Genomic DNA, 55,085 nt, shown 5'->3' with positions numbered 1-55,085 from the left:
GCAGCGGCGGCGGGGGCGGCGGCACGTACCGCTCGTCGTCCTCGTCGTCCTCGAGCCCGGCGCCGAACGTGTCGAGGCCGTCCAGCATGCCCGGCGGCTCGTCCACCCGGTCGGTGCGCCGGCGGTTGAGCTGGATGCCGGTGAAGTCGGTCGCCGAGGTCAGCCGGTCGCCCGGCTGGGACTTCGGCGGCTCGAACGCCGGCGGCTCGGGCGGTGCCGCCGTGGGGTCGATGCCCTCCGCGGCCGGCCACGGCGGGGCGGTCGGGTCGACGGCGGTGTGGAAGCCCGCGACGATCTTGGCCCACTCGGCGTCCACGTCGCTCTGGTCGCCGGCCGCGGCCGGGTCGGGCCGGGGCGCGGGCGGGGTCGGTCCCGAGCCGCCGGTGAGTTTGTGCAGGTGCTCCCGGGCGGTCGCGAGGTGCAGGCGGTCCACGTAGAGCCGGTCGGTGGGGCGGGCGGGGAAGGTGGTGGCGCGCAGGATCGGGTTCAGATCGGCGGACGGCTGCAGGTAGGCGGCGATCCCGCCGGCCGCCAGGACGTCGAGCAGGTGCTCGCCGACACGCGGATCCACGTCGCCCGCGGCCGCGTAGTCGGCCGCGTCGATCCCGTTGTCCCGCCGCCCGCGACGGGCGCCACCCGCAGACACCCTGCACACTCCTCGCCCCGCGCACGTCGCGCGCGTGCCTTGAATGGTGACACGACAGGTACCGCTTGCGGGAGTGCGTTGTGGCGTGCCGCTCCCGCTTCGTACGCTTTGGCTGCCCTCGACGGGAAGGACACCGGTGTTCTACTGGCTGCTGAAGTACGTGCTCCTCGGGCCGGTCCTCAAGGTCGTGTTCCGCCCCGACGTGCGAGGGCTCGAGCACGTGCCGCAGACCGGTCCGGTGATCCTGGCCTGCAACCACCTGTCGTTCTCCGACTCGATCTTCACACCGTTGGTGCTCGGGCGCAGAGTGACCTTCGTCGCCAAAGCCGAGTACTTCACCGGCAAGGGCATCAAAGGCCGGCTCATGCGGCAGTTCTTCGTCGGCACGGGGACGATCCCGGTGGACCGTTCGGGCGGCAAGGCGGCCCGCGCGGCCCTCGACACCCAGCTGCGGGTGCTGCGCTCGGGCAACATCGCGGGCATCTACCCCGAGGGCACCCGCTCGCCGGACGGCCGCCTCTACCGGGGCAAGACCGGGGTGGCCCGGCTGGCGCTGGAGAGCGGCGCGCCGGTCGTGCCGGTGGCGCTGCTCAACACCGACGAGATCCAGCCGACCGGCAGGCTGATCCCGGCGGTCAAGCGGGTCCGCATGCACTTCGGCAAGCCGCTGGACTTCTCCCGCTTCGCGGACCGGGCCGGCGACCGCTTCGTCGAGCGGGCGGTCACCGACGAGATCATGTACGAGCTCATGACGCTGACCGGCCGCGAGTACGTGGACGTGTACGCCGCCGGCCTCAAGACCGCCGCGGTCGCTCCGGCGCCGGCCGGTTAGTTCCGCCCCGCCCCGGCGTAGAAGGGGCATGAGTGACGAACGAGTACGGGCCGCGGTGGTGGCCGAGCGTACGGACATGGTGAACGTGCTGGCGGGGCTGCGGCCGGAGCAGTGGGACGCGCCCACGTTGTGCGAGGGCTGGCGGGTGCGCGAGGTGGTCGCCCACACCACGCAGCCCTTCCGGGTGCCGATGTGGCGGGTGGTGCTGGAGCTGGCACGGGCCCGCGGGAACGTCAACCGCATGGCGGACCGCAGCGCCCGCCGCGACGCCGCCCGGCTGACCGCGGACCAGCTACTTCAGCAGCTGCGGGACAACGTCGCCCACCCGTGGACGCCGCCGGGCGGGGGAGCGGCCGGCGCGCTGTCCCACGACGTCATCCACCACCTGGACATCACCGTGGCGCTGGGCGTCGGCCGGGTCGTGCCGCCTGAGCGTCTCGGCCTGGTGCTGGAGGGGCTGCGGCCGCGCAATGTGGCCTTCTTCGGCGCGGAGCTGGGCGGCGTACGGCTGGCGGCGACGGACCTCGACTGGTCGTACGGCTCGGGCGAGCTTGTCCGGGGGCGCGCGCAGGATCTGTTGCTGGCGATCTGCGGCCGACGCCTGCCGGCGGGTCACCTGGAGGGACCCGCCGCCGGGCGGTTCAGCCGGTAGTCAGCGCTCCGCCATGCCGGCCCGCCGGCGCAGCGCCGACACGTCCGTGACGACGATGCGCCGGCCCTCCGTCCGCAGCCAGCCGCGGGTGGCGAAGGAGCCGATGGCCTGGTTGACGCTCTGGCGTGAGCCGCCGGCCATCTCGGCGAGCTGGCTCTGGTTGAGCTCGATCGTGATCATCGGCGCCTGGCTGTCACCCGCGAGGCGGACGAGCGTCTTGGCGACCCGCCCGGGCAGGTCCAGGAAGACGTGGTCGGCGTTCTGCTCGGTCAGGCGGCGGATGAGCCCGCCGACCGAGCGCATCACCGCGTCGAGGATGCGGGGGTTGGAGTGCACCAGGTCCATGAACGCGACCCGGGACAGCGCCAGCGCCTGGCTGTCCTCGATCGCCTCCGCGCTCGCCGAGCGGGTGGAGGCGTCCAGCAGCGAGACCTCGCCGAGCACGTCCGGCGGGCGGACCACGGTCAGCACCGCCCGCTCGCCGGTCGGCGCGGTGCGGAAGACGGCGATCGCGCCGCGGCGCAGCACGATGAGGGAGTCCCCGGGATCGTTCTCGACGAAGAGGATCTGCCCCTTGCGATACGTGCGGGGCACGGCCGCGGCGATCACCCGCTGGCGCACGTCGGGCTCCAGCCCGGCGAACATCTCCACGCCCGTGAGCGCGTCGCCCGGCTCCGGCAGCCGATGGTCCACGGTCAGTCCTTCCCCCGGTCGGGACCACCGTCGACTCCGCTGTCCGGCGTCGGCCCCTCGACGCGAACGATCACTCTTAGCATGTAGAGCGTCATCCACGCCATTTGATACCTGCAGAGCGCTCGCTCGATCATTTCGCGGATGTCGCTGGCTGTACACCCCCTAATCGCCGCTCGTGACAATAGGCGGCGACTGTCGCCCGCCGTGTCCGTTGTTGTCACAGAGTGTGCCGGGATAATCGCCGCCGTGCCGGACCATGACCTTCTTCGATCCACCCTGCGCGACCAGTGGCACCTCGTGCCCGCGGAGATATCGCCGCTGCCCGGCGGGCTGCTCTCGGCCGGCTGGGACGTGACCGCGGGCGGCGAGCGCTTCGTCGCCCGCCTCGCGGAGCCCGCCGCCCGTCAGCCCGTCGAGGCCGGGCTGGCCGCGGCCGAGCACCTGCGAGGGACCGGCATCCAGGCCGGGCAGCCGGTACGCACCCTCGCCGGCGGGCTGACCGCCGAGATGCCGGACGGGGCGCTGGCCGTGCTGCGCCGTGCTCCCGGCCGTACCCTCGACGGCCGCGACCCGGTCGACCAGCAGTTCTGGGGCGACCGGCTGGGCGCGGTGCACCGGGCCCTGCAGGGCTTCCACCACCCCGGGCTGCGCCGCTGGAACCTGCTCGACCCCGACGCGCCGCACCTCGCGGTGGAGCCGTGGGTACGCCCCGCCGTCGCCGACGCGGTCACGGCGATGACCCGGCTGACCGTCACCGACCGGCTGACGTACGGGGTGCTGCACGGCGACCCGGCCCCGGAGATCTTCCTCGTCGACCCCGCCACCGGCCGCGCCGGGCTGCTCGACTGCGGCGCCGGCGGCACCGGCCCGCTGCTCTACGACGTGGCCGCCGCAGTCGTGTACGCGGGCGGCCAGGAGACGTCGGCGGAGCTGCTCGACGGCTATCTGGCGGCCGGCCCGGTGGAGGAGGACGAGCTGTGCGCCGCGCTGCCGGTCATGCTCCGGTTCCGCTGGGCGGTGCACGCCGACCGGGCCGCCCGCCGGCTCGCCGCGGGTGGCGGAGACGACGTGCGCGAGGTGCTGCGCCGCGCACGGGAGGCCCTGGCGACGGGCGCCGACCCGGGGTAGGCGAGGATGGGCCCCGATGGTCTACCGCTATTTCTACGACTGCGAATTCATCGAGGACGGCCGTACGGTCGATCTGGTCTCGATCGGCATGGTCGACGAGTACGGCCGCGAGTTCTACGCGGTCTCGACGGAATTCGACGACACCCGCGCCGTGCCGTGGGTGCGCCGCAACGTGCTCGACAAGCTGCCCTCGCCGGCCGACCCGGCGTGGCGCTCCCGCGAGCGCATCCGCGACGACCTGTACGCGTTCCTCGTCGAGCCGGTGCACGGCCGCGGGGAGCAGATCGAGCTGTGGGCCTGGTACGCGGCGTACGACCACGTCGCTCTGGCCCAGCTGTGGGGCGCGATGCCGGCGCTGCCCCGGGAGATCCCGCGCTTCACCAAGGACCTGCGGCAGCGCTGGGACGACCTCGGGCGCCCGCCCCTGCCGACCGCGCAGGGCCGCCACGACGCGCTCGTCGACGCGAAACACAACCTCGCCCGCTGGAAGGCGATGGGCGGCTGACCGGCGCTCCGTTTCGCCGTGCGCACCCCGGGAACGTCCGGGGTACGACCGACGGAAGGAACCTGTCATGGCAGAGCACACCGAGCAGGAGAAGCGCGAGAAGCTGAAGGAGCTCGTCAAGGACGCCCGCATCGGGATGTTCACGACGATGACCACGGACGGCAAGCACGTCAGCCGGCCCATGGCGCTGCAGGACGTGGAGTTCGACGGCGACCTGTGGTTCTTCACGTACTCCGACTCCGACCTGGTTGCGCAGATCCGCGCCAACCCGCAGGTCAACGTGTCCTTCAGCGACGCGAAGCAGCACGCCTGGACGTCGGTGTCCGGTTCCGCGGTGCAGACCGACGACCGGGCCAAGGCGGAGGAGCTGTGGAACCCGATGCTCAAGGCGTGGTTCCCGGACGGCCTCGAGACGCCGAATCTGACGCTGGTGAAGGTGCACGCGGACAGCGCCGAGTACTGGGAGTCCGCGCACAGTTCGAAGGTCATCACCCTTCTGGGGTACGCGAAGGCCGCCGTCACCGGGAAGACGCCGGACGCCGGCGAGAACGAAACCGTCCGCTTGTAGCGGGGCGTTTTGGTCCGGGGTGGGCCCGACGACTACAGTGCGCTTGCGGCCCGCCCCCGGACCCGGCAGTGACGCCGGACGACGGAATCCCAGGGGAGCCGGGCATCTCGCGACCCGATCAGGGAGGACGAGCAATCATGCGTATCGGCGTGCTCACCGGCGGCGGCGACTGCCCCGGTCTCAACGCGGTGATCCGGGCGGTGGTGCGCAAGGGCGTCGCCACGTACGGTCACGAGTTCGTCGGCTTCCGGGACGGCTGGAAGGGTCCGCTCGAGGGCCTGACGAAGCCGCTCGGCATCGCCGAGGTCCGCGGCATCCTGCCCCGCGGCGGCACGATCCTCGGTTCCTCCCGGACCAACCCGTTCAAGATCGAGGGTGGCGTCGAGAAGATCAAGGCGAACCTGGCCGAGCAGGGCGTCGACGCGCTCGTGGCGATCGGCGGCGAGGACACCCTCGGCGTCGCCACCAAGCTCAACGACCTCGGCGTCAAGGTCGTCGGCGTGCCGAAGACGATCGACAACGACCTGAACGCCACCGACTACACGTTCGGCTTCGACACCGCGGTCAACATCGCGATGGAGGCCATCGACCGGCTGCACACCACCGCCGAGTCGCACCACCGCACGCTGGTCGTCGAGGTCATGGGCCGGCACGCCGGCTGGATCGCCCTGCACGCCGGCCTCGCCGGTGGCGCCAACGTGATCCTGCTGCCGGAGCGCAACTTCGACGTGGAGCAGGTCGCCACGTACGTGACCAAGCGCTTCCAGGTCGAGTACGCGCCCATCGTCGTCGTCGCCGAGGGCGCCCAGCCGCTCGAGGGCCAGATGAGCCTGCAGAGCCAGGAGCTCGACGCGTTCGGCCACGTCCGCCTCGGCGGCATCGGCCAGTGGCTCGCCGAGCAGCTCGAGGAGAAGACCGGCAAGGAGGCCCGTACGGTCGTCCTCGGTCACATCCAGCGCGGCGGCACCCCGACCGCGTTCGACCGGGTCCTGGCCACCCGCTTCGGCCTGCAGGCCATCGACGCCGTCCACGAGGGCGACTTCGGCAAGATGATGGCGCTGCGCGGCACCGACATCGTGCGGGTCCCGCTGATCGACGGCACCGGCGAGCTCAAGACCGTGCCGATCGAGCGGTACAACGAGGCCGAGGTCTTCTTCGGCAGCTGAGCGACAGCTCTTCGCAGACGGGGGCGGGCGGCACACGCCCGCCCCCGGTCTCTTTCCCCCGGGAGGACCCATGACCGTCGTCGCGGTGCTCGGCGCCGGCAAGATCGGTGAGCTTGTGCTCTCCGGGCTGCTGCGCGCGGGCTGGCCGGCCTCGAACCTGCTCGTCACGGCGCGCCGCCCGGCCCGCGCGGAGGAACTGAGCGAGCGCTACGGCGTCCGGATCGTCGACAACCCGGCCGCGGTCGCGGAGGCCGACGTGCTGGCGATCGCGGTCAAGCCGCAGGACGCCGGCACCCTGCTCGCCGAGATCGGCCCGAAGGTGCCCGCCGGCAAGCTCGTCGTCTCGCTCTGCGCGGGACTGCCGACGAGCTTCTTCGCCGCCCGGCTGCCCGAGGGCACCCCGGTGGTCCGGGTGATGACGAACACGCCCGCGCTGGTGGACCAGGCGATGACGGCGATCTCGGCCGGCCCGCACGCGACCGGCGAGCACCTCGCGGTCGCCGAGGAGATGTTCAAGCCGCTGGGCTCGACGATCCGGGTGCCGGAGTCGCAGCAGGACGCGGTCACCGCGCTGTCGGGCTCCGGGCCGGCGTACTTCTACCTGCTCGTCGAGGCGATGATCGACGCGGGCATCCTGCTCGGCCTGCCGCGGCAGGTGGCGCACGAGCTGATCGTGCAGACCGCGATCGGCTCGGCCGTCATGCTGCGCGACTCGGGGGAGCACCCCGTGAAGCTGCGCGAGGCCGTGACGTCGCCGGCCGGCACGACCATCTCGGCGATCCGCGAGCTGGAGAACCACGGCGTCCGCGCGGCCCTGCTGGCCGCCCTCGAAGCGGCCCGCGACCGGGCCCGGGAGATCGCCGCCCAGTCCAGCTGAGCTCATTCGCTATCTCCGGTCGGTCGACGACCGTGTCCGTGGCTCGAGCTCTCGGTTTGCGATCGATGCTTCCGCCGGGTGGCCGTATCGACCTGAGGCCGGAAGCGCGAGTCTTTTCGCGCCTTTCCGTCCTTGCGACGCGCACTGCCGTCGACCGCTTCTGCGGTCGTGTACCCCCGCAGACCGTTCGCGGCTCGATGCTCGAGAGTTGTCGAGTGGCGCGCGAAGAGCCGTGATATCACGTTCGTGGTCAAGGCCCGCACAGCGCCGTGGATGAGATCACTGATGAGGTCCATCGGGTCGATCGGAGGCATCGTCATTCCCTGTCCTGAGGCGGCCGAAATGCCGCGCTGACTCCAGGAAATGTGGTGCTAGGGCCAAGCGAAAGTGGCTCGGACAAGGCCGGATCGATCCGCACTAGGTGCGAAGGCGTCGGACAGCTGCCATAGATTCGGACACTGTCGGACAGCGTCGTACGCTGTCGTACTGAGTGTGAGTCCCGTTGGAGCAGAGCGAGGACGACGAATCGTGGCGCAGCAGCCCAGCCCAGAGACGGTCACCACCATAGCTGACCTCGCATACGAACTCCGGATCCTGAAGATGCACGCTGGAAATCCCTCGGTGCGAGCGCTTTCCCGGAAAGCCTCTCTGATCGGGGCCTTCTTGCCGTCGTCGACGGTGCAGGACTGTCTGAGCGGCAAACGAGGGCTTCCGAAGCTCGATACCGTGCTGTCTCTGGTACGAGCTCTGGGGGTCGGCGATCCTGCGCCTTGGCGGGAGGCTTGGATTCGCGCCGGGCAAGATCGGCATGGGTTGCACGGTCGACCCGATCACCGAAGCCCGCCGAGTCCAAACGCGGCGCGCAGGCTCACGGAGGCGGGTAGCCGCATAGCCGTCGTCAACGCCGCTCGGGGCGCTGACTTCGTGGAGACGCTGTCGCTGTCCGAAGTCGTCGAGCAATTGGCGGACATGCCACCATCGGACGCGGCTCTGCGTCTCGATCTAGTGGCTCCAGAGCGTGCGGCTGAGGTGCTCCCGGAGATGGACGAGGGCAAGGCTAGCGGGATCCTTTCTCGCATGCGGGCGGAAGCCGCCGCGGCTGCTGTAGCTCACATGCGGCCCTCCTCCGCGGCGAGACTGCTTGAGCGCGTCGAGCCGCAGGGCCGATCCTCCCTGCTGGAGCGCTTGCAGCCGGGGCTGGCAGAGGCGATCTTCGAAGAGGTAAGCGGCGACTGGCCACGTAAGGTCGGCCGATGGGGCGTGGCGGAACCCGCCATCGCGCGAATCCTCGGTGCTATGTCGCCAGAGAACGCGGTGCGCTACATGACCGAGGAGCAGAACTACCGCAAGGGAGCACTATGGCTCCAGGCGGATCCCGGTGTAGCAAGGCTGTTACCCCTAATGCCGATTTCCGGGGCCGCCAGGTGGCTTGATGCGGTAGATGGAGCGACCTTGGTCGCGGTGCTGGAACATTTGCCGGACGAGTACCTGAGCGCGGTGCTCGCAGCTACAGCGATCGACTCGATGGACCGTGTCTGGCAGGCATTGGGGGAAGATCGTCTGGCGCGGGTTCTCATCGGTATGGCGCCGTCAGACCGGAGTGCGAGAATGGCCCGGATCCGCCACCGGTTCGGCACCGCCGCCCTGCGGCGGATCCGAGACGCCGAGCGTGCCTAGTACCAGATCGCGATCCGGGCGCCGTTGTTCTCCTCCGGCGGGCTGGGGTGGCTCAGCGCCGTCCCGGTCGCCATCCGGTGGGCGCTCCACGCCACCGCGGCCGCGTCGAGGATGTCGTCCGGCGGCGCCTGGCCCGCCGGGCCGAGCTGGTCGGGCAGGACGATGCCGTTGCGGGCGAGCAGGTCGCGGCGGCGGGCCTGACCGCTCCAGGTCTTCTTCGCGTACGCCAGCGGCTCGCCGGCCATCTGGCGGAAGGACACCTCCGGGTGGGCCTCGAACAGCAGGCCGGGGTGGCGTTCCCAGATGGCGTTGGCCTCGAGCAGCTTCGGCCGCAGCGCCCACGACTGGCGGCTCAGGCCGGCGCCGGTGAGCTCGCGGCAGAGCCGGTTGGCGGCGGTGAAGTCGGACTCCTGCCAGACCGCGCGGGGCGGCACCCGGAAGACGCTGCCGCGGCGCGGCCCGAGCTGGTCGGCGGCGAGGGTGTCGGCGGCGCGCCAGCGGTCGGGGAGCATGCCGAGCGGGATGTCGACGCCGATGACGGCCGCGCCGGAGCTGCCCGCCACGATCTCGTAGAGGGTGGACGCGAGCATGGCCCGCCCGAAGCGGCCGTCGCGCAGCTCCACTCCCACCCAGCCCAGGGCATACGCGTCGACGCCGATCACGTGGAGGCTCATGAGCGGCTCAGCGGGGTAGGAGCTTCTCGATGGCGGACACCAGGCGCTCGTCGTCGGGCTGCGTACCGGGGTCGAAGCGGGCCTCGACCGTGCCGTCCGGGCCGACGAGGAACTTCTCGAAGTTCCACTGGATGTCGCCGCCCGCGCCGACGAGCTCGCGGTAGAGCGGGTGCCGTCCGGGGCCGTTGACCTCGACCTTCTCGGTGAGCGGGAAGGTGACGCCGTAGTTCACCTGGCAGAACTGGTCGATGTCGGCCGCGCTGCCCGGCTCCTGGCCGGCGAACTGGTTGCAGGGGACGCCGAGCACGACCAGGCCGCGGGCGGCGTACGCGCGGTGCAGCTCCTGGAGGCCGGCGTACTGCGGGGTGAGGCCGCACTTGGAGGCGACATTGACCACGAGGACGACATTGCCGCGGTATTGCCGCAGATCGGCGGATCCCCCGGTCAGGGCGTCGATGTCCACGTCGAAGATGGTCATGACGGCAGACTACGCGCTGTGCCCATATGAGTGCACGCCGTGGCGCTCACTGCGGCGAAGTTAAAAGAGCGTCCAAACCCTCGTCACCTGCTTGACTCACGTTCATAGATGTGACTACCGTCTCTTCAACTTCCCTTTGGAAAGTTTCCTAACTGTTGGTTGTGAGGAGACGCAGTGAAGAAATCCCTCCGCCGCGCCCTGTGGGCCGGGGCGATCGTGGCGGTGGCCTCCGCCGCGGTCCCCATGGTCCAGGCGTCGGCCGCCGCCGCGTGCGCTCCCGCCTGGAGCTCGTCGGCCGTCTACACCAAGGACATGGCCGCCTCCCAGAGCGGTCACAACTACACCGCCAAGTGGTGGACCCAGAACGAGAGCCCGACGACGCACAGCGGCCAGTGGGACGTCTGGATCGACAACGGCACCTGTGGCGGCGGCACGGACCCGACCACCCCGCCGACGACTCCTCCGACCACCCCGCCCACCACGCCTCCCACGACCCCGCCGACCCAGCCCCCGGGCAACGGTGGCAAGAACGTCGTGGGCTACTTCGCCGAGTGGGGCGTGTACGGCCGCAACTACCACGTGAAGAACATCGTCACGAGCGGCTCGGCCTCGAAGCTGACGCACATCCTGTACGCGTTCGGCAACACCACGGGCGGCCAGTGCTCGATCGGTGACTCGTACGCCGACTACGACCGGGCGTACACCGCGGCGGAGAGCGTGGACGGCGTCGCCGACACGTGGGACACCGGCGCGCTGCGCGGCTCGTTCAACCAGCTGCGCAAGCTCAAGAAGGCGTACCCGAACATCAAGGTGATCTGGTCGTTCGGCGGCTGGACCTGGTCCGGCGGCTTCACCCAGGCCGCCGCCAACCCGACCGGCTTCGCGAACTCCTGCTACAACCTGATCAAGGACTCGCGCTGGTCGGACGTCTTCGACGGCATCGACGTCGACTGGGAGTACCCGAACGCCTGCGGCCTGTCCTGCGACAGCAGCGGCCCGGCGGCGTACAACAACGTGATCAGCGCGCTGCGCAACAAGTTCGGCGCGAACTTCCTGATCACCTCGGCGATCTCGGCCGACGGCTCCAACGGCGGCAAGCTCGACGCGGCCGACTACGCCTCCGGCATCGCGAAGCTGAACCTGGTCTTCCCGATGACCTACGACTACTACGGCGCCTTCAACGCGCAGGGCCCGACCGCCCCGCACTCGCCGCTCACCTCGTACGCCGGCATCCCGCAGCAGGGCTTCTGGTCCGACGCGGCGATCCAGAAGCTGAAGAGCAAGGGCGTCCCGGCGAGCAAGATGCTGCTCGGCATCGGCTTCTACGGCCGCGGCTGGACCGGCGTCACGCAGAGCGCCCCGGGCGGCTCGGCGACCGGCGCCGCCCCCGGCACCTACGAGGCCGGCATCGAGGACTACAAGGTCCTCAAGAACAGCTGCCCGGCCACCGGTACGGCCGGCGGCACGGCGTACGCCAAGTGCGGCAGCAACTGGTGGGGCTACGACACCCCGGCCACGATCGGCGGCAAGATGACGTACGCCAAGAACCAGGGTCTCGGCGGCGCCTTCTTCTGGGAGTTCTCCGGTGACACCAGCAACGGCGAACTGATCACCGCGATCAAGAACGGCCTCGGCTGAGGTAGCAGTTCCTAGCAGGTGGGGCGCCGGGGATCCTCCCGGCGCCCCTTTCTTGTCCCTGGTTAGGCTTTCGACATGCGCCGAGAGTGGCATCAGCTCAGTCATCCCGGGGTCGGTGCGACCGCCCTGCAGACCTCCCGTCCCTCCACCGACTCCGCCGAGGACTCGGCGCTCGGCCTGGACCGCTGGCGCGAGCTTCCGCGCCTGCAGATGCCGCCGTGGGCGGACCTGGACGAGGTCGCCTCGGTCTGCAAGGTCCTCGACAACGTCCCGTCGATCGTCGCGCCGTACGAGGTCGACCAGCTGCGCCACAAGCTCGCCGAGGTGTGCGAGGGGCGGGCGTTCCTGCTCCAGGGCGGCGACTGCGCCGAGACGTTCGCCGACAACACCGAGAGCCACCTGCTCGCCAACGCGCGCACGCTGCTGCAGATGGCTGTGGTGCTCACGTACGGCGCCTCGATGCCGGTGGTCAAGGTGGCGCGGGTGGCCGGGCAGTACACCAAGCCCCGCTCCGCGCCGACGGACTCGCTGGGGCTGCCGGCGTACCGCGGTGACCTGATCAACTCGCTGGAGGCGGACGAGGGCGCCCGGGTGGCCGACCCGCAGCGCATGATCCGGGCGTACGCGAACAGCGCCGCGGCGATGAACATGCTGCGGGCGTACCTCGCGGGCGGCCTTGCCGATCTTGCGGGTCTGCACGACTGGAACAAGGACTTCGTCCGGGCGTCGCCCGCGGGTGAGCGCTACGAGGCCATCGCGCGCGAGATCGACCGGGCCCTGGACTTCATCCGGGCCTGCGGCATGACCGACGACGAGGCGCTGCGCACGGTCAGCCTGTACTGCTCGCACGAGGCGCTGGCCCTGGAGTACGACCGCGCGCTGACCCGGGTCTCCGACGGCCGGGCGTACGGTCTCTCCGGGCACTTCCTCTGGGTGGGTGAGCGGACCCGGCAGCTGGACCACGCCCACATCGACTTCATCAGCCGCATCGCGAACCCGATCGGCGTGAAGCTGGGCCCCGGCACCTCCCCGGAGACCGCGATCGAGCTGTGCGAGAAGCTCAACCCGGAGAACATTCCGGGCCGCCTCACGCTGATCAGCCGGATGGGCAACGGCAAGGTGCGCGAGGCGCTGCCGCCGATCGTGGAGAAGGTGACCGCGTCGGGCGCGAAGGTCGTGTGGCAGTGCGACCCGATGCACGGCAACACCCACGAGTCGTCCAACGGCTACAAGACCCGCCACTTCGACCGGATCGTCGACGAGGTGCTCGGCTACTTCGAGGTGCACCGCGGCCTGAGCACCCACCCCGGCGGCATCCACGTCGAGCTCACCGGCGAGGACGTCACCGAGTGCCTCGGCGGCGCGCAGGGCATCGAGGACCTCGACCTGCCGGACCGGTACGAGACCGCCTGCGACCCGCGTCTCAACACCCAGCAGAGCCTCGAGCTGGCGTTCCTCGTGGCGGAGATGCTGCGTGGCTGACCTGCGCTCGGACACCGTCACCCGGCCGACGCCGGCGATGCGCGAGGCCATGGCGTCCGCGGCGGTGGGCGACGACGTCTTCGGCGACGACCCGACCGTCAACGATCTCGAGGCGCACGTCGCGCGGATGTTCGGCCACGAGGCGGCGCTGTTCGCCCCGTCCGGCACGATGGCCAACCAGATCGCGATGCAGCTCGTCGTACCGGCGGGGGAGGAGCTGCTCGCCGGGGCGGACGCGCACGTGGTCACGTACGAGCTGGGCGCCGCGGCCGCGCTGGGCGGCATCTCGACGCGGACCTGGCCGTCGCGCGGCGCCGCGCTGGACGTGGACGAGATCGCGGCGATGATCCGCCCGGCCGGGTACCCCTCGGTGCCGACCCGGGCGATCGCCGTCGAGCAGACGCACAACCTCGGCGGCGGGGGCGTCGTCCCGCTCGCCACCCTGCGACGCCTGCGCGAGGTCACCCTTTCGGCCGGGGTGCTCCTGCACTGCGACGGCGCCCGCATCTGGCACGCGCACGTCGCGGACGGGGTGCCGCTGGACGCATACGGGCAGCTGTTCGACACCCTGTCGGTCTGCCTATCGAAGGGCCTCGGCGCGCCCGTCGGGTCGCTGATCGTCGGCTCCGCCGAGCGGATCGCCCGGGCCCGGCAGCTTCGCAAGCGGATGGGCGGCGGCATGCGCCAGGTCGGCATCCTGGCCGCCGCCGGCCGGTACGCCCTCGACCACCACGTCGACCGCCTCGCGCAGGACCACGCCCGTGCCCGCCGCCTCGCCGAAGCCCTCGAACCGTTCGGCGTGGTCGACGCCGCCGCCGTGCGCACCAACCTCGTCCCGCTCGACCTGACCAAGGCGCCGATGGACGCGCCGACGCTGGTCGCCAGGGCCGCGGAACGCGACGTCCGCATCACGGTGATGCTTCCGCGCCTGGCCCGCGCGGTCACCCACCTCGACGTGGACGACGACGACGTCGACCGCACGATCGTGGTCCTGTCCGACCTTCTGCGCGCCGCCTGAGCAGGCGGCGCCGGGTCTGGTTACATCGGACCCGACGCCGCCCGCCACCGACGAGGAGCCCGCGATGAGCCGCCGTGCCACCGGCACCTTCACCACCACGTTCGAGCCGCTCCCGGCCGACGACGACATGCTCGGCCGCACGCAGGTCCACAAGACGATCGAGGGCGACCTCACCGGCACCGGCCGCGCCGAGATGCTGTCGGTCGGCACCCCCGTCGAGGGATCGGCCGGCTACGTCGCCATCGACCGCATCACCGGCACGCTGGAAGGGCTCAAGGGCAGCTTCGTGCTGCAGCACTTCGGCCTCATGGACCGCGGGTCGGGCACGCTGACCGTCCGGGTCGTGCCGGATTCGGGTACGGACGAGCTCACCGGCATCACCGGCACGTTCGAGATCGACAACAGCTCGGAGGAGCACCGGTACGTGTTCACGTACGACATCGAGCCGCACTGAGCGATGAGCTTCCTGTTCTCGGGGCCCGTGCTGGCCGGCGACCGCGTACGGCTCGAACCCCTCGGCCACGGCCACGCCGCCGACCTCGCCGCCGCGGCCGAGGAGGAACGCGCCTCGTACGGCTGGACCTGGGTACCCCGCGCCCACGAGATCGACGCGTACCTGGACGAGCAGCTGGGGCGGGCGGCGGCGGGACTGCTCGCGCCGTACGCCCAGATCGCCGTCGCGTCCGGCCGCGCGGTGGGCGTCACGGCCTTCTGGGAGCCGCGGCTGTGGCCGGGCGGCGACCGGCTGATGGCGGTCGAGATCGGCTTCACCTGGCTGGCGGCGTCCGCGCAGGGTACGGGCATCAACACCGAGGCGAAGTACCTGCTGTTCCGGCACGCCTTCGAGACCTGGGGCGTGGCCCGGGTCGACCTGAAAACCGACGCCCGCAACGGCCGCTCCCGCGCGGCGATCGCCGGCCTCGGGGCGCAGTTCGAGGGCGTGCTGCGGCAATGGTCCAAGTCCTGGGCGCCGGGCGAGGACGGCCTGCTCCGCGACTCGGCGATGTTCTCGGTCATCGCCGCGGAGTGGCCGGCCTGCCGCACCCACCTCGAGAAGCGCCTGGCACGCCGCTAGCGCATCACCGGCACTGCGCCTCGACCGTGGCCTGGAAGTCGGGGAACTCCGCCCGCGCCGCGACGATGATCTCGCCGGCCGATAGAGACCACCGGCTGGCGTTCCAGCGGCGCATCCGGCTCGAGGGCGATCCCGTCGCCGCCGTCGTAGTCGAAGCCTTGCTCGTTGGCTTCGGCGAGCGCGGCCGGCAGCGCCAGGTCCACGCCGGTGCTCATGCCGGGCGGAGATCCTTGAGCAGGGCGATGTCCGCGGCGTGGCCCTCGTGCTGTTCGGTGGGGGTTTCGACGATCACCGGGATGCCGGCCGTCGCCGGGTGGGCGAGCAGCTCGGCGAACGCCGCCGTGCCGATGCGGCCCTTGCCGATCGTCTCGTGCCGGTCGCGGGTGGAGCCGCAGTCGTCCTTCGAGTCGTTGGCGTGCACGAGCATCAGGCGGTCCGCGCCGACCGTCGCCACCAGCGAGTCGAGGGTCTTCGTCATGCCGCCCGGGGTGGCCAGGTCGTGGCCCGCCGCCCAGGCGTGGCAGGTGTCGAAGCAGACGCCCAGCCACGGGTGGTGCTCGACCGCTGCCAGGTACGGCCCGAGGTCCTCGACCTTGGACGCGAGGCTGCGGCCGCCGCCGGCGCTGGGCTCGACGAGCAGTTTCGGCAGGCCCTGGGCCGCCGCCCGGTCGAGCAGCGGCAGCAGGGCCTCGCGGAGCTGGTGCATCGCCTTGTCGTCGTGGGCCGGGTCGACCGAGCTGCCCGCGTGGTAGACGACGGCCGCCGCGCCGATGGCCGCGCCGCGCAGCAGGGCGTGCTCGAGGGTCTCGACCGAGCGGGTGACCGTGAGCTCGGTGGGGGAGCCCAGGTTCACCAGCAGCGACGCGTGGATGTACGCGGGCAGCCCCCGCTCGCCGCAGCCGTCGCGGAACAGCGTGTCCTGCTTCGGGTCACCCGGCGGCAGCGCCCAGCCGCGGGAGTTGGAGACGTAGACCTGCACCGCCTCGGAGCCCGCCGCGTCCGCGTACGGCAGGGCGGCCTTGGCCAGACCGCCCGACGTCCTCGTGTGCGACCCGACCGGGCGAGTCACAGACAATTGAGCACGACCTCGGTCTGCGGCGGCACCGGGGTGTTCGGCGCGGGCGACTGCTGGCGTACGAGACCGTTGGGGTTGAAATTGATCTTCGGCACCAGGCTCGAGCCCTGCAGCGTCTGCGCGGCCTGCTGGCACGGCTGGTTGGTGAGGTCGGGGACGGTGACCAGCGGCGGGCCCTTGCTGACCTCGAGCTTGATCTCGTCGTCCTTCTCCGCGCCGGTGCCCTGCTCCGGCGACTGCCCGATGACCGTGTCCGCGGGCTGATCGCTGTCCTTGTACTGCTCGACCACGCTGAGACCGAGCCGCTGCAGCTCGGCGCGGGCGTCGTTGACGTTCTTGCCGACGACCTGCGGCACGGTGATCGGGGCCTTGCCCTTGCTGATCACGGCGGTGACGGTCGCGCCGGGCTTGAGGGACTCGCCGGCCTTGGGGTCGATCGAGATGACCACGCCCTGCGGGAGGGTGTCGCTGTACTTGCCGGCGCCCTCCTTGAACTTGAGCTTCGTGCCCTCGATCTCGCCCTTGGCCGCGGCCTTCTCCATGCCGACCACGTCGGGAACCGGGTAGCGCTCCGGGCCCAGGGAGAGCGTCAGGGTCAGCAGGCCGCCCTTGACCAGCCGGTCGGTGGCCGGCGGGTCCTGCGCCAGCACGGTGTCCTTGGGCACGTTCTCGTCGTAGCGGCCGTCGTCGAAGCGCAGGTCGAAGCCGCGCGCCTTGGCCTCCTGCTCGGCCTGCGAGCGGGTCATGTTCACCAGCTGCGGTGCGTCGGTGTAGCGGCCCAGCGTCACCCACCACGTGCTGCCGATGACCACCAGCACCATCAGCGCGACGGCGCCGAGGATGAACAGCCGGCGGCGGTCGCCGAAGCGGCCGACGGCGCCGTACTCGCCCGGGGCGGGGGCGTCGGGCCGGCGGCGGGCGCCGCGGCCACCGGCCTGCTCGGGCAGGCGGGCCCACGGCGGCCGGTCGCCGGTCGCGGGGGGCATCACCGAGGTGACGGCCGGTACGAGAGCGGTGGCGTCGGCCATCGCGGGGCGGGCGGGCACCTGACGCAGCAGGGCCGTCTCGACGTTGGCGGCGCCCAGGTCGTCTCGGACCACCTGGACCTCGGCGAGCAGCGCGCCGGCGTCGGTGGGACGCGCGCCGGGGTCGCGGCGGGTGGCCCGGGCGACGAGGTCGTCGAGGATGGTCGGCAGCCCCTTGACGATGCTCGAGGGGGCCGGCACGTCGTTGTCCACGTGCTGCCACGCCACCTCGACCGGCTCGTCGCCGTCGTACGGCACCCGGCCGGTGAGCATCTCGAACAGCACGATGCCGGCCGAGTACACGTCCGTGCGGGCGTCGGCGTGGCCGTCGGTGACCAGCTCCGGTGCCACGTACGCGACCGTCGCCATGAGCTGGCCGCTCTCGTCGGCGCTGGCCTCGACCGCCCGGGCCAGCCCGAAGTCGGCGACCTTGACGACCGCGTCGACGAGGTTGGCGATGCCGCCGCTGGGCGCCTCGGCGACCAGCACGTTCTCCGGCTTCACGTCTCGGTGCACCAGGCCGGCGCGGTGCGCGGCGGCGATGGCGGCGAGCATCTGCTCGAGGATCGCGAGCGCCTCCACCGGGTTGAGCCGGCGGCGCTGGGTGAGCAGGTCGCGCAGGGTGCGGCCCTGCACGTACTCCATCACCAGGTAGGGCAGGCCCTCGTGGCGCCCCTGGTCGTAGACCGCGACCACGTTGGGGTGGGTCAGCCGGGCGATCGTCTTGGCCTCGTCGGTGAACCGGTCGACGAAGTGCACGTTCGTCGCCTGCGACGGGTGGATGATCTTGAGTGCGACGGTACGCCCCAGCCGGTCGTCCACGGCGGTGTAAACGGTCGCCATGCCACCGCGGGCGACGCGCCCGGTGATCCGGTAGCGCCCGTCAATCGTCGTGCCGATCAACGTGTCGGCGACAGTCGTGTCCATCGGCGTGAAGTGTATGTGCCCTTCCGGGAAAGACGGTCCAGGATGTCACAGCTGAGACCGAACGGGTACGGCGTCTTCGAGGGCGAGCCGCGCAGATGGACGATATCGGGCCGTGGTCCCGACGACCACGACCCCCTTATCGTGACAAATCGGATCAGTCCCCGGGTGTGACGTGCGCCCGCTCGGTCCCGTCGGGGCGCTCGGGGACCGAGTACGTCGGATCCGGCGACGCGGTGTCGTCGTCCGAAGGGCTCGGGGTGGGAGTCGGCGACGGGCTGTCCGGCGACGACGGGGCCGCGGTGGGCGTCGGCACCGGCGGGGTGAGGCAGTCGCACGGGGTCGGCGGCGCGGCCGGGGAGGTCCGGTGCACGGTGGTGCGCCGCGGGGCCGGCAGGACGGCCGCGCCGGGGCTGTCCGGCGTACCCGTGGTCGCGAGGGTGTGCGGCACGGTCCGCACCGTCCCGGCAGCCGCCGGCGCCTCCACCCGGCCGGGCGCCTCCTGCGGCCCGCGGCCGAGCCCCTCGTTGGACGCCTCGCCCGGCGTGCCGTCCGGCGCCGCGGCGGCCAGCGGGTACGGCTCCGCGCCCGCCGGCTGGTCGCCCAGCACCACGCCGAGCCCGTTGACGACCGCGAAGTAGCTCCCGGCCGCGCCGGCCACGGCGAGGGTGCCGAATGCCGTGACTGCCACCGCCCGGCGGGGGCGGCGGGCGTGCGCGGGCCCGTACGACGTGCGCAGGCCGCCGGTGATGCCGGCGCCGCCGAACGTGCTGTACCCGGTCGAGGTCACGTCCGGGTGCACCGGCCGGGCGCTCGGTGCGCGGCCCTCATCGGCCTCCCGGCGGCCCAGGTCGTAGCGCAGCGATCGCCACGCGCCGGCCACCTCGGTGCGGGTTCTCCGCCACAGGGTCATCGCGACCTCTCCTCGATCTCGAGCCGGGACTGTCCCGGCGGGGTCAGGGGCACCGCGTGGTGCCGCGGGTACGGGCCGTGGCAGGCTGGTCGGGTGACCGATTCCGTAACCGTGGGCCCGGCGGCCGGACAGCCGGCCGGCCCGGCCGAGTGGATCAACCTGCCCGACGTGGCGGAGCGGCTCGGCGTGTCCATCAGCAAGGTGCACCAGATGATCCGCGACGGCGCGCTGCTCGCGGTCAAGCGCGACGGCATCCGCGTGGTGCCGGCCGAGTTGATCGCCAACAGCACCGTGCTCAAGCACCTGCCCGGCATCCTCACGTTGCTCCATGACGCCGGGTACAACGACGAAGAGGCGCTCCGGTGGCTGTACGAGCCCGACGAGACCGTCGACGGCTGCGGCGCGGTGGGGCTGGGCGGCGACCGCGCCCGCGAGGTCAAGCGGCGCGCGCAGGCGCTCGGGTTCTGAGCCGCGTCGATGGGCCACCTGGCGTACCTGCTCGTGCTCGCGGGCTGCCTGGTCTGCGCGCTGTGGCTCGAGCCGGTGCTCAAGGTCAACGTGCTGCGCCGCGGACGCCGGCTCCTGCTCACGCTGCTGCCGGTGGTGGTCGTCTTCGTCCTCTGGGACCTGGCGGCGATCGCGGCGGGCCACTGGACCTTCGACCCGGAACAGACCACCGGCATCCTGCTGCCCGGCGGTCTGCCCCTGGACGAGGTGCTCTTCTTCGTGGTGGTGCCGGTGTGCGCGGTGCTCGGCTTCGAGGCGGTCCGCGCGGTGCTGCGCCGGCCCGCCGGGGACGGTGACGAGTGACCTACACGGTGGCGGCCCTGCTCGGCGTGGTGGGTGCGGTGCTTGCCGACCTGTTCGTGCTCCGGACCCGGCTGGTGCGGCGGGTGGTGTTCTGGGCGACGTACCCGATCATCATCGTCTTCCAGCTGCTGTCCAACGGCATCCTGACCGGGCGGCACATCGTCATCTACGACCCGGCGGCGATCATCGGCTGGCGGATCGCGTTCGCGCCGGTCGAGGACCTGTTCTTCGGTTTCGCGATGGTGCTGCTCACGCTGTCGGTCTGGGTGTGGCTCGGCCGGCGCGGCGTGCAACGCGAGCCCCGCGCCGGCGAGGGCAGTGCGCTGCTGCGCCTGCTCCGGGCGCGTTCCTCAGACCGCGCGGCGCGTGGCCGCGTCGGCGAGGGCTAGCAGCACCGACCGGGCCTCCGGCTCGATGACCTGCGTGTCCAGGGCGGCGAGCGCCTCGGCGGTCAGCGCGGTGATCCGGGTCTCCGTGCGGGCCAGCGCGCCGCTGCCGGTGATCAGCGCGCGCAGCCGCTCCACCCGGGCCTCGTCCAGCTTCAGGTCGCCGAGGCCGCGGTCCAGCTCGCTGCGGCCGGCCGCCGGCAGCGCCTCGTACGCGGCCGCGATCAGGTACGTGCGCTTGCCCTCGCGCAGGTCGTCGCCGGCCGGTTTGCCGGTCTGCGCGGGGTCGCCGAAGACGCCGAGCACGTCGTCGCGCAGCTGGAACGCCTCGCCCAGCGGCAGCCCGTACGCGGAGTAGGCCCGGCTGACCTCCTCCGATGCCCCGGCCAGCGCGGCGCCGAGCAGCAGCGGGCGTTCGACCGTGTACTTGGCCGACTTGTAGCGGGCGACCTTGCCGGCGCGTTCCAGCGACGTGTCGCCGGTGACCGGGGTCAGCACGTCGAGGTACTGGCCGGCGGTCACCTCCGTCCGCATCTCGTCGAAGACCGGCCGCGCCCGGGCCAGCTCCTCCAGGCCCACGCCCGAGCCGTGCAGCAGCTCGTCGGACCAGACCAGGGCGAGGTCGCCGAGGAGCACGGCGGCGTTGTCGCCGAACGCGTCGGCGTCCCCGCGCCAGGCGGCGGCCGCGTGCCGCGACGCGAAGCGGCGGTGCATGGAGGGCTCGCCGCGCCGGGTGTCCGAGCGGTCCATCAGGTCGTCGTGGATCAGCGCGCTGGCCTGGACGAGTTCCAGCGCGGCCACCGCGGCGACGACGCGGTCGGAGTCGATGCCGCCCGCCCCGCGATATCCCCAGTACGCGAACGCCGGCCGCAGCCGCTTGCCGCCGCGCAGCACGAACGCCTCCAGGGCGTCCGCCACGTCAGCCAGCGCGTCGTCGATCGCGAGCAGGCGCGTGCGCTGGGCCGCCAGGAAAGCGGCCAGGGCCTTGTCGACGCGGGGGTGCAGGCCGGCGCGCTCGAGCGGGGAGGTCACGGCGCCAAACCTAGCGGGTCTTCCGGAAGGCGCCAGCCCGGTAGAGTCTGCGGTGTGTCTCTCGGACTTCCCTCCCGCCTTCCCGGGTCCCCGGCGATCGGTTCGCTGATCCGCCGTCCGGGGCCCACGTTCTCGTTCGAGTTCATGCCGCCCAAGACGCGCGAGGCCGAGCAGCTGCTCTGGCAGACGATCCGCGAGCTGGAGCCGCTGCGCCCGGACTTCGTGTCGATCACGTACGGCGCCGGCGGCAGCACCCGCGACACGACCGTCGACGTGACCGAACGCGTGGCCACGGAGACGACGCTGCTGCCCATGGCGCACCTGACCGCGGTCAACCACTCGGTCGCCGAGCTGCGCAACGTCATCGGGCGGCTGGCCGGCGCGGGCATCCGCAACGTGCTCGCGGTCCGCGGCGACCCGCCCGGCGACCCCACCGGCGAGTGGGTCCGGCACCCCGAGGGCGTGCTGTACGCCGAGGACCTCGTCCGCCTGCTGCGTGAGGCCGGCGACTTCAGCGTCGGGGTGGCCGCTTTCCCGTACAAGCACCCCCGGTCGGCGGACATCGAGACCGACACCCGCAACTTCATCCGCAAGTGCCGGGCGGGCGCCGACTTCGCCATCACCCAGATGTTCTTCGAGGCGGACGACTACCTGCGGCTGCGCGACCGGGTGGCCGCGGCGGGCTGCGACACGCCCATCGTGCCGGGTGTGATGCCCGTCCTGAGAATGGCGACGATCGCTCGCTCCGCGCAGCTGTCCGGGGCGCCGTTCCCGCCCGCGCTGCTGGAGCGGTTCGAGCGCATCGCCGACGACGAGGCCGGCGTCCGCAAGCTCGGCATCGAGCTGTGCAGCGAGATGTGCCGGCGGCTGCTGGACGAGGGCGTACCGGGCATCCACTTCATCACCATGAACCGGTCACCCGCCACCCGCGAGGTGTGGCAGCAGCTGTCCGTCGGCGCCGCCGCACCCGCCGCCTGACCGGTGACCTGGGAGCAGTACGCCGTCGCCTGGTCGGCGCTGCACGGTGGCTTCGACCCGCGCGCCGCCTCGCCGGTGGTGCGCGGCTGGGTACGGCTGGCGTACCGCGGCGGCAGCGTGCTCGCGCGGCTCGGCGCGGGCCCGTCCACGGTGACCACCGCGGGCCTCCTGCTCTGCGCGGGCGTGCCGTTCGTGCCGCTGCTGGCCGGCGCGGCGCTGGTGCTGCTGGCGAGCTTCGCCGACGCCTTCGACGGGGCGGTGGCGGTGATCAGCGGCCGGGCGAGCCGGTTCGGGTTCGTCTACGACTCGGTGGCCGACCGGCTGGGCGAGCTGGCCTGGCTGGCCGCGTTCTGGACGGCGGGGGCGCCGGGCTGGCTGGTGGTCGCGGGCCTGGTGGTGAGCTGGCTGCACGAGTACGTCCGGGCCCGCGCGGCGGCCGGCGGGATGAGCGGCCTCGGCGCGGTCACCGTGGGGGAGCGGCCGACCCGGGTGTCGGTGGCCATCAGCGGGCTGCTGGTCGGCGGCCTCGCCGGCCTGGTCCACCCGGGCTGGGACCGGACCGTCGTGGTGATCGCCGTGATCGTCTGGGTTGCCCTCGGCGTGATCGGCCTGGTGCAGCTCGTCGCCGCCGTACGCCGCGCGCTGATCGATTAATTGCGTTGTCCACGCCTGCCCGTTCCGCCTAGTTTTCTCTCCACGACGACGTGGCCCGGATCACCGGGCCCGAGGGAGATCACATGACCGCCTTCCGACACCGCGGCCGGGGCTGCCACCGGGGTTGACGCACGCGCGCCGACCGCCGTCCGCCCTGTGCTCCTGCCGGGCCGGACGGCTTTCTCATGGGCAGACCACAGGGGAGGTGACCCGCGATGAGCGTGGTCCTCGTACTCAACGCCGACTACGGGCCGCTGCACCGGGTCAGCGTCCGGCACGCGATCCGCATGCTCTTCCGCGAGGTGGCGGTGGTGCAGGAGGCCCGGCCGGACGCGCGCATCGGGGTCTTCCCGATCCCGACCGTGGTCCGGCTCGTCAGCTACGTGGTGACGCGCTGGCGGCACAGCCGCGGTCCGGGCTGGTCGCGGGCCGGGGTGCTGAGCCGCGACGGGCGGCGCTGCGGCTACTGCGGCGGGGTCGCGTCCACTGTCGACCATGTGCTGCCGCGTTCCCGCGGTGGGGCGAACAGCTGGGAGAACACCGTCGCCGCGTGCGGGCGCTGCAACCAGCGCAAGGGGGACCGTACGCCGGCGGAGGCGCGGATGCCGCTGCGCTCGGCCCCGAGGGTGCCGGGCTGGGCGGACCTGGCCGCGCGTTGAGGACGACGGCCGGCGGGTGCAACGGGGGCCCGTCGGTCGTCCCTCCCGCTCCCACCGACGATCGCGAAGTGAGGGTCATGTTCCCGCGTTCCGCTCCGGCCGCCCAGGGGATCTCGTCGCGCTCGATCGGCGCGCTGCTGGACTGGTTCGAGGACCGGGCCGTCGAGGGCCATTCCGTCATGGTCGTCCGTCACGGGCACGTCGTGGCCGAGGGTTGGTGGGCGCCGTACTCGGCCGATCGCCCGACGCTGCTGTATTCGGTGACCAAGTCCTTCACCTCGGTCGCGGCCGGGCTGGCGATCGCGGACGGGTTGCTCGCGCTCGACGACCGTGTGGTGGATGTGCTGCCGGGCCACGTACCGGACGACATCTCGGAGCACGCCCGCCGCCTCACGGTGCACGACCTGCTGTCGATGACGACCGGGCACGCCGGCGACAGTCTCGGCGAGGCCTGGGAGCTCGAGCCGGACGACCTGGTGAAGGGCTTCCTGCGGGTCCCGTTCACCGGGTCCGGGTTCGCCTACGACAACGCGACCACGTTCGTGCTGGCCCGGATGGTCGAGCAGGTCACGGGCCGTGACCTGCGGGAGTTCCTCGGCGAGCGACTGTTCCGGCCGATGGGTGCCGAGCACGCCGAGTGGGACCGGGTGGCGAGCGGCAGAGCGTTCGGCTTCCACGGCCTGCACCTCACGACCGAGGCCGTCGCCGCCTTCGGTGAGCTGCTGCTGCGCGGCGGGCGGTGGGGCGACCGGCAGCTCGTTCCCCGGGAGTGGGTGGAGCTGGCCACCCGGCCGCACACCGTCATCCCGCCGTCGGAGGGCGACTCGGCCCGCGGCTACGGCTATCAGTTCTGGGTCTCGGAGCACGGCTTCTATGCCGACGGTGCCTTCGGTCAGCAGTGCGTCGTCGTCCCGTCGCTCGACCTCGTCGTGGTCGTGACGAGCCACAGTCCCGAGCCCGGTGCCACGCCCGATGCGGTCTGGGAGTGCCTGTCGCCCGGCATCGGCCGTCCGGGCAGCGCCCGCGACGACGAGGTGCTCGCCGAGCGGCTGCGGCGGCTGGCGTTCCCGCTGGTGGCGGGCTCGGCCGAGCCGGGGCGTACGGCCAGGGCGACGGTGGCGGCAACCGCGGATCCGCCGCTGCCCGCGGGCTCCCCGGTCGTCGTGGAATCGGTCGAGGGCGGGTGGCGCGTACGGCTCCAGCCGATCGGCGAGGTCGAGGTCGGCCACGGCGAGTGGCGGGAGAGCGCGCCGCTGGGCCGGCCGGTCGTCGCGTCCGGCGCCTGGCAGGGCGACACGTTCGTCGCCGACCTCTTCGTCATCACCACCCCGCATCGGGTACGGCTGGTGGTCGACGGCGGTACGGCCACAGCCACCTGGAGCACCGTGCCCCTGACCACTCCCGAGCTGGCGCTGCACCTGCGAGCACCGTTGATGACGCGGCCCGACGTCGCGTAGGCCCGCCGCGGATAGGCTCGGGGCATGGCTTCCGACGCGCCCGCCCGTACCGTCCGCGATCTCACGGGCCTGCTGAACTCGGCCGGTCACGCCATGAACAACCGGCTGGCCGCGGCGCTCGCCGACGTGGGGCTGACCCCGCGGATGCAGTGCGTCCTGGTGCACGCGCTCGAGGAGGAGCGCACGCAGATCCAGCTCGCGGCCCTCGCCGACCTGGACAAGACGACGATGGTCGGCACGGTCGACGAGCTGGAGCGCCGGGGTCTCGCGCGGCGCCGGCCGTCCGCGGCCGACCGGCGGGCGCGGATCATCGCGGTCACCGAGGAGGGCCGCCGGGCCGCCGAGCAGGGGCAGCGCATCGTCGACCGGGTGCACGCCGAGGCGCTGGAGGCGCTGCCGGAGCCGGCCCGCGCCGCGTTCGTCGCCGCGTTGAACCAGCTCGTCGAGGGCGCGCCGGGGGACGGGCCGCGGCCGGTGCGCCGGGCGCGGCAGCGGGCAACTACGTGACAAGTAGATAGTCTGTATCCGAACTATCTGCTACGGTCGCGTTTATGGTCGTCTCCGCGTACCCCCGCAACCGTGCCGCCGCCCTGGCGGTGCTCTGTGCCATGGCGCTCATGATCGTGCTGGACAGCACGATCGTGGCGGTCGCCGTGCCCGCCATCCAGACCGATCTCGGCTTCTCCGCCGCGGGAGTGGCCTGGGTCGTCAACGGATACCTCGTCGGCTTCGCCGGCCTGCTGCTGCTCTCCGGACGGCTCGGCGACCTCATCGGCGCCCGCGCCGTGTTCCTCACCGGGTTGGTCGTGTTCACCGCCGCCAGCCTGCTCTGCGGCCTGGCCGGCACCGCCGCCCTGCTCGTGGCGGGCCGCTTCGTGCAGGGGGTGGGCGGCGCCCTGGCCTCGGCGGTGATCTTCAGTCTGATCGTGCGGTTGCACCCCGAACCGGCCGCCCAGGCCCGCGCGATCGGCGTGTACAGCTTCACCCAGGCCGGCGGCGCGGCGGTCGGCTTCGTCGCGGGCGGGCTGCTCACCGAGGCCGCCGGCTGGCCGTGGATCTTCCTGGTGAACGTACCCATCGGCGCCGGCGTGCTGATCGCGGCGCTGCGGGTGCTGCCCCACGAGGCCGGGCCGGGCCTGCGGGCGGGCACCGACGTGGCCGGGGCGGCGCTGATCACCGTCGGTCTGTCGGCCGGCGTGTACGCGATCGTGGACGGCAGCGTCCCGTACGGGGCCGGCGCGCTGCTGCTCGTCGCCGCGTTCCTCATCCGGCAGCGGTCCGCCCGTCACCCCCTCGTACCCTTGCGCGTGCTGCGCGGCCGCCGTCTCCTGCTGGCCTGCGCCGCGCTGATCCTCATCTTCGCCACCGGCATGGGCTTCCAGTTCGTCAACGCCCTGTTCCTGCAGAGGGTCCTCGGCCTCGACGCAACGGGCACGGGCCTGGCGTTCCTCCCCACACCCGTGGTGATCGGCCTGGTCTCCCTGGTCGTGGCGCCCCGGCTGACCGCCCGCCTGGGCGTGAAGCCGGTGCTGCTGGGCGGGCTCGCGGCGCTGGCGGCCGGGCTGCTGCTGATGGCCAGGATGCCGGTCGGCGCGCACTACGCCACCGACGTGCTGCCGGGCCTGATCATCATGGGCCTGGGCATCGGCGTGGTGATCCCGGCGATCATCATGCTGGCGATGTCCGGCGCCGCGCCGGGCGACACCGGGCTGGTCTCCGGCCTGGCCAACACCGCGCAGCAGGCGGGGGCGGCGCTCGGCCTGGCGGTGCTGGCCGTGGTCGCCGCCCGGGTCACCGGAACGCACGCCACCGACGGCGTCGCCCCGGTCGAGGCGCTGCGGGACGGCTACGCCCGGGCCTATCTGACGGCGGCCGGATTCGTGCTCGGCGCGATCGTGCTGACCGCTCTTGTCCCGGCCGCGTCCCCGGCGCCGGCCACTGAGGACGGACTTGATCCGGTCGCCGGTCTGCCGGCCGACGACGAGCGCGTGCTCTGTTCTGCCGTGGACGGGGGACGGTGCTCGTGAGCGTGTCAATGTACCGTTGACACAGTGACGGATCTCGATCGCCTTGCCGAGCTCGGGCCCGCGCGGGCCCGGCTCGACGAGCGCGAGCTGGACCTCATCGACCGGGCCCGGCAGGGCGGCGCGACCTGGGCGCAGATCGCCGGCGCGCTCGGGCTGGCCAGCCGCCAGGCTGCCGAGCAGCGCCGCCAACGGCTGCTGACGGCCGCCCGCGCCCGCCGCGCTCACGAGGATCTGCGGTACGCCCCCAGCATCGTGATCCTCCGCCAAGCGGTGTCCGAACTGCACCGCGCCATCGCCGCCGACCGGCGCTGGGGGCAACGCTTCGCCCGTGCGGCCCTGGTGCGCGACACCGTCGCGATCGCCGTGGACGCCGCTCCGAGCGGCCTCTATGCGCTGGCGCGTCAGGTGGCCGACGATCTGGCCGCCGGCCGTACACGGCTGCCCGGTCACGTCCGGCTGGCGGTCGAGAAGCTGACGGAGAGCCTGTCAATGCCACGTTGACAGATCCGCTCAGCCTTGCTGCGACTCCGCTCAGCCTTCGAGGATGGCGGCATGCGTCGCAACGCCGTCCTGTTCGTGGGTATCTCGGTGCTCTCCGGCTTCGGCAGCACCGCCATGGCCCTCGTCGCCGGGATCTGGATCCTCGACCTGACCGGGTCGCCCGCCCGGGCCGGCCTCGCCGGCCTCTGCGTCTACGCCCCGACCCTCGCCGGACCCTGGCTCGGCGGCCTCCTCGACCGGATTTCCCGCCGGCCGTTGCTCATCGGCACCGATCTGGCGCTCGCGGCGGCCCTCCTCTCGCTGACCGCGGTTCGCTCCGCGGGTCAGGCATGGCTCATCTACGCGGTCTCCCTCGCGTACGGCCTGAGCTACGTCCTGCTGGACGCCGGCGAGTCGGCGCTGCTGCCCGCGGCGCTGCCCCCGGACCGGCTGGGCGAGGTCAACGGCTGGCGCACCAGCGCCCAGGAGGGCATGAAGCTCGTCGCGCCCCTCGCCGGCGCCGGCCTCTACGCCTGGCGCGGGGGCGTGGCGGTCGCCGTTCTCAGCGCCTGCATGCCCGTGGCCGCCGCGGCGCTGTACGCCCTGCTGCGGCTGAGGCCCGTACCGGCGCAGCCCGTCGCGGTGGAGCGGGGCCTGCGGGCCGGCCTGCGAGTACTGCGGCGTACGCGGACCCTGCGCGTGACCGTCGCGCTGGCCGGCGTCTCGATCGGCATGTCCGGCTTCACCACCGCGCCCCTCTACGCCGTGATCGTGGACGACATGGCGTTGCCGAGCACGTTCCTCGGCGTGCTGCTCAGCGCCCAGGGCGCCGGGTCGATCGTCGCCGGGCCGGCCGCGGGCCGCCTCATCGCCGCGCGGGGCGAGATCGCCGCCGGCGTCGCCGGGACGGTCCTGTTCGCCGCCGGCACGCTGTGCCGCTGCCTGCCGTGGTGGCCCGCGATGGTGGCCGGCGCGGTGCTCGCCGGGATCGGCCTGCCGTGGACGCTGATCGCGGCGGTGACGGCCGTGCAGTCCCGCACGCCCGGCCACCTGCTGGGCCGCGTCTCCGCCACCGCCGCCACGGCCATGTTCGGGCCGGTCGCGGTGGCGAACCCGCTGGGTTCCGTCGCGGTGCATGCCGGCGGCCGGCCTGCCATGGTCACGGCCGCGGCGGTGTGCCTGGGGTCGGCCGCCGTGGTGCTGGTGCGGCCGCGGCGCGGGCCTCACCCGCCGGACGCTGCTCACCGGGACGCGGTGAGGCCGAGTTTGCGCAGGTAGGGGTCGAGGTCGGCCGGGTCGTCCGTGACGCAGCCCAGGTAGTTGTCCGGGCGCACCAGGACGTACGTGGGGGTGTGCACGTCGTAGGCGTCGTGCGCGTGGCCGTGGGTGTCCACGATGGAATCCGGCCCGGCGGGGGCGCCCGGGCGGACGATCGGGACGGTGCGGAAGCCGTCGCCCAGGGAGATCGCCGGGGCGTCGAAGGCGAGGAGGGTCCACTGCGGGCCCCTCAGCGCGTCGAAGATCCGTACGGGGAAAGCGGAGCTGTCGTGGCACGGGGCGTCCGGCGCGCGATCTCCCGCGCGCACCGATCCGGGCCGCGTCCGATGGTCGGCGGCCAGCGGGCCGCCGCGGTAGTTCAGCGACAGCTGTCGCAGCACCGGGTCGTCGCGGCGCATCGCCTCGGCGGCGTCCTCCTGCTGGAGGTGGTGCAGCCGCGTGCTGATGCCGAGCACGCCGGCGGCCACCGGCAGGCGCTCGGCCTCGTACGTGTCCAGCAGCGCATCGTCCCCGGCCGCCAGCTTCCACCCCAGGTTGTACGCGTCCTGCACGCCGGTGTTGAGCCCCTGCCCGCCGGCGGGGGAGTGCACGTGCGCGGCGTCCCCGGCCAGGAAGACGTTCCCGGCGCGGTACCGCTCGGCCATCCGCATGTTCGCGCGGAACCGCGACGTCCAGCCGATGTGGGTGAGCGTCACCTCGGGCGCGACCTCGGCGACGACGTCCGCGACCGACTCGGCGAGCGGCGCGGTCAGCTGCCACAGGTCCGTGCCGGGCAGTGGGCACAGGCCGAGCCGCTGGCTGCGCCCGTCCGTACCGGGCCAGACGTGCCAGGCGTCGCGGCTCAGCCCGGTCAGCCGCACGTCGGCGATGAGCATGGTGTGCGTCTCGTACGTCCGGCCCGCGAAGCCCACGCCCACCGCGGCCCGCACCGTGCTCCGCCCGCCGTCGGCGCCGACGAGGTAGCGGACCGTCACGACCTCCCCGCTGCTCAGCGTGATGTGAACCCCGTCGTCGTCCTGGCGCAGGGCGGTGACGGAGACCCCGTACTCGATGTGCCCGCCCGCCGCGGCAAGGTGTCCCGCCAGCAGCTCCCCGGTGCGCCATTGCGGAACCATCCAGACGTTCGGGTACGGCACCGCGGGAGTCGGCCGGTGCCACTCGTCGAGACGCAGCTCCATATCCGTCCCGTCCGGACGGTGCACCCGCAACACCGGGTAGTCGGCGCCGGCCGCGAGGAACTCGCCGATGACGCCGAGGTCGTCGAGGACCTCGAGGGTGCGCGGCTGCAGCCCCTTGCCCCGCGAGCCCTCGAAGGGGTGCGCCGACGCCTCGACGATCCGGTACGGCACGCCACGCCGCTGCAGCTCGATGGCGAGGGTCAGCCCGGTCGGCCCGGCGCCGGCGATGAGGACGTCCATGTCCGCTCCATTCGCTGAACCTTGATTCACTGAATAGAGATTCACCGTACGGATGGTTGGTAATCTCGTCAAGACGCAGAGGGGGAGGGGTCCGGATGGCGGTGGGTGCGGGAGTGCGCCGGCAGCAGGCCGCGCAGACCGAGGCGGAGCTCAAGGCCGCGGCGGTCCGCGCGTTCGCCCGGCTCGGCTACCTCAACACCAAGATCACCGACATCACCGCCGAGGCGGGCCGCGCGGCCGGCTCCTTCTACACGCACTTCGCCAACAAGGAAGCGCTGCTCGAGGCCCTCCTGAACGACCTGCTGGCCCAGGGCGACGCGTCGGCGCGCGACGAACGGCACGGCGACGACTTCAGCGACCGCGACGCCATCCGCTGGCACGTGGCGGTCTACTGGGACTTCCACCGCCGGCACCGCGTGGTCATGGACGCGCTGCGCCAGGCGGCGACGGTCGACGCGGCCTTCGCCGAGCGGTCCCGGCACCTGACCGAGCCGGACATCCACCACATCGCCGACCACCTGACCCGCGCCCGCGACGCCGGGGTGCCGCTACCGGGCGACCCGCTGGTGCTGGCCACGGTGTTCACGACGCTGCTGCCGGGGTTCGCCGGGATGTGGCTGTCCGGGGAGGGGCCGCGGCTGGGGCGGGAGCTCTCCGACGAGGAGGCGATCGAGACGCTGACGTCCTTCATCCACGCCGGCATCGGCGGGGCCCCGGACCCGCCTCATTCACAGCAGCTGCCCGAGCACCCCTGACTCGACGAGGATCACCGCGCCGATCGCGACGAACACGAGCGGGACCAGCCAGTGCCCGTACCGCCGCACCACCTCGATCACCCGCGGGTGCGACCCGAGCCACGACGCCGCCGCGCACCACACGGCGACCAGCGCGGCGAAGACCAGGCAGGTCACGACGCTGCCGCCGACGCCCAGGCTGCGGAACACCGGCGTGTAGACCGCGATGTTGTCGGCGCCGTTCGCCACGGTCACCCCGGCCACGGCGAACGCGTTCGCCGCGGTCAGCACCTCCGGCGGCCCGTCGCCCCGGTCCCGCACGGCGCCGATCAGGCCCCGGACCCCCAAGGCCATCGGTACGAGTCCGAGCAGGCCGACCCACCGATCCGGCACCAGCGTCAGGCCCAGCGCGGCGACGGCGGAGACGGCCACGAGGGTGGCGATGCCGGCGTACTGACCCACCCAGATGTGCCACGGCCGGGGCCGTCCGGAGGCGCGCGCCGACAGGAAGAGAACGGTCAGGACGACGAGGTCGTCGACATTCGTCCCGGCGAACACGCCCGCGGCGGCCGCAATGATCTCACCCATCCGCGCCCAGCGTACGGGGCGGCGCCGGTCACGCCGACACGGCCCGCTCGCGCGTGGACCGCGTCCGGGTGCGGCCCCGGCCGCGATCGAGCACGGCCACCACCGCCAGCACCGCGACCAGCAGCAGGAGGGTGACGGTGCCGGGCAGCGCGAACGACACCGGGATCAGGCAGAGGCTTGCTACCGCGGCGGCGAGGTGGACCGGGCGGGGCCGGTCTCCGCGCCGGAGGCTGATGGCGGCCAGGCCCAGCAGGAACAGGGCCGCGCCGCCGCCCAGGCCCGCCGCGTACACGCCGTGGAGGTGGTCGGCCGGGTGGCTCATGATGCTCTCCAGGCCCACCGCGACCAGCACGACGCCCGCCACCAGCGGCAGGTGCAGGTAGCTGAAGACGTCGCGGGCCAGGTGGGCGCGCCGCGCTCCCGTCGCGCGGGCCAGGGCGTGCTCGGTGATCGGGGCTTCACGGTCGAAGTACGTCCACCACAGACCGCCGATCGCCGCCACCGCCAGCAGGATCGCGGCCGCGGCCGGCGGGGTGATGCGGGAGCCCGTGTGCAGGACGCCGGTTCCCACCGCGACGACGGATTCGCCCAGCGCGATGATGATGAACAGCGCGTGGCGTTCGAAGAAGTGGCCCGCGTGAACAGTGAAGCCGCCGACCCCGGTCAGCACCGGCGTGCCGTAGTCGATCAGCACGGCGACGCCCCACAGGACGATTTGGACGGTGTCGGGCAGGAACACCCCGGCGATCAGCAGCAGGGACGCGACGAGGTTGCCCGGGGCGAGCTTGAGGATGGCCGCGCGGTTGGCGCCGCCGGCCACCGCGTACAGCACGATGTGCAGGACCCGGACCACGAAGTACCCGAGCGCGAAAGCGAGCGCGTCGGACCCGGACGCCTGCGGGACCGCCACCGCCACGACGAGCATCGCGCCCATGGCCGCGAGGACCACGCCGCGCGCGCCGGTGCCGTCGGTGCCGACGGCGTTGGTCAGCCAGGCGTACGCGCCCCAGGCCCACCACAACAGGGCCAGGACCAGCATGCCGCGCAGAACCCCCGCGGCGTCGGGATGCTCGAGGATCAGCGCGGTGACCCGGGTGAGCGAGAACACGAAGACGAGGTCGAAGAAGAGCTCGAACGTCGACACCGGCCGGCGCGGCTCGGTTCCGCCGTCAGGGGAGTCCGCCATGCCGCTGATTCTGGCACCGCGATCATGCCCCCGGCTGCCCCGCGACGCGACACGGCGGCCCGTCCACGAGGGAGCGGGCCGCCGCCGTACGCGGGTCAGCGTTTGCCGATCGCCTTGCGGTAGTCGTTGTTGAGCCGGCCGATGAGCGACAGCGGGATGCCCTTGGGGCAGACCGTCGTGCACTCGCCCATGTTGGTGCAGCCGCCGAAGCCCGCCTCGTCCTGCGCCTCCAGCATGTCCACCACGCGGCTGTCGCGTTCCGGCTGGCCCTGGGGGAGCAGGCCCAGGTGGGCGACCTTCGCGGCGGTGAAGAGCATCGAGGAGCCGTTGGGGCAGGCCGCGACGCAGGCGCCGCAGCCGATGCAGGTGGCCGCTTCGAAGGCCGCGTCCGCGTCCGGCTTGGGGACCGGGGTGGCGTGGGCGTCCGGGGCCGTGCCCGTGGGGGCGGTGATGTAGCCGCCGGCGGCGATGATGCGGTCGAAGGCGCCGCGGTTGACGACGAGGTCCTTGATGACCGGGAAGGCCGACGCGCGCCACGGTTCGACGTCGATGGTGTCGCCGTCCTTGAAGTGGCGCATGTGCAGCTGGCAGGTGGTGGTGGCCCGTTCGGGGCCGTGCGCCACGCCGTTGATCATCATGCCGCACATGCCGCAGATGCCCTCGCGGCAGTCGTGGTCGAAGGCGACCGGGTCATCGCCGTCGAGGATGAGCTTCTCGTTGAGGACGTCCAGCATCTCGAGGAAGCTGGCGTCGGGGGAGATGTCCTTCACGTCGTACGTGACCATCCGGCCCTTGTCCTCGGGGCCGGACTGACGCCAGACGCGTACCTGAATGTCCATTACTTGTAGCTCCGCGTGCTGGGGTGGACGTACTCGAACGTGAGGTCTTCCTTGTGCAGCGTGGGCACCTCGCCGTACTCCCAGGCAGCGACATAGCCGAACTCGTCGTCGTGGCGCAGCGCCTCGCCGTCGGGGGTCTGGCTCTCCGCGCGGAAGTGGCCGCCGGCCGACTCGGCGCGGTGCAGGGCGTCGATGCACATCAGCTCGGCGAGTTCGAAGAAGTCGGCGACGCGGCCGGCCTTCTCGAGGTTCTGGTTGAGCTGCTCGCCCGTGCCGGGCACCTTGACCCGGGTCCAGAACTCGTCGCGCAGGCCGCGGATCAGGCCGATCGCCTTGGTGAGGCCCTCCTCGGTGCGCTCCATGCCGCAGTACTCCCACATGATGTGGCCGAGTTCGCGGTGGAAGGAGTCGACCGTACGGTCACCGTTCACGGCGAGCAGGCGGGAGAGGCGGTCCTCGACCTGCGTACGCGCCTCGACGACCGCCGGGTCGTCCGGGGAGACGGACTCGAACGGCCCGTTCGCGAGGTAGTTGTTGATCGTGTTGGGCAGCACGAAGTAGCCGTCCGCGAGGCCCTGCATGAGCGCCGAGGCGCCGAGCCGGTTGGCGCCGTGGTCGGAGAAGTTGGCCTCGCCGATCACGAACAGGCCCGGGATGGTGGACTGCAGGTCGTAGTCCACCCAGAGGCCGCCCATCGTGTAGTGCACGGCGGGGTAGATGCGCATCGGGACCTCGTACGGGTCCTCGCCGGTGATGCGCTGGTACATCTCGAACAGGTTGCCGTACTTGGCTTCGACCGCCGCGCGGCCCAGCCGCTGGATGGCGTCGGCGAAGTCGAGGTAGACGCCGAGGCCGCCGGGGCCCACGCCGCGGCCCTCGTCGCAGACGTTCTTCGCGGCCCGGGACGCGATGTCGCGGGGCACCAGGTTGCCGAACGAGGGGTAGATCCGCTCGAGGTAGTAGTCCCGGTCCTCCTCGGGGATGTCGGCCGCCGGCTTCCCGCAGTCCTCGGCCTTGCGAGGGACCCACACCCGGCCGTCGTTGCGCAGCGACTCGCTCATCAGCGTGAGCTTGCTCTGGTGCGTACCCGATTCCGGGATGCAGGTGGGGTGGATCTGGGTGTAGCAGGGGTTCGCGAAGAGCGCGCCCTTGCGGTGCGCGCGCCACGTCGCCGTGACGTTGCAGCCCTTGGCGTTGGTCGACAGGAAGAACACGTTGCCGTAGCCGCCGGAGGCGAGCACGACCGCGTCGGCGAAGTCGGTGGTGATCTCGCCGGTGACCAGGTCGCGCACGACGACGCCGCGGGCCCGGCCGTCCACCACGATGAGCTCGAGCATCTCGTGGCGGGCGTTCATGACGATGTTGCCCAGGCCGATCTGGCGCTCCATCGCCTGGTACGCACCCAGCAGCAGCTGCTGCCCCGTCTGCCCCCGCGCGTAGAACGTCCGGGACACCTGGGTGCCGCCGAACGAGCGGTTGTCGAGCAGGCCGCCGTACTCGCGGGCGAACGGGACGCCCTGGGCCACGCACTGGTCGATGATGTTCACGCTGACCTGGGCGAGCCGGTACACGTTGGACTCGCGGGCCCGGAAGTCGCCGCCCTTGACCGTGTCGTAGAACAGCCGGTAGATCGAGTCGCCGTCGTTGCGGTAGTTCTTGGCGGCGTTGATGCCGCCCTGCGCGGCGATCGAGTGGGCACGCCGCGGGCTGTCCTGGTAGCAGTACGACCGCACCTTGTAGCCCGCCTCGGCGAGCGTCGCGGCGGCCGAGCCCCCGGCCAGGCCGGTGCCGACCACGATCACGGTGAGCTTGCGGCGGTTGGCCGGGTTGACCAGCTTGGCGGCGAACGTGCGGCGCTCCCAGCGGGTCTCGATCGGGCCGTCCGGAGCCGCGGTGTCGGCGATCGGGTCGCCTTCGTGCCAGAGGGAGTCGGTCATGTCAGTCCACCAATCCGGTGAGCACGGCGAACGGCACCGACAGGTAGCCGGCGACGAGGGCGACCGAGAGGACGAGCGCGGCGGCGCGGACGAGGCGCTCACCGCGCGGGGTGCGCTGGCCCAGCGTGCGGGCGGCGCTGAACAGCCCGTGCCGCAGGTGGAAGCCGACGCTCACGACGGCGAGCGTGTAGAACAGCGTCACGTACCAGCGGCCGGGCGCGAAGTCCGCCACGACGTTGCGGTACGGGTGCTCCGGGTCCGCCACCGGGTTCAGCGTGCCGGTGGTCAGGTCCAGGATGTGGTAGATCACGAAGAGCAGGATGATCACGCCGCCCCAGCGCATCGTGCGCGCCGCGTAGCTGCCCTGCACCTTGGGCCGGTGCACGTACCGCACCGGACGGGCGCGGCGGGCGCGGCGGGCCAGCACCGTCGCGGCGGCGATGTGCGCGATCACGGCGGCCGTGAGCGCGAACCGCTGGATCCACAGAAACCAGCCCTCCGGCAGCAGCGGCACGCCGACCGTCCGCAGCCAGTGCGCATAGTGGTTGAAGCTGTCGGCGCCGAAGAAGATCTTCAGGTTCCCGAGCATGTGCATGGCCAGGAAGCCGACCAGCAGGAGGCCGCTGACCGCCATCAGGATCTTGAGCGAGACCGACGACCGGAGGCCGCGGGGTGCTCGCTTCGCGGGGGTCCTCCTGCCGAGCGCCTTCTTCGCGGGCTCCGCCGTCGCTTTCGGGGGAGGAACTCTGGTATCTACCGCCACTCCATGGACGGTAGGAACACCAAGGCGATTCGTCTAATGCATGATCGACCGGGTCATCATAGACGTAAGCTATGGAGGTGCAGCTCCAACAGCTCCGATACTTCCTAGCAGTGGTAGAAACCCGGCATTTCACCCAGGCTGCCGATTCTCTGGGCGTCTCACAGCCGACTTTAAGTAAGCAGATTCACACCCTCGAGGGCACGCTCGGCGCGCCCCTCTTCGAGCGGGCCCGCGGGGCCGTCGCCCTCACCGCGGCGGGCGAGACCCTGCTGCCCCTGGCCCGCCGGATGGTCACGGACGCCGACGCCGCCCGCGACGCGGTCCAGGAGATCGTCGGCCTGCGCCGCGGCCGGGTCCGGGTCGGCGCGACCCCCAGCCTCTGCTCGTCGCTGGTCCCGATGGTGCTGCGCCGATTCCGTACGGAACACCCGGACATCGCCCTGCACGTGAACGAGGGCAGCTCCCAGGACCTCATCGCCGACCTGCTCGCCCGCGACCTCGACCTCGCGCTGATCGTCCAGCCGGAGCAGGGCGTCGACCCGGCCCTGCACGCGGCGCCGGTCCTGCGCGAGAGCCTCGTGGTGGCCTCGGTGGCGGCCGGCCCCCCGCCGACGCCGAACACCCAGCTCGCCCTCACCGACCTGCGCGACACCCCGCTCGTGATGTTCCGCCCCGGCTACGACCTGCGCGACGTCACCCTCGAGGCGTGCCGGCGGGCCGGCTTCACCCCGCGCTTCGCGGTCGAGGGCGGCGAGATGGACGCGGTCCTCGCCTTCGTCGAGGCGGGGCTGGGCGTGGCGCTGGTACCCAGCATGGTGCTCGCCAACCGGCCGCTGCTGCGGGCGACGCCGCTCGCCCCGCCGGGCATGCGCCGCACGATCGCCCTGGCCCACCGCCGCCGCGCGATCCTCCCGCACGCGGCGGAGGCGCTGCGGGCGACCGTGCTCGACCACATCGGGACCGGCGAGCTGCCGATCGGCGTCCACCCGCTGTAGGTTGCCGTCCCTCAGCGACCGCTGACCCCGGCCGACCCGGCCCCGGTCCCGCGGACGGGTCCGTTCAGATAGGCGAGGACGGCGAGGACCCGCCGGTGGCCGCTGTCGGTCACGGCGAGCCCGAGCTTGGCGAAGATGTTGCCGATGTGCTTGTGCACGGCGTTGGCGGTGATGACGAGCCGACTGGCGATGGCGTTGTTGTCGCAACCCTGAGCCATCAGCCCGAGCACCTCCCGCTCGCGCGGGGTGAGGGCGGCGACCGGGTCACCGGCGCGGTGCACGAGTTGCGCGATGACTTCGGGATCCATCGCGGTGCCTCCGGCGGCGACCCGGCGCAGGGCGTCGACGAACTCGTCCACCCGGCTGACCCGGTCCTTGAGGAGATAGCCGACGCCGCCGCCAGTGGAGGACAGGAGCTCGGCGGCGTACTGCTGCTCGACGTACTGCGACAGCACCAGGACCGGCAGGCCCGGAAGCTCCCGCCGGGCCTCCAGGGCGGCTCGGATCCCCTCGTCGCGGAAGGAAGGGGGGAGCCGGACGTCGACGATCGTGACGTCGGGCCGGTGTTCCCGTACGGCGGTGAGAAAGCCCGGCGCGTCACCGGCGACGGCGGCGACATGGCAGCCCGCACGGCGCAGCAGTAGCTCCAGCCCGGTGGACAGCAGCACGTTGTCCTCGGCGATCACGACCCGCACGGCAGCTCCAGGGTGACGGCCGTCGGCCCGCCGGCCGGGCTGTCGACGCCGACCGTCCCGTCGAGCGCGAGCACCCGGCGGCGGATCCCGGCGAGGCCGGTGCCCTGCCGGTCGCCGGCGCCACCGATGCCGTCGTCGGTGATGGCCACGGACAACCGGTCGGCCGTACGGCTCACCCGTACGGCCGCCGCGGTCGCCCGGCTGTGCTTGCTGACGTTCGTGAGCGCCTCGGCGACGGCGAAGTAGACGACCGCTTCCACGGCTGCGGGGACCCGGCCGAGGTCGCCGAGTTCCAGGCGGGTGGGCACCCCGCACCGGGTGATCACGGCGGTCAGGGCGCCGTCGAGGCCGCGGTCGGCGAGAATCGGCGGATAGACGCTGCGGATCACCTCGCGCAGCTCGGTCATCGCCTCCTCGGCCCCCTCGTGGGCGTCCCGGAGCAGCTCCGCCACGAACTGCTCGTCGCGGGGATCGTCGGCGAACGCCTGGCGGGCCACGGCCAGCCGCATCGCGATGGCCACCAGCCGGTTCTGGGTGCCGTCGTGCAGGTCGCGTTCGATCCGGCGCAGCTCCGCACCGTGGGCATCCAGCACGTCGGCCCGGGTGCGCGTCAGCACAGCCACCCGGTCGGCGAGCTGCTCGGCCGCCGAGTGCGACAGCACCGCGCGGCAGATCCGCGCGTGTGCCCGGGCGGCAGGCGGGAAGCACAGGTACGCCACGGCGACGAGCAGGACGATCTGCAGTGGACCCAGGGTGAGCGCCGTCGCCCAGCCCGTCACCGGGACGTCGATGAACAGCCGTGGCCGCTCCTGGAAGGTGAAGGCCCACCACAGAGGCGTGGCGACCGCGGCCGGCACGACGTTGCCGACGCACAGCAGCGCGGGCACACCGAAGGCCATCCCGGTCAGGGCGTGCACCGGCAACCACAGCAGATCCCGCGGTGTGGCCGGGTCGGTCCATGCCCGGCGGCCCGTCCCGCGCAGCGGAGGGCGCGGTGGCAGCGGCGTGCCGAGCTGCCGGCCGGCGCGTTCGCGATGCCAGGTGGCCCACGAGCGGGCGAGCCTCGGATGGATCAGTACCGGCAGCGCGAGCACCGTGCCGACCGCGGTGGCGAGCGATCCCAGCAGATAGATCCCGCCGCGCCGCGCCTGCACCCATCCCGTTCCCGACACGGCGTCAAGCATGCCCGGCGGCCGCTACCCGGGCACTACAGCCAGCTGTAGTCCGAGTCCGGTGGCGCGGGGTAGTGGCCCGCGCTGATGGAACTCATAGCGTCGGACGGCATGAGATCACGCAATGGAAACGTGTCCAGGCGCTCCCTGCTGGCCGCCGCGGCGGGCATCGCGGGCCTCGCTGTCACGGCCGCCGCGGCACCGCCGGCACCGGCCGGCACCGGTCCGGGGCCCGCCGCCACCCGGCTGCAGCGGGATGCCGACTCCATCCACGCCCTGGGGGTGACCGGCGTGCAGGCGCGGGTGACCATCGGCGGCCGGCACTTCGTCGCCACCAGCGGGGTCGCCGACCGTGTCACCGGACGCCCGGTGCCACGCGACGGTCGGTTCCGCATCGCGAGCACCCGCAAGGCGGTCGTGGCCACCGTGGCCCTGCAACTGGTCGGCGAGCACCGGATGGGCCTCGACGACACGGTCGAGCGGTGGCTGCCGGGGGTGGTGCACGGTGACGGGCACGACGGCCGCCGGATCACCGTGCGCCACCTCTTGCAGAACAGCAGCGGCCTGCACGACGACCCGGCCGGCTACACGACGCCCGAGGAGTACCACGACCAGCGGTACGACCCGCACACCCGCGAGGAGCTCGTGGCGGGAGCCCTGAGCCATCGGCCCGACTTCCCGCCCGGAGCCGGATGGGCCTACTCCAACACCGGGTTCGTCCTCGCCGGCATGATCATCGAGCGGGTCACCGGCCGGTCGTTGTCCGAGGAGATCAACGACCGGATCGTCCGGCCGCTCGGGCTGCGCGGCACCAGCTGGCCGGGGGCGGAGCCCACGCTGCCGCGCCCGCACGCCCGGGCGTACGAACTGTTCCCCGGTGGCGAGCTGGTCGACGTCACCGAGCAGGTCTCGTGGGACCCGGACTCCATGGTGTCGACCACGCGTGACCTCGACCGGTTCTTCCGTGCCCTTTTGAGCGGCGCCCTGCTGCCACCGGCTCAGCTCGCCGCGATGAAGCGCACGGTACGGGTCAGTGCCGACATCGAGCAGGTCTGGCCGGGCGGCCGATACGGGCTCGGGCTCGTGCGCCGCCCGCTGCCCTGCGGCGGCGCCTACTGGGGCCACGACGGCGGCGACGCCGGCTACATCACGCAGACCGGCGTCACCGCTGACGGCCGGCGCAGCGCGGTGGTGTCCATGTCCACCGCGCTCGGTGACTCGCTGGATCACCGTCTCCAGCAGCAACGCGCGGCTGACACCCTGGTCCAGAACGCCCTCTGCGCCCGGCGGTGACGCCCGTGGTCATCGCGCGCCGGCCTGCTCCGCGGGGGAGATCTCCGGCAGGGTGAGCACGGCGTCGTACGCGGCCGCCACATCGGTCTCCTGCCACCCGTCCAGCACTCGGATGACCGTCGCGCCCCCGCCGGCACCGCGCAGCCGGACCATCCCCGCGCCCGCAGCCTCCACGCTGTCCTGTCGCGGCGCCGGAAGCCCCACCGCAGTCACTGCCACCCCTCCCGGCGCCGAGGGGTCGCGGCGGCGGGCCGGTGTGACGCCCGCGACCGCGGTCAGGGCGATGGGTACGTACGCGTCGCCCAGCCGCCGGGTCAGGTGGGTGCCCATGGTCGGGACCGTGACGCCCGGCAGGGCCATCGGGGTGCGCTGGATGTGGCCGTTCGCCGCGCCCACCACCACCTTGGCGCCGGCTTCGACCAGCTCCAGGACCGTCTCGGCCATGCCCAGGTCGCGCGCCGCCACGTTGCCGCGCAGCAGCTGATCCAGCAGGACGACGAGCCGCAACTCCCGCCTCGCCGTGCGGTCGGCGGCGCCGGTGTCGAGGCGTACGGTCAGGTCAGCCAGCAGTGCCGTGATCCGGTCGCGGTCCGGCTGGGGCATCGCCGCGTAGGCGGCGTAGGCCGACAGGCCCGGCTCCTTCGCGTACGTCTCGACCAGCGCGGTGATCTCGTCGACGTGGGGCAGGGCGCGAAGATTGTGCAGGCCGGGCAGGGGCGAGGTGGCCGAGCCCGGCACGTCGATGCCGCTGAAGCGCACCCGCGCCGACCGCATCCACAACAGGTGCTCGCGCATCTCGGCGCACTGACCCATCCGGTACGTGATGTGCCGCTCGGCCAGGTCGTCGAGGTCGCCGGGGCCGCCGCGCACCCACGCGTCCACCGCCAGGCCCTCGCTGAAGCCGGACTCCATCGCGAACACCGAGAAGCCGCACCGCTCCACGAGGAACCGGGTGAGCTGGTGCCGGACCTCGTAGTACTCGCGGACGTGGTGGGCGCTCTCGCCGATGGCGACGACCTTCGCGTCGCGGACGAGCTCGGCCAGCGGTTCGAGGGTGTCCGGCGGCAGGAATGGCACCCGCAGACCTTACCGATGGGTGGAACGGGCGTCCTACAGTCATCGGTGCGGTCTCCCCGCGAACGGATGCGTGGAAGGGAGAGGCACATGGCCAGGAAACGGAAGCGCCGGGACAGCGACGGGGAAGCGTCCTCGTTCCGGCGGGAAGGCCCGGACGACGACACCGGCGGTGGCGCGCCGGTCCGGGAGCCCCGGCGGCCGAAGCCGAAGGATTCCAGCGGAGCCGCCGCCGCTGTGCTCGACTACCAGGACGCCTGAGTGCCGGATACCGTCCTCGCCGGCCTCGAGGTGCCGACGGAACGACTCGTGCTGCGTCCGTGGCGCCAGGGTGATCTCGGTGTGCTCGCGCAGGCCGCGCCGGATCCGTACATCGCCTCGATCACGTCGGTTCCGGAGCCGTACACCGTGGAGGCGGGACAGGCGTTCCTGCGCCGGATGACGGAGTTGTCCGCCGGCGGTGTCACGGTGCCGCGCGCGGTGGAGGAACGGGCCACCGGCACGGTCGTCGGGCATGTCAGCCTGCGCCTGCGCGACCTCGACCTGGGCCGCGCCGGGCTCGGGTACTGGATGCTGCCGCCGGCGCGGGGCCGGGGGCTGGCGCGCGAGGCGGTGGCGGGGCTCACCGAGTGGGCGTTCGACCGGCTGGGGGTCTGGCGGGCGGAGCTGTGCATCGAGCCGTGGAACGAAGCCTCGAAACGGGTCGCGCTGGGGGCCGGGTACGAGCGGGAAGGGCTGCTGCGCAGCTACCAGGTCATGGGCGGCAGACGGTGCGATGTCGAGATGTTCGCCCGGGTCCGTGACGGCTGAGCGGCGGCCTCAGGCCGGTCCGATCGCGTCGGCGACGATCTTCGCCGAGAGCGTGACCATGGGCAGGCCGCCGCCCGGGTGCGTCGAGCCGCCCACGAGGTACAGCCCGGACACCGGCCCGCGGTTGCCCGGGCGCAGCAGTCCTCCGGCCGTACCGTAGATCGCCCCGCCGGGCGCGCCCGTGGCCGCGGCCAGATCGGCCGGCGTGCGGGTCTCCACGAAGTCCAGGCGGTCGCGGACGTCGAAGCCGCGCGCCGCGAGGACGTCGAGAATGTGGTCCGCGTACGCCGCTGCGAGGCCGGGACGCTCCCAGTCCACGGCGCCCGCCGCGCGGCCGTGCCGGGGTGCGTTCACGAGGACGAACCACGCTTCCGTGCCCGGCGGGTGGACCGCGGGGTCCTCGGCGCGGGTGACGAAGACGGTCGGGTCGGACGGCGGCCGGGCGCGGCGGCCGTGGGCGGGGTCGCCGAAGACCGCGTCGAACTCGGCGTCGTAGTCGCGGGGGAACAGGACCGTGTGGTGGGCGAGCCGTGGCGTCTCGCCGCGGACTCCCAGCAGCAGCACGAAGCCGGCCAGGCTGCGGTCGGACAGGCCGGCGAGGTGCGACGGCGACGGCAGCAGGTCGCGGTACAGGGTCTGCGCGTCCACATCGGACACGACGAGGTCGGCCGGGACGTCGGAACCCGCCACGCAGACGCCCGTCGCGCGGCCGGCCGAGGTACGGATGGCGGTCACCGGGGCGGACGTGTGGATCGTGACGCCCAGGGCGCGGCAGCGGTCGAGCAGGGCGGACCCGAGCACGCCGAGGCCGCCGGGCAGGTACCAGCCGCCGAAGGCCAGCTCCGCGTACGGGATCGCGGCCAGGGCCGCCGGGGCGCGGCGCGGGTCGGCGCCGGTGTACGTCGCGTACCGGTCGAGCATCATCCGCAGCCGCCAGTCGCGCAGATAGTGACGGCCGAGCGTGCGCAGCGTGCGGCCCGGCGCGATCGCGGCGAGGTCGCCGAGGCGCCACGACAGCCGGGCCAGCGTCGCCGGGGACACCTCGCGTTGCAGCACCGAGCGCCACGACGCGGCCCAGATGCGCTCCGCGCGCTTCCAGAAGCGTCCCCAGTCCGCGGCCGCCCCCGCCCCGAACGCGTCGGCGATCCGCTCCCGGAACACCTCCGGATCGGACGAGGAGTCGAGCACGGAACCGTCCGGGAACACGTGGCGCACGACCGGATCCAGCGGCACCGGGTCCAGCTCCAGCCCGAGGTCGGCGAAGACCTGGGGGAGCGTGAGCAGGCTCGGGCCGGTGTCGAAGAGGTAGCCGTCGCGCTCGTACCGGCCGAGCTTGCCGCCGATCTCCGGCGCCTGCTCGTACACCGCGACCTTGTGCCCGGCCGCCGCCAGCCGGGCCGCCGCGGCGAGCCCGCCGACCCCCGCGCCGATCACCGCTGTTTCGCTCATACCGGCCGTCCCCGCCAGCTCAGGGCGCCGCGCCGGCGCAACACGAACGACCGGGCGGCCAGCCACCCGAACGCCAGGATCGAGATCGGCTGCGCCAGGGGATCCGGCCAGGTCCGCCCGCCCGTCGCGGCCGCGGCGATCACCCTTCCGAGCACACCCATCCCGTACGCACACAGCGTCACCAAAGCAAGATCCACCCTTGCGGACATCAGGAGCGCGATCGCGGTCACGGGCGGCGCCGCGTACAGCAGGATCAGCAGGACCACGACGGCCGCCGCACCGGGAAGCGACCCGAACGACGCCCACAACGACTTGCTGTAACCGTCGACCAGCTCCCGCCACGACGCGTACATGTGGCACTGCGCCAGCCGTGACCCGTCGGCGAGGGCGATCCGGCCGCCGGAGCGCTTGACCGCCCGCGCCAGCCCGATGTCCTCGAGCACGTCGTCGCGCACCGCCGCGTGCCCGCCGGCCCGCTCGTAGCCGGCCCGGTCGGTGACCAGCCACTGCCCGCCCGCCGCCGCCAGCGACGGCCGGGGGTAGCGTTCCATCAGCCGCAGCGGCAGGAACGTCAGCCACGACCACTGCAGCAGCGGCTGCACGAGCCGGCCGGCCCCGGTGATCCGGGGGTACGGCGACAGCAGCGTGACCTGCGCCGACCGCAACAGCGCGACCCCGCCCGCGACGGCGTCGGGCGCCAGGACCACGTCCGCGTCGACGAAGACGAGCACGTCGCTGCCCGTCGCCGCGGCGGCCAGTTGCGCGCAGGCGTGCGGCTTGCCGAGCCACCCGGCGGGCAGCGGCGCGCCGGTCAGCAGCCGTACCTTGTCGCCGGCGACCCGGCGCACCACCTCGGCCGTGCCGTCGGTGGATCCGTCGTCGAGCACGACGATCTCGAGCTCGGGGACGCCCCGCTGGCCGAGCAGCGACTCCAGGCACGGCGTCACCCGGCCGGCCTCGTCACGCAGCGGCAGCAGCACCGCCACGCGCTCGGTGACCGAGGCGCCGCGGGCCGGCCGGCGCAGCAGCAGGGCGTTGACGAGCGTGTGGCCGGTCAGCGCCAGCCACGGCAGGAGCACGAGCCACGTCATGTGCGTCGCCGCAGCGCTGGGATCAGGGGCAACACGACTGCGCCCATGAGGACGCCGCCCCAGAGCGCGGACCAGGGCAGCCCCAGGAACACCGCGTGGGCGAGCACCGAGGAAGCGTACGTCCACAGCCACAACGCGATCATGGGGGCGTCCCCGCCGAGCGCCTGCCCGCCCGAGGGTCCGGCGGCCGCCGCGAGGACCGCCATCAGCACGAGGGCGAAACCGAGCCACCCCAGATAGTTGCCCACCGGGATGCCCGGCACTCCCGGCAGCGCCGGCGTCGGCGACTGCCACACCCAATAGCCCTCGGCGACCATCTGCGGGTCCAGGAACAGGTCCCACGCCGCCAGCCCGGCCGCCGCCAGCGCGACCCGGACCGCGCGCGAGCGGGCCAGCCGCAGCGCCGCGAGCCACGCCGGCCACGCCATCCACGTCCACGCCAGCGGGATGATCAGCGGTACGCCGAGCACCTTCGGGCCGAGCTGGCCGGAGTAGTCGTACGTGCCGAACGGGAACCCGGTCGCCACCCCGACCGCCTCCACCGCGAACCCGCCCAGCGTGGCCGTACCCACCAGCGCGGCGGCCGCGCGCGGGCCCCGGCTGAGCAGCGCGTGACCCACCGACAGCAGGTAGCCCAGCACCACCGTGGTCACGGTGAACCCGGCGCGTACGCCACCCGAGGTGAGCGGATAGCAGATCTGGACCAGGACGAGCGCGCCGAGCAGCGCCCACGACGGCCACTCAGCCGCGGGGACGGCCGGGCGGGCCCACGACGACCGCTCAGATGCCGACAATGCCCGGTGCGTCCTCGGCCGGGGCGCGCTCGGTCAGCGGCAGGCCGCGCCCGAGGATGGCGAACGCGCGCTCGTCACCCGGGAACATGAAGTCGCGCAGCACGTCCTCGAAGCCGAAGCGCCGGTACAGCCGCCAGGCCCGGGACTGCTCCTCGTCGGCCTCGGGCGTCGACAGCAGCACGGTCTTCCCGTCCGCCATCGACAGCAGGGCGCGCAGCTGGCGGGCGCCGATCCCGTGGCCCTGGGCGCTCGGGCGCACGTGCAGCTCGACCACCTCGAAGCAGTCGGACAGCCAGCGCCGCCGGGCGGGCTCGTCCAGCGCGGAACGGACCTGGTCGTGCCACCACTGGCCGGGGCCGGACGCGTAGCCGTACCCGAACCCGGCGAGGTGCCCGTCGGTGGTCAGGGTGGCGACCGCCCGGAAGCCGGCCCGGCGTACGTGCGCGCCGATGTACCCGCGGCGGGTCTGCAGCAGCTCGGCGCGGTAGCCCATCGCCTCGCCGTACACGCTCACCACGTCGTCCAGCCGCCGGAGCATGTCGTCCGGCTGCCAGGGGACGAGCCTCATCGCTCTCCTTCCCGCCAGCCCAGTACGGCCCTGTCGCCGCTGATGCCGCGCACCGCGAACCGGGCGAACAGGTCTTCCGCGTACCAGCGGACCTCCCGTGTCCGCGCGATCACCGCGCGATGCTCCGGCTGACGGTACGCGAACCGGGTGAGATCCGCCGCGCTGCGCCACACGCTCACCGTGCCCTGCCAGACCACCGGCGCCTCGCCGACGCCGAAGCGCGCGAGCAGCCCCGGCGCGGTGGCGAGCTCCCTGGCGATCGGCGGCACCGCACGCCAGAACGTCAGCGCCCGCGCGGGCCGCAGCCGGGCCCGGGTCAGCGCCAGCACCATGCCGTCGTGCCGGCCGTCCGACGGTTCGCCGAACGGTGTCCCGCCCGACCAGCGGCCGTGGCTGGTCAGCGGCGTCAGGTCCACGCGGGTGGAAGCCGTGGCGATCCGGTCCCAGGCCGCGCCGACCGCGCCCAGGTCGCCGCCGTCCGGGCCGTCCCAGGCGACCACGGCCGCGTACCGGGTCAGGTCCGAGTCGCCGGGCCCGAACGTCGTGCCGGTCCCGGTGCCGAGCAGCCGGCCGAACCGCGCCCCGGGCACCCGTCGCAACCGGCGCGGATCCACCGCCATCCGGACGAAAGCGCGACCGACGTCACGCCGCGGCACCCGCCACACGTGCAGCGTGACCAGCGGCGGTACGGACGTCATCCCGTCACGCTACCCAGGCTGCGGGCCGTCACGCCCCGGCGGGTCGGCTACTTGCGGGGTGGCTTGCGGACGAGTTCGGTCACCCAGACCCGGTGGAACTCGACGTGCAGCACGATGTCGTAGCGGCGCTGGACCGCCTTCTGCTGGTAGCCGGGCAGCGGCCAGAACGGGCTGAGGCCGCCCGGGTCCGTGGACACCAGCCAGATCCGCTTCGTGTCGGCCAGGCACACGGCGGTCGGCAGGCAGGGCGGGTGCTCCCACGACCACGCCTCGTCCGGCGGCTGGTCGACGAGGATCTCCTGCGGCTGCTGCTCGCGGGGCTGGTGGCGCCACTCGTACCGGAAGCCGCGGTGGGCGTACCGGTAGCCGGTGAAGATGATCCCGTCGCCCGGTTCGTCGCGGGCGGCGATGAGCCCCGCGGCCAGCCGGAACGCGAACTCGTCCGGTTCGGCGTCGCTGCGGATGTTGCCCTGCTCCGTCCACCCGGCGAAGGTGAGCCCGGCCGCGGCCGCGACGACGACCACGACGACCTTGGCGGTCGCCGCGACCCGGCCGGAGCCGGCGGCCGAGGCCAGCCGGCGCAGCGCGAACCCGGCGAGCAGGATCCAGGCCGGGACCGTGAAGAGCAGGTAGCGCGGGTAGAAGAAGTAGTACTCGTGGAACGTGTAGTACGCGACGATCGGCGGCAGCAGCGCCCACACCAGCAGCAGCCCGCCCCGGCCCTCGAAGGCCAGCACGAATATGGCGCCCAGGCCGGCGGTCAGGAAGAACCCGGCCACCGCGGGGCTCATGAAGACCTCGCCGGGGAAGGCCTGCACCCGCTCCCACGTCGTGTCCGGGATCCAGTTGATCTGCGCGCCCTGGACCTGCCCGCGGATGATCAGCGGCGAGACGGCGAGCACCGCGGCCACGACGGACAGCGGCCAGCCGAGGATCGTCCACAGCCGTTTGCGTCCCCGGGCGCGGATCACCGCCGCGACCACCACCACGAGATGGGCGGCGAGGCTCATGAGCGCCACGATGTGGCTGCAGCCGATCGCGATCACCGCCAGCGCGTACGGGATCCACCGCCACACCGTCGGGCGTTCCACCGCGCGCAGCAGCAGCCACACCGCGGTGACCGTGGCGAGCATCGCCAGCGCGTACGGGCGCGCCTCCTGCCCGTACCGGCTGATCACCGGGACCGCCGGCATCAGCAGACCCGCGATCAGGCCGGCCCGGGCGTCGAACAGCCGCCGCCCGATCAGCGCGATCACCGCCGCGGAGAACGCCATCGCCAGCGCGGCCGGCATCCGCAGCGCCGTCTCGGAGTCGCCGAAGAGCGTCACCCAGCCGTGCATGAACGCGTAGTACGGGTACAGCACCACGTCGAGCGTCTGCACCATCTCGCGCAGGTCGGCGAGGTCGAGCGAGGCAGCCCACCAGGTCGCGTTCTCGTCGCGCCACAGCTGCCGGGTGCCGATGTTGATGAGCATCACGGTGAGCGTCGCCGCGAACGGGAACGTCACCAGGGCCAGCGTGGGGATCAGCCTCGTCCGCATCCACGCCCACGTCCGGCCGGCCCGGGAGGGCGGCGGCGACGCAGGCGGCGTGTCCTCGGCCGCGGGCTTCTCCTGGACCTTTTCCTGCTCGGCCGGCGGCTGCGGCTCGGCCGGCGGCTCCTGCTCAGAGGGCGGTGTCTGCTTCGCCGGGGGTGCCTGTTCCTCCGCCGGGGGTGCCTGTTCGTCCGGCGGCGGGTCCTGGACGGTGGCAGGTGTCGCTACCGCTTCCGTTCCCGTGGCGGTATCGGCGGCCATGGTTGTCGGACTCCGAGGGGGTCAATGGACAGGGACAGGGGATGACGCAGGCCCCCCAGTTTAAGGACGCGCGCCACCTCCGCCCCTCGAGGCGGAGTTCAGTCCAGTGATCAATGACTCAGGCGACCTCGGTGGGTACACCGTTGGTGACCCGCAGCAACTCCGCGTACGTGATCGGGAAGACCGCCTGCGGTACGCCACCGGCCGCCCACACCTCGTCATACTGCGCCAGGGCCGTGTCGACCAGCGTCCTGACCGGCTTGGGATGTCCCAGCGGAGCCACCCCGCCGATCGCCTGGCCGGTGTGCGCCCGGACGAACTCCGGCGTGGCCCGTCCCAGCCGGGCGACGCCGAGCCCGGCGGCGACCTTGCGGGTGTCCACCCGGTGCGCGCCGGAGGTCAGCACCAGCAGCGGCGCGCCGTCCGCCTCGAAGATCAGCGAGTTGGCGATCTGTCCGACCTCGACACCCAGGGCGGCAGCCGCGGCGGCGGCGGTGTGCACCCCCTCGTCGAACAGGACCATCTCGGGCGCGGTGCCCGCGGCGGTACGGGCGTCGGCGCCGGCGAGCGCGGCGCGGACCGCCTGAACATTGGGGTGGTTCTCCATCGGACCATTCTGCTCGAACATCGGCGCTCACCAGCCGAAGCGCTCCCGGTGCAGGCGCGCCGGCGGGACCCCGGCGGCCCGGGCGGCGGCGCGGACGGCCTCGGTCCACGGATCGGGGCCGCACACGTACAGGTCGTGGCCGGCGATGTCCGGGGCGAGCTCACGCAACGCCTGCGCGTCGGTGTAGTCCGCGTACTCCTCGGACAGCCAGGAGGTGGGACGCGCGCGCGGGCCGATCAACGGCACCAGCCGTACGCCGCGGCGCTGCGCCAGCCATTCGAGCTCGTCCAGGAACGCCACCTCGCGCGCGTGCCGGGCGCGGTAGATCAGCGTCGCCTGGCCGTGGCCGTACGGCAGGTCCCACAGCAACGCCAGCAACGGCGTGATCCCGACCCCGCACGCCAGCATCGTCACGGGCCCGCCCCGGTACGACTCGGCCGTCAGGCGTCCGTACGGGCCCTCGATCAGTGCCCTCGTGCCCGGCCGCAGCCGCGCCACCCGGGCGCTGCCGTCACCGAGCACCTTCACCGTGATCCGCAGCTGATCGCCGTGCGGCGGCCCGGACAGCGAGAACGGGTTCCCGCGCGACCAGCCGGGCCCGTCGAGGAACCGCCAGACGAAGAACTGCCCGGCCCGCACCGGCAGGCGGTCGAGGTGCCGGCCGCGCAGGTACACCGAGACCAGCCCGTGCGCCTCCGGGACGACGTGGTCGACCACCAGCCGGTGCCGCACCGTGCGCCACAACGGCATGCCGACGCGGAAGACCAGCACGCTGCCCGCGGCCACGGCGTACAGCGTCCACCAGTACGCGCGCGCCACCGGGCTCGCCACGAAGTCCGATCCGGCCCACAGCTCGTGCGGCAGCGCCAGGGCGACGCCCAGGTACGCGTACAGGTGCAGCAGATGCCACGACTCGTAGCGCAACCGGCGGCGGGCCCGGCGTACCGATGTCACGACCACCAGGACGACCGCGACCAGCGCCGCCGTGGCCGGCAGCATCCCGGGGTAATGCGCGACGAAGCGCGCGAACTGCGCGAGCAGGTCACCGCCGGTGGCGTACGCGAGCGTCGCCAGCATGACGTGCGCGAGCAGCAGGTGAAACGACGCGAAGCCGGTCCAGCGGTGCCAGCGGGCCGGCGTGTCCTGGCCGAACGCCCGTTCCACCAGCGGGATCCGGGCCATGAGCACGACCTGGAGCAGCATCAGGTTCGCCGACCACAACGCGGCCAGCCGTCCCGCAGCGCCCAGCGCCGCCCAGCCGCCGCCGGCCGCCTGCCGCGCCCCGCCGTTCGCCGCCCACACCGCGGTGACGACGAGCATGGTGAGCGCGGCGGCGCAGCGTGCGGCCCCAGCCCACCAGCGGGGCGTGGCCGGCGCGATCATGACGCCAGAACTTACAAAGGTCCCGCGCCCGCGGGCAGCCCTTCGTGAAGAAGGTAATGAAAGTCGAACTAACGGTTATCCCCGCAGGCCCGCTCGCTGGCATCCCACAGTCGCGCCGCGAGCGCGGGATCCGAGATCCGCGGGTCCGGTGCGGTGACCTTGTGCCCCACGTAGTAGGCGCCGTTCCGCAATTCCTCCGCCGGGGCCGTCGCGAGCCAGACCAGCAGCGCACCCGCGTCCTGCGGGCTGGTCAGGAACGGCGCGACCTTGTAGAAGAACCGCGTCACCGGGCCCGCGCCGAAGTTGCTGCGCACCACGCCCGGATGGAACGCCACCGACAGGATGTCCGGCCACCGGCGGGCCGCCTCGGCCGTGAACAGGATGTTGGCGGCCTTGCTCGCGCCGTACGCGCGCCACGCGTTCCACGAGGCCGGGTCGCCGGTGAGATCGTCCGGGTCGACGCGCGCCCGCTGGTGGGCGCGCGAGGAGGTGTTCACCACCCGGCCGCCACGCAACCGCTCGCGCAGCAGGCTGGTCAGGAGAAAAGGCGCGAGGTGGTTGCCCTGGACGGTCGCCTCGAAGCCGTCGGCCGTCCTCCGGTACGAGCCCAGCATGCCGCCGGCGTTGTTCGCGAGCACATCGATGACCGGGTACGCCGCCAGCAGATGGTCCGCGAGCCGCCGTACGTCGTCGAACGACTCGAAGTCGGCGCGGAACTCGTCCGGCTCGGGGCCCGTGGCGGCCGCCCTGATCTGCGCCATCGCCGAGCCCAGCCGGCCCGGATCGCGCCCGACGACCACCACCTGATCCCCCTGTGCCGCCAGCTGACCCGCGGCGGCCAGCCCCACACCGGAGCTGGCCCCCGTCACGACGATCGTGCGCATGCCGAATCCTCCATCCGCCGGTGCGGGTGTCGTACCCGTGGTGCATCCTGACAATCGATGAGCACCGAGATCAACGTACCGGCGTCCGTGGAGACCCCGGCGCAGACGCCCCCGCCCGTGCACCGGGTGACCCGCTGGCTGCTGGCCAACCGGGTCCAGCCGGTCGGACCCGAGTCGGCCGAGGACGAGACGCACCAGCAGCCCTGGTGGAAGGTCATGGCGCTGACCGGCGTCGACTACTTCTCCACCCTGTCCTACCTGCCGGCCATCGCGGCGCTCGCCGCGGGCGCCCTGTCGCCGCTGGCCACGCTGCTGATCGTCGCGCTGACGCTGGCCGGCATGCTCCCGATGTACCGCCGGGTCGCCAAGGAGAGCCCGCACGGCCAGGGCTCGATCGCCATGCTCGAGGACCTGCTCCCGTTCTGGTACGGCAAGCTCTTCGTGCTCGTGCTGCTCGGCTTCGTCGCCACCTCGTGGATCATCACGATCACGCTGTCCGCGGCCGACGCCACCGTGCACATGTCGGAGAACCCGTACCTGCCCGGCTTCCTGCACGGGCACGCGGTGCCCATCACGGTGGTGCTGCTGCTGGTCCTGGGGTTCGTGTTCCTGCTCGGCTTCCGGGAGGCCGTCCAGGTCGCGCTGCCGCTGGTGGTGATCTTCCTCGGGCTCAACGCCGTGGTCACCATCGTCGGCCTGATCGACGTGTTCACCGTCCCGCACGCCTTCTCCGCCTGGCTCGACGGGATAGCCGCCGGCGGCTTCGGCACGGTCTCCTCGGTGTTCCTGGCGTTCCCGGCGCTGGTGCTCGGCCTGTCCGGCTTCGAGACCGGGGTCAGCATGATGCCGCTGGTCGCCGCCGACGGGAAGTCGCCGGAACAGCGGCTCGAGGCGCGCATCCGCAACACCCGCAAGCTGCTCACCGTCGCCGCGCTGGTCATGAGCGTGTACCTGCTGCTGACCAGCTTCGTCACCACGGTGCTCATCCCGCACGCGGAGTTCGAACCGGGCGGCGGGGCCAACGGGCGGGCGCTGGCCTACCTGGCCCACGAGAAGCTCGGCGAGGCCTTCGGCACGGCGTACGACCTCAGCAGCATCCTGATCCTGTGGTTCGCCGGCGCGTCCGCGATGGCCGGCCTGATCAACATCGTGCCCCGCTACCTGCCCGGCTACGGCATGGCCCCGGACTGGTCGCGCGCCATCCGTCCGGTCGTGCTGGTCTACACCGCGATCAGCGTCGGCATCACCATCGCCTTCGGCGCGGACGTCAACGCGCAGGCGGGGGCGTACGCGACCGGCATCCTGGCCATGATGGTCTCCGGGGCGGTAGCGGTCACGATCTCCGCCGCCCGGCGCCGGCAGCGCGGTGCCACCGCCGGCTTCACCGTGCTCACGCTCGTGCTGCTGTACGCGCTCGGCGACAACATCATCGAGAAGCCCGACGGCATCACCATCTCGGCCATCTTCATCGCGGGCATCATCGCCGTCTCCCTCGTCTCCCGGATCAGCCGCACCACCGAGCTGCGCGCGGACCGCATCGAGTTCGACGAGGCGGCCCGCGCGTTCATCGCCGACTCCATCGCGTACGACGGCGAGCTCAACCTCGTCGCCAACCGCCGCCAGGCCGGTGACGAGGACGAGTACGCCGGCAAGGAACGCGAACAGCGCGGCATGAACCCCGTACCGGGCGCGGCGGACCTGCTCTTCCTCGAGGTCGAGGTCGTGGACCCCTCGCAGTTCAGCAACGTCCTCACAGTCCACGGCGTCCAGGTCGGCCCGTACCGCGTCCTGCGCGTGCAGAGCCCGGCGGCCCCCAACGCGATCGCCGCGGTCCTGCTCGCCCTGCGCGACGCGAGCGGCGTACGCCCGCACTGCTACTTCGAATGGGCGGAGGGCAGCCCCCTCGTCCACCTCTTCCGCTACCTGCTCCTGGGCCGCGGCGACACGGCCCCGGTGGTCCGCGAGATCATCCGCAAGAGCGAGCCCGACCCGGCCCGGCGCCCCGGCATCCACGTCGGCGGCTGACCGGCCCCCGCCCTGGCAGCGTGCCTGCCGGGCTTCTTGCAGGCCGGCGCCGTTGTGGTCAGGCCGGCGGTCGCAGCTTCGTCCCCAGGTACTGCTGCCAGAGCAGCCGGGCTGCGACCGCCCGCCAGGGCCGCCAAGCCTCGGCGCGCAGGACGGTCTCGGCCGGTGAGGGCAGCGCCGGCAGATTCCACAGCTGGGCGATCCCGGCCGCGACGGCGAGATCTCCGGCCGGCCACGCATCGGGCCGGCCCAGAGCCGACAGCCGGTAGATCGCCGCGGTCCACGGGCCGATCCCCGGCACCGCCCGCAGCTGCCGATCGACGTCCTGGTCGTCGAGTCCGGCCAGCGCCTCCAGCCGTAGCGAACCCGCCACGACGGCATCGGCCACGGCCTCACGCAACTGCCGGTCGTCGAGCGCCAGCAGGCTCTCAGCGGTCAGCGGATCGGCGAGCGCCCGCAACCGGTCGAACGTCGCCCGCGCCGACGCCAGCGACACCTGCTGCTCCAGCATGATGTGCACCAGCGAGGCAAACCCGGGCGCGCGGTCCCACATCAGCGGGAACCCGTGACGTTCCTCGACGGCGGCGAAGAGCGGCTCACTCGCGGTGAGCTCGGCGACGCCGCGCCGGAGATCCGCCGGGGTCATCGGGCCGGTGAGCACGCCTCCACGGTAATGACCATTCCGCCCACCTCTCGCCCGCACCTCCCGCCTTCCGCCTCTCGCCCCGCCTCCCGCTCTCACCTCCCCGCGCCCGCCTCCCGCTCCCACGCCCCGTCGCCGCCGTCCCTTCCCTTGTCTGTCTCCCGTCCCCGCGCTGTTCTTCTCCGTCCGCCGTCATCGCTGCCCGGCTCTCCTCCCGCCGTCCTTCCCAGCGGGCGAAGATCACCTCTGACCTGCGGCGCTGCGGCGTTGCTTTTTTGTCGGAGGGTGGTGTTACTCTCTCCAGTAGTTAGAACGAGTGTTCGATTGGTTCGAACGGCTGTTCCAGCCGGTCGGCGCCGGTCGGCGGCCGCCCCTCCTGGCGGGCGCCGCTCCGGTCGCCTCCGCCAGGGCGGCCGGGCCGGGCCGGTCGGCCTCGGGCTGACGATCGGGTTCCGCGTTCGCGGCGTGGTTCCCGGGTGTGACGCCCGCGAAGCGTCGCACCGCAGGTCCGGGCATTCGCGGGTCCGGGCCGCAACAGGCAGGACCGCTGTCCGCCACCCTCGACCCCCGGGTGGCGGGCGGCGGACCCGCCGGCGCAAGTCCGGCCGGGTGTGGTGTGGGGAAGCTTCACACCCGGCCGGCGGCACCACCGCTGTGCCTTCCTCAGCAGCGACCGGTTCGACCAGCACGTCGGATGCGACACACGCGAGGAGTTTCAATGACCATGTCAAGCCGCGTTCGCGGTGAGCGGTGGTGAGGGATGGAACTCACGGCCGTCGCGCAGCAGGGCCCAAATAACGTCGATCAGGCGGCGGGCCAGGGCGATCACCGCTTGG

General features: G+C 72.7%; 58 protein-coding genes (1 of these 58 running past the window's edge). 30 read left to right on the top strand and 28 right to left on the bottom strand.

The window, feature by feature from the left end:
• Positions 1-646, bottom strand: the 5' portion of a protein-coding gene (locus tag IT780_RS34765; protein ID WP_199516085.1) for a DUF308 domain-containing protein. Its footprint begins 206 nt before the window's first position; only the first 646 of its 852 coding nucleotides appear in the window; the start codon lies at positions 644-646; its stop codon lies beyond the left edge, outside the window.
• Between the two features lie 136 nt (positions 647-782).
• Here IT780_RS34765 and IT780_RS34760 point away from each other — a divergent pair, with 136 nt between their 5' ends.
• Together IT780_RS34760 and IT780_RS34755 are read left to right on the top strand one after the other, a co-directional pair.
• Positions 783-1,478 (top strand): lysophospholipid acyltransferase family protein, encoded by a 696-nt coding sequence (locus tag IT780_RS34760; protein ID WP_199516084.1) that lies wholly within the window; start codon positions 783-785, stop codon positions 1,476-1,478.
• A 28-nt stretch (positions 1,479-1,506) separates the two neighbouring features.
• Positions 1,507-2,130 carry a maleylpyruvate isomerase family mycothiol-dependent enzyme gene (locus IT780_RS34755; protein WP_199516083.1) on the top strand — a complete coding sequence of 208 codons (624 nt, stop codon included), beginning with the start codon at positions 1,507-1,509 and terminating at the stop codon, positions 2,128-2,130.
• Here the strand turns inward: IT780_RS34755 and IT780_RS34750 are convergent, their stop codons facing one another.
• A complete protein-coding gene (locus tag IT780_RS34750) occupies positions 2,131-2,823 on the bottom strand; it encodes a Crp/Fnr family transcriptional regulator (RefSeq protein ID WP_199516082.1) in 693 nt (230 codons plus the stop codon).
• A 246-nt stretch (positions 2,824-3,069) separates the two neighbouring features.
• On the opposite strand from IT780_RS34750, the gene IT780_RS34745 reads away from it, so the two are divergent.
• The 6 genes from IT780_RS34745 (at position 3,070) to IT780_RS34720 (ending at position 8,744) form a co-directional block, all read left to right on the top strand.
• Positions 3,070-3,951 (top strand): phosphotransferase enzyme family protein, encoded by an 882-nt coding sequence (locus IT780_RS34745; protein ID WP_199516081.1) that lies wholly within the window; start codon positions 3,070-3,072, stop codon positions 3,949-3,951.
• Between the two features lie 16 nt (positions 3,952-3,967).
• The gene (locus tag IT780_RS34740; RefSeq protein WP_199516080.1) at positions 3,968-4,456 is read left to right on the top strand and encodes a polyadenylate-specific 3'-exoribonuclease AS; all 489 of its coding nucleotides are present in this window, start codon (positions 3,968-3,970) and stop codon (positions 4,454-4,456) included.
• A gap of 67 nt (positions 4,457-4,523) precedes the next feature.
• A complete protein-coding gene (locus IT780_RS34735) occupies positions 4,524-5,024 on the top strand; it encodes a pyridoxamine 5'-phosphate oxidase family protein (protein WP_199516079.1) in 501 nt (166 codons plus the stop codon).
• A gap of 137 nt (positions 5,025-5,161) precedes the next feature.
• Positions 5,162-6,190: a 6-phosphofructokinase gene (locus tag IT780_RS34730; RefSeq protein ID WP_199516078.1), complete on the top strand. Its 1,029-nt coding sequence runs from the start codon at positions 5,162-5,164 to the stop codon at positions 6,188-6,190.
• A 70-nt stretch (positions 6,191-6,260) separates the two neighbouring features.
• Positions 6,261-7,067, top strand: coding sequence for a pyrroline-5-carboxylate reductase (proC, locus tag IT780_RS34725; protein WP_199516077.1), 807 nt, complete (start codon positions 6,261-6,263; stop codon positions 7,065-7,067).
• Positions 7,068-7,991: 924 nt separating this feature from the next.
• Positions 7,992-8,744, top strand: coding sequence for a magnesium transporter MgtE N-terminal domain-containing protein (locus tag IT780_RS34720; RefSeq protein ID WP_199516076.1), 753 nt, complete (start codon positions 7,992-7,994; stop codon positions 8,742-8,744).
• Here the strand turns inward: IT780_RS34720 and IT780_RS34715 are convergent.
• A complete protein-coding gene (locus IT780_RS34715; protein WP_199516075.1) occupies positions 8,741-9,418 on the bottom strand; it encodes a DUF429 domain-containing protein in 678 nt (225 codons plus the stop codon). The two genes, IT780_RS34720 and IT780_RS34715, sit on opposite strands and share 4 nt — an antisense overlap.
• 7 nt (positions 9,419-9,425) lie before the next feature.
• Complete coding sequence (locus IT780_RS34710; RefSeq protein WP_199516074.1) at positions 9,426-9,896, bottom strand: glutathione peroxidase; 471 nt, start codon at positions 9,894-9,896, stop codon at positions 9,426-9,428.
• Between the two features lie 174 nt (positions 9,897-10,070).
• On the opposite strand from IT780_RS34710, the gene IT780_RS34705 reads away from it, so the two are divergent.
• The 5 genes from IT780_RS34705 (at position 10,071) to IT780_RS34685 (ending at position 15,109) form a co-directional block, all read left to right on the top strand.
• The gene (locus IT780_RS34705) at positions 10,071-11,534 is read left to right on the top strand and encodes a glycosyl hydrolase family 18 protein (RefSeq protein WP_199516073.1); all 1,464 of its coding nucleotides are present in this window, start codon (positions 10,071-10,073) and stop codon (positions 11,532-11,534) included.
• 75 nt (positions 11,535-11,609) lie between these two features.
• Positions 11,610-13,016: a class II 3-deoxy-7-phosphoheptulonate synthase gene (locus tag IT780_RS34700; protein ID WP_199516072.1), complete on the top strand. Its 1,407-nt coding sequence runs from the start codon at positions 11,610-11,612 to the stop codon at positions 13,014-13,016.
• The gene (locus IT780_RS34695) at positions 13,009-14,034 is read left to right on the top strand and encodes a threonine aldolase family protein (RefSeq protein ID WP_199516071.1); all 1,026 of its coding nucleotides are present in this window, start codon (positions 13,009-13,011) and stop codon (positions 14,032-14,034) included. The genes IT780_RS34700 and IT780_RS34695 overlap by 8 nt, the downstream gene beginning before the upstream one ends.
• Positions 14,035-14,098: 64 nt before the next feature.
• Entirely contained in the window at positions 14,099-14,488 is a 390-nt protein-coding gene (locus IT780_RS34690; protein WP_199516070.1) for a DUF3224 domain-containing protein, read from the top strand.
• A gap of 3 nt (positions 14,489-14,491) precedes the next feature.
• Positions 14,492-15,109 (top strand): GNAT family N-acetyltransferase, encoded by a 618-nt coding sequence (locus tag IT780_RS34685; protein WP_199516069.1) that lies wholly within the window; start codon positions 14,492-14,494, stop codon positions 15,107-15,109.
• On the opposite strand, the gene IT780_RS34680 is transcribed toward IT780_RS34685, so the two are convergent.
• The 4 genes from IT780_RS34680 to IT780_RS34665 form a co-directional block, all read right to left on the bottom strand.
• Positions 15,106-15,324, bottom strand: coding sequence for a hypothetical protein (locus IT780_RS34680; RefSeq protein WP_199516068.1), 219 nt, complete (start codon positions 15,322-15,324; stop codon positions 15,106-15,108). The two genes, IT780_RS34685 and IT780_RS34680, sit on opposite strands and share 4 nt — an antisense overlap.
• On the bottom strand, positions 15,321-16,184 hold the full coding sequence (locus IT780_RS34675) for a deoxyribonuclease IV (RefSeq protein ID WP_199516067.1): 864 nt from the start codon (positions 16,182-16,184) through the stop codon (positions 15,321-15,323). Before IT780_RS34675 ends, IT780_RS34680 begins: the two co-directional genes overlap by 4 nt.
• Positions 16,175-18,136 carry a Stk1 family PASTA domain-containing Ser/Thr kinase gene (gene pknB, locus IT780_RS34670; protein WP_199516066.1) on the bottom strand — a complete coding sequence of 654 codons (1,962 nt, stop codon included), beginning with the start codon at positions 18,134-18,136 and terminating at the stop codon, positions 16,175-16,177. Before pknB ends, IT780_RS34675 begins: the two co-directional genes overlap by 10 nt.
• Positions 18,137-18,290: 154 nt before the next feature.
• Positions 18,291-19,046 (bottom strand): hypothetical protein, encoded by a 756-nt coding sequence (locus IT780_RS34665; RefSeq protein WP_199516065.1) that lies wholly within the window; start codon positions 19,044-19,046, stop codon positions 18,291-18,293.
• Between the two features lie 93 nt (positions 19,047-19,139).
• Between IT780_RS34665 and IT780_RS34660 the strand changes: the two genes are divergently transcribed.
• The 3 genes from IT780_RS34660 to IT780_RS34650 are packed head-to-tail and all read left to right on the top strand — an operon-like array spanning position 19,140 to position 20,245.
• Entirely contained in the window at positions 19,140-19,514 is a 375-nt protein-coding gene (locus IT780_RS34660; protein WP_199516064.1) for an Rv2175c family DNA-binding protein, read from the top strand.
• 9 nt (positions 19,515-19,523) lie between these two features.
• The gene (locus tag IT780_RS34655) at positions 19,524-19,856 is read left to right on the top strand and encodes a lycopene cyclase domain-containing protein (protein WP_199516063.1); all 333 of its coding nucleotides are present in this window, start codon (positions 19,524-19,526) and stop codon (positions 19,854-19,856) included.
• Entirely contained in the window at positions 19,853-20,245 is a 393-nt protein-coding gene (locus tag IT780_RS34650; RefSeq protein WP_199516062.1) for a lycopene cyclase domain-containing protein, read from the top strand. Before IT780_RS34655 ends, IT780_RS34650 begins: the two co-directional genes overlap by 4 nt.
• Here IT780_RS34650 and IT780_RS34645 read toward each other — a convergent pair.
• Positions 20,207-21,274 carry a polyprenyl synthetase family protein gene (locus IT780_RS34645; RefSeq protein WP_199516061.1) on the bottom strand — a complete coding sequence of 356 codons (1,068 nt, stop codon included), beginning with the start codon at positions 21,272-21,274 and terminating at the stop codon, positions 20,207-20,209. The genes IT780_RS34650 and IT780_RS34645 overlap by 39 nt on opposite strands.
• A gap of 54 nt (positions 21,275-21,328) precedes the next feature.
• Here IT780_RS34645 and metF point away from each other — a divergent pair, with 54 nt between their 5' ends.
• From metF to IT780_RS34605, 8 genes are all read left to right on the top strand, one after another.
• Positions 21,329-22,252: a methylenetetrahydrofolate reductase [NAD(P)H] gene (metF, locus tag IT780_RS34640; protein WP_199516060.1), complete on the top strand. Its 924-nt coding sequence runs from the start codon at positions 21,329-21,331 to the stop codon at positions 22,250-22,252.
• A gap of 3 nt (positions 22,253-22,255) precedes the next feature.
• Entirely contained in the window at positions 22,256-22,906 is a 651-nt protein-coding gene (locus IT780_RS34635; RefSeq protein ID WP_199516059.1) for a CDP-alcohol phosphatidyltransferase family protein, read from the top strand.
• A 215-nt stretch (positions 22,907-23,121) separates the two neighbouring features.
• On the top strand, positions 23,122-23,565 hold the full coding sequence (locus IT780_RS34630) for an HNH endonuclease (RefSeq protein ID WP_199516058.1): 444 nt from the start codon (positions 23,122-23,124) through the stop codon (positions 23,563-23,565).
• 77 nt (positions 23,566-23,642) lie between these two features.
• The gene (locus tag IT780_RS34625; RefSeq protein WP_199516057.1) at positions 23,643-25,022 is read left to right on the top strand and encodes a serine hydrolase domain-containing protein; all 1,380 of its coding nucleotides are present in this window, start codon (positions 23,643-23,645) and stop codon (positions 25,020-25,022) included.
• A 24-nt stretch (positions 25,023-25,046) separates the two neighbouring features.
• Complete coding sequence (locus tag IT780_RS34620) at positions 25,047-25,529, top strand: MarR family winged helix-turn-helix transcriptional regulator (RefSeq protein ID WP_199516056.1); 483 nt, start codon at positions 25,047-25,049, stop codon at positions 25,527-25,529.
• A gap of 44 nt (positions 25,530-25,573) precedes the next feature.
• Positions 25,574-27,049, top strand: coding sequence for an MFS transporter (locus IT780_RS34615; protein ID WP_233413980.1), 1,476 nt, complete (start codon positions 25,574-25,576; stop codon positions 27,047-27,049).
• Between the two features lie 24 nt (positions 27,050-27,073).
• Complete coding sequence (locus tag IT780_RS34610) at positions 27,074-27,550, top strand: hypothetical protein (protein WP_199516055.1); 477 nt, start codon at positions 27,074-27,076, stop codon at positions 27,548-27,550.
• A 51-nt stretch (positions 27,551-27,601) separates the two neighbouring features.
• Positions 27,602-28,807 carry an MFS transporter gene (locus IT780_RS34605; protein WP_199516054.1) on the top strand — a complete coding sequence of 402 codons (1,206 nt, stop codon included), beginning with the start codon at positions 27,602-27,604 and terminating at the stop codon, positions 28,805-28,807.
• On the opposite strand, the gene IT780_RS34600 is transcribed toward IT780_RS34605, so the two are convergent.
• Complete coding sequence (locus IT780_RS34600) at positions 28,771-30,225, bottom strand: FAD-dependent monooxygenase (protein ID WP_199516053.1); 1,455 nt, start codon at positions 30,223-30,225, stop codon at positions 28,771-28,773. The two genes, IT780_RS34605 and IT780_RS34600, sit on opposite strands and share 37 nt — an antisense overlap.
• 95 nt (positions 30,226-30,320) lie before the next feature.
• Here IT780_RS34600 and IT780_RS34595 point away from each other — a divergent pair, with 95 nt between their 5' ends.
• Positions 30,321-30,980, top strand: a complete 660-nt coding sequence (locus tag IT780_RS34595) for a TetR/AcrR family transcriptional regulator (RefSeq protein WP_233413979.1) — start codon at positions 30,321-30,323, stop codon at positions 30,978-30,980.
• Here IT780_RS34595 and IT780_RS34590 read toward each other — a convergent pair.
• The 5 genes from IT780_RS34590 to IT780_RS34570 all read right to left on the bottom strand — a co-directional run bounded on the left by IT780_RS34590 (position 30,954) and on the right by IT780_RS34570 (position 36,272).
• A complete protein-coding gene (locus tag IT780_RS34590) occupies positions 30,954-31,547 on the bottom strand; it encodes a cadmium resistance transporter (RefSeq protein WP_199516052.1) in 594 nt (197 codons plus the stop codon). The two genes, IT780_RS34595 and IT780_RS34590, sit on opposite strands and share 27 nt — an antisense overlap.
• A gap of 28 nt (positions 31,548-31,575) precedes the next feature.
• The gene (locus IT780_RS34585; protein WP_199516051.1) at positions 31,576-32,733 is read right to left on the bottom strand and encodes a low temperature requirement protein A; all 1,158 of its coding nucleotides are present in this window, start codon (positions 32,731-32,733) and stop codon (positions 31,576-31,578) included.
• A gap of 95 nt (positions 32,734-32,828) precedes the next feature.
• Positions 32,829-33,572: a succinate dehydrogenase/fumarate reductase iron-sulfur subunit gene (locus IT780_RS34580; RefSeq protein WP_199516050.1), complete on the bottom strand. Its 744-nt coding sequence runs from the start codon at positions 33,570-33,572 to the stop codon at positions 32,829-32,831.
• Positions 33,572-35,509, bottom strand: coding sequence for a fumarate reductase/succinate dehydrogenase flavoprotein subunit (locus IT780_RS34575; RefSeq protein WP_199516049.1), 1,938 nt, complete (start codon positions 35,507-35,509; stop codon positions 33,572-33,574). The genes IT780_RS34580 and IT780_RS34575 overlap by 1 nt, the downstream gene beginning before the upstream one ends.
• Before the next feature lies 1 nt (position 35,510).
• A complete protein-coding gene (locus IT780_RS34570) occupies positions 35,511-36,272 on the bottom strand; it encodes a succinate dehydrogenase cytochrome b subunit (protein ID WP_307831527.1) in 762 nt (253 codons plus the stop codon).
• A gap of 71 nt (positions 36,273-36,343) precedes the next feature.
• Here IT780_RS34570 and IT780_RS34565 point away from each other — a divergent pair, with 71 nt between their 5' ends.
• The gene (locus IT780_RS34565) at positions 36,344-37,267 is read left to right on the top strand and encodes a LysR family transcriptional regulator (RefSeq protein WP_199516048.1); all 924 of its coding nucleotides are present in this window, start codon (positions 36,344-36,346) and stop codon (positions 37,265-37,267) included.
• 11 nt (positions 37,268-37,278) lie between these two features.
• Here IT780_RS34565 and IT780_RS34560 read toward each other — a convergent pair whose 3' ends face one another.
• Entirely contained in the window at positions 37,279-37,962 is a 684-nt protein-coding gene (locus IT780_RS34560; RefSeq protein ID WP_199516047.1) for a LuxR C-terminal-related transcriptional regulator, read from the bottom strand.
• Positions 37,950-39,134, bottom strand: a complete 1,185-nt coding sequence (locus IT780_RS34555) for a sensor histidine kinase (RefSeq protein ID WP_307831526.1) — start codon at positions 39,132-39,134, stop codon at positions 37,950-37,952. The genes IT780_RS34560 and IT780_RS34555 overlap by 13 nt, the downstream gene beginning before the upstream one ends.
• A gap of 132 nt (positions 39,135-39,266) precedes the next feature.
• Between IT780_RS34555 and IT780_RS34550 the strand changes: the two genes are divergently transcribed.
• Positions 39,267-40,427 carry a serine hydrolase domain-containing protein gene (locus tag IT780_RS34550; protein WP_199516045.1) on the top strand — a complete coding sequence of 387 codons (1,161 nt, stop codon included), beginning with the start codon at positions 39,267-39,269 and terminating at the stop codon, positions 40,425-40,427.
• A 9-nt stretch (positions 40,428-40,436) separates the two neighbouring features.
• Here IT780_RS34550 and IT780_RS34545 read toward each other — a convergent pair whose 3' ends face one another.
• The gene (locus tag IT780_RS34545; RefSeq protein WP_199516044.1) at positions 40,437-41,504 is read right to left on the bottom strand and encodes an erythromycin esterase family protein; all 1,068 of its coding nucleotides are present in this window, start codon (positions 41,502-41,504) and stop codon (positions 40,437-40,439) included.
• An 87-nt stretch (positions 41,505-41,591) separates the two neighbouring features.
• Here IT780_RS34545 and IT780_RS34540 point away from each other — a divergent pair, with 87 nt between their 5' ends.
• A complete protein-coding gene (locus tag IT780_RS34540; RefSeq protein WP_199516043.1) occupies positions 41,592-41,762 on the top strand; it encodes a hypothetical protein in 171 nt (56 codons plus the stop codon).
• Positions 41,763-42,311, top strand: a complete 549-nt coding sequence (locus IT780_RS34535; protein ID WP_199516042.1) for a GNAT family N-acetyltransferase — start codon at positions 41,763-41,765, stop codon at positions 42,309-42,311.
• 9 nt (positions 42,312-42,320) lie between these two features.
• On the opposite strand, the gene IT780_RS34530 is transcribed toward IT780_RS34535, so the two are convergent.
• The 9 genes from IT780_RS34530 to IT780_RS34490 all read right to left on the bottom strand — a co-directional run bounded on the left by IT780_RS34530 (position 42,321) and on the right by IT780_RS34490 (position 51,581).
• Positions 42,321-43,760, bottom strand: coding sequence for a phytoene desaturase family protein (locus IT780_RS34530; protein WP_199516041.1), 1,440 nt, complete (start codon positions 43,758-43,760; stop codon positions 42,321-42,323).
• Positions 43,757-44,851, bottom strand: coding sequence for a glycosyltransferase family 2 protein (locus IT780_RS34525; RefSeq protein WP_199516040.1), 1,095 nt, complete (start codon positions 44,849-44,851; stop codon positions 43,757-43,759). The genes IT780_RS34530 and IT780_RS34525 overlap by 4 nt, the downstream gene beginning before the upstream one ends.
• Positions 44,848-45,576, bottom strand: coding sequence for a carotenoid biosynthesis protein (locus IT780_RS34520; RefSeq protein WP_233413986.1), 729 nt, complete (start codon positions 45,574-45,576; stop codon positions 44,848-44,850). The genes IT780_RS34525 and IT780_RS34520 overlap by 4 nt, the downstream gene beginning before the upstream one ends.
• Before the next feature lie 55 nt (positions 45,577-45,631).
• Positions 45,632-46,213: a GNAT family N-acetyltransferase gene (locus IT780_RS34515; protein ID WP_199516038.1), complete on the bottom strand. Its 582-nt coding sequence runs from the start codon at positions 46,211-46,213 to the stop codon at positions 45,632-45,634.
• Positions 46,210-46,911: a monooxygenase gene (locus tag IT780_RS34510; RefSeq protein ID WP_199516037.1), complete on the bottom strand. Its 702-nt coding sequence runs from the start codon at positions 46,909-46,911 to the stop codon at positions 46,210-46,212. Before IT780_RS34510 ends, IT780_RS34515 begins: the two co-directional genes overlap by 4 nt.
• A gap of 47 nt (positions 46,912-46,958) precedes the next feature.
• Entirely contained in the window at positions 46,959-48,707 is a 1,749-nt protein-coding gene (locus tag IT780_RS34505; protein ID WP_199516036.1) for a glycosyltransferase family 39 protein, read from the bottom strand.
• 118 nt (positions 48,708-48,825) lie between these two features.
• The gene (locus IT780_RS34500) at positions 48,826-49,314 is read right to left on the bottom strand and encodes a YbaK/EbsC family protein (RefSeq protein WP_199516035.1); all 489 of its coding nucleotides are present in this window, start codon (positions 49,312-49,314) and stop codon (positions 48,826-48,828) included.
• A gap of 27 nt (positions 49,315-49,341) precedes the next feature.
• Entirely contained in the window at positions 49,342-50,697 is a 1,356-nt protein-coding gene (locus tag IT780_RS34495; protein ID WP_199516034.1) for a ferredoxin reductase family protein, read from the bottom strand.
• A gap of 68 nt (positions 50,698-50,765) precedes the next feature.
• Entirely contained in the window at positions 50,766-51,581 is an 816-nt protein-coding gene (locus IT780_RS34490; protein ID WP_199516033.1) for an SDR family NAD(P)-dependent oxidoreductase, read from the bottom strand.
• A 57-nt stretch (positions 51,582-51,638) separates the two neighbouring features.
• Between IT780_RS34490 and IT780_RS34485 the strand changes: the two genes are divergently transcribed.
• Positions 51,639-53,606 carry an APC family permease gene (locus IT780_RS34485; protein WP_199516032.1) on the top strand — a complete coding sequence of 656 codons (1,968 nt, stop codon included), beginning with the start codon at positions 51,639-51,641 and terminating at the stop codon, positions 53,604-53,606.
• A 58-nt stretch (positions 53,607-53,664) separates the two neighbouring features.
• On the opposite strand, the gene IT780_RS34480 is transcribed toward IT780_RS34485, so the two are convergent.
• Positions 53,665-54,267, bottom strand: coding sequence for a DNA-3-methyladenine glycosylase family protein (locus IT780_RS34480; RefSeq protein WP_307831525.1), 603 nt, complete (start codon positions 54,265-54,267; stop codon positions 53,665-53,667).
• Positions 54,268-55,085: the final 818 nt, after the last annotated feature.

This window comes from Nucisporomicrobium flavum, from assembly GCF_016464385.1.
Classification (GTDB): Bacteria; Actinomycetota; Actinomycetes; order Mycobacteriales; family Micromonosporaceae; genus Actinoplanes; species Actinoplanes flavus_A.
Note: the sequence above shows the minus strand (reverse complement) of the source record. Positions and strands in the feature narration are given on the sequence as shown.

What these genes read in the sequence shown, in the direction of transcription:
- IT780_RS34755 (WP_199516083.1), top strand. Translation starts at nt 1,507, where the DNA reads ATGAGTGACGAACGAGTACGGGCCGCGGTGGTGGCCGAGCGTACGGAC.
- IT780_RS34740 (WP_199516080.1), top strand. Translation starts at nt 3,968, where the DNA reads ATGGTCTACCGCTATTTCTACGACTGCGAATTCATCGAGGACGGCCGT.
- IT780_RS34735 (WP_199516079.1), top strand. Translation starts at nt 4,524, where the DNA reads ATGGCAGAGCACACCGAGCAGGAGAAGCGCGAGAAGCTGAAGGAGCTC.
- IT780_RS34730 (WP_199516078.1), top strand. Translation starts at nt 5,162, where the DNA reads ATGCGTATCGGCGTGCTCACCGGCGGCGGCGACTGCCCCGGTCTCAAC.
- proC (WP_199516077.1), top strand. Translation starts at nt 6,261, where the DNA reads ATGACCGTCGTCGCGGTGCTCGGCGCCGGCAAGATCGGTGAGCTTGTG.
- IT780_RS34715 (WP_199516075.1), bottom strand. Translation starts at nt 9,418, where the DNA reads ATGAGCCTCCACGTGATCGGCGTCGACGCGTATGCCCTGGGCTGGGTG.
- IT780_RS34710 (WP_199516074.1), bottom strand. Translation starts at nt 9,896, where the DNA reads ATGACCATCTTCGACGTGGACATCGACGCCCTGACCGGGGGATCCGCC.
- IT780_RS34700 (WP_199516072.1), top strand. Translation starts at nt 11,610, where the DNA reads ATGCGCCGAGAGTGGCATCAGCTCAGTCATCCCGGGGTCGGTGCGACC.
- IT780_RS34690 (WP_199516070.1), top strand. Translation starts at nt 14,099, where the DNA reads ATGAGCCGCCGTGCCACCGGCACCTTCACCACCACGTTCGAGCCGCTC.
- IT780_RS34685 (WP_199516069.1), top strand. Translation starts at nt 14,492, where the DNA reads ATGAGCTTCCTGTTCTCGGGGCCCGTGCTGGCCGGCGACCGCGTACGG.
- IT780_RS34680 (WP_199516068.1), bottom strand. Translation starts at nt 15,324, where the DNA reads ATGAGCACCGGCGTGGACCTGGCGCTGCCGGCCGCGCTCGCCGAAGCC.
- pknB (WP_199516066.1), bottom strand. Translation starts at nt 18,136, where the DNA reads ATGGACACGACTGTCGCCGACACGTTGATCGGCACGACGATTGACGGG.
- IT780_RS34665 (WP_199516065.1), bottom strand. Translation starts at nt 19,046, where the DNA reads ATGACCCTGTGGCGGAGAACCCGCACCGAGGTGGCCGGCGCGTGGCGA.
- IT780_RS34655 (WP_199516063.1), top strand. Translation starts at nt 19,524, where the DNA reads ATGGGCCACCTGGCGTACCTGCTCGTGCTCGCGGGCTGCCTGGTCTGC.
- IT780_RS34630 (WP_199516058.1), top strand. Translation starts at nt 23,122, where the DNA reads ATGAGCGTGGTCCTCGTACTCAACGCCGACTACGGGCCGCTGCACCGG.
- IT780_RS34625 (WP_199516057.1), top strand. Translation starts at nt 23,643, where the DNA reads ATGTTCCCGCGTTCCGCTCCGGCCGCCCAGGGGATCTCGTCGCGCTCG.
- IT780_RS34620 (WP_199516056.1), top strand. Translation starts at nt 25,047, where the DNA reads ATGGCTTCCGACGCGCCCGCCCGTACCGTCCGCGATCTCACGGGCCTG.
- IT780_RS34615 (WP_233413980.1), top strand. Translation starts at nt 25,574, where the DNA reads ATGGTCGTCTCCGCGTACCCCCGCAACCGTGCCGCCGCCCTGGCGGTG.
- IT780_RS34605 (WP_199516054.1), top strand. Translation starts at nt 27,602, where the DNA reads ATGCGTCGCAACGCCGTCCTGTTCGTGGGTATCTCGGTGCTCTCCGGC.
- IT780_RS34600 (WP_199516053.1), bottom strand. Translation starts at nt 30,225, where the DNA reads ATGGACGTCCTCATCGCCGGCGCCGGGCCGACCGGGCTGACCCTCGCC.
- IT780_RS34595 (WP_233413979.1), top strand. Translation starts at nt 30,321, where the DNA reads ATGGCGGTGGGTGCGGGAGTGCGCCGGCAGCAGGCCGCGCAGACCGAG.
- IT780_RS34590 (WP_199516052.1), bottom strand. Translation starts at nt 31,547, where the DNA reads ATGGGTGAGATCATTGCGGCCGCCGCGGGCGTGTTCGCCGGGACGAAT.
- IT780_RS34585 (WP_199516051.1), bottom strand. Translation starts at nt 32,733, where the DNA reads ATGGCGGACTCCCCTGACGGCGGAACCGAGCCGCGCCGGCCGGTGTCG.
- IT780_RS34580 (WP_199516050.1), bottom strand. Translation starts at nt 33,572, where the DNA reads ATGGACATTCAGGTACGCGTCTGGCGTCAGTCCGGCCCCGAGGACAAG.
- IT780_RS34575 (WP_199516049.1), bottom strand. Translation starts at nt 35,509, where the DNA reads ATGACCGACTCCCTCTGGCACGAAGGCGACCCGATCGCCGACACCGCG.
- IT780_RS34565 (WP_199516048.1), top strand. Translation starts at nt 36,344, where the DNA reads ATGGAGGTGCAGCTCCAACAGCTCCGATACTTCCTAGCAGTGGTAGAA.
- IT780_RS34540 (WP_199516043.1), top strand. Translation starts at nt 41,592, where the DNA reads ATGGCCAGGAAACGGAAGCGCCGGGACAGCGACGGGGAAGCGTCCTCG.
- IT780_RS34530 (WP_199516041.1), bottom strand. Translation starts at nt 43,760, where the DNA reads ATGAGCGAAACAGCGGTGATCGGCGCGGGGGTCGGCGGGCTCGCCGCG.
- IT780_RS34525 (WP_199516040.1), bottom strand. Translation starts at nt 44,851, where the DNA reads ATGACGTGGCTCGTGCTCCTGCCGTGGCTGGCGCTGACCGGCCACACG.
- IT780_RS34515 (WP_199516038.1), bottom strand. Translation starts at nt 46,213, where the DNA reads ATGAGGCTCGTCCCCTGGCAGCCGGACGACATGCTCCGGCGGCTGGAC.
- IT780_RS34510 (WP_199516037.1), bottom strand. Translation starts at nt 46,911, where the DNA reads ATGACGTCCGTACCGCCGCTGGTCACGCTGCACGTGTGGCGGGTGCCG.
- IT780_RS34505 (WP_199516036.1), bottom strand. Translation starts at nt 48,707, where the DNA reads ATGGCCGCCGATACCGCCACGGGAACGGAAGCGGTAGCGACACCTGCC.
- IT780_RS34500 (WP_199516035.1), bottom strand. Translation starts at nt 49,314, where the DNA reads ATGGAGAACCACCCCAATGTTCAGGCGGTCCGCGCCGCGCTCGCCGGC.
- IT780_RS34495 (WP_199516034.1), bottom strand. Translation starts at nt 50,697, where the DNA reads ATGATCGCGCCGGCCACGCCCCGCTGGTGGGCTGGGGCCGCACGCTGC.
- IT780_RS34490 (WP_199516033.1), bottom strand. Translation starts at nt 51,581, where the DNA reads ATGCGCACGATCGTCGTGACGGGGGCCAGCTCCGGTGTGGGGCTGGCC.
- IT780_RS34485 (WP_199516032.1), top strand. Translation starts at nt 51,639, where the DNA reads ATGAGCACCGAGATCAACGTACCGGCGTCCGTGGAGACCCCGGCGCAG.